Origin of the sequence: Novosphingobium piscinae, assembly GCF_014230355.1 — a bacterium.
Taxonomy (GTDB): domain Bacteria; phylum Pseudomonadota; class Alphaproteobacteria; order Sphingomonadales; family Sphingomonadaceae; genus Novosphingobium; species Novosphingobium piscinae.
In genome coordinates this window covers 57173-114036 of sequence record NZ_JACLAX010000006.1, presented here as the reverse complement: position 1 = coordinate 114036, position 56864 = coordinate 57173, and the positions used below count along the sequence as shown (strand labels likewise).

Annotated in this window: 53 protein-coding genes and 1 tRNA gene (1 of these 54 cut by a window edge); 17 read left to right on the top strand and 37 right to left on the bottom strand. The window is 66.6% G+C overall.

Annotated elements, in window-relative coordinates; genetic code table 11:
• The 11 genes from H7F53_RS07950 to kdsA all read right to left on the bottom strand — a co-directional run.
• On the bottom strand, positions 1 to 77 hold the start of the coding sequence (locus H7F53_RS07950) for a hypothetical protein (RefSeq protein ID WP_185678961.1). Its footprint begins 2263 nt before the window's first position; the window shows 77 of its 2340 coding nt (coding positions 1-77); it begins with the start codon at positions 75 to 77; its stop codon lies off the left edge, out of view.
• A 34-nt stretch (positions 78 to 111) separates the two neighbouring features.
• Entirely contained in the window at positions 112 to 705 is a 594-nt protein-coding gene (locus H7F53_RS07945) for a hypothetical protein (protein WP_185678960.1), read from the bottom strand.
• Positions 692 to 2398, bottom strand: a complete 1707-nt coding sequence (locus H7F53_RS07940; protein WP_185678959.1) for a hypothetical protein — start codon at positions 2396 to 2398, stop codon at positions 692 to 694. The genes H7F53_RS07945 and H7F53_RS07940 overlap by 14 nt, the downstream gene beginning before the upstream one ends.
• The gene (locus H7F53_RS07935; RefSeq protein ID WP_185678958.1) at positions 2395 to 4914 is read right to left on the bottom strand and encodes a glycosyltransferase; all 2520 of its coding nucleotides are present in this window, start codon (positions 4912 to 4914) and stop codon (positions 2395 to 2397) included. Before H7F53_RS07935 ends, H7F53_RS07940 begins: the two co-directional genes overlap by 4 nt.
• A 152-nt stretch (positions 4915 to 5066) precedes the next feature.
• A complete protein-coding gene (locus H7F53_RS07930; protein WP_185678957.1) occupies positions 5067 to 6047 on the bottom strand; it encodes an FkbM family methyltransferase in 981 nt (326 codons plus the stop codon).
• Positions 6044 to 7177 carry an NAD-dependent epimerase/dehydratase family protein gene (locus tag H7F53_RS07925; RefSeq protein ID WP_185678956.1) on the bottom strand — a complete coding sequence of 378 codons (1134 nt, stop codon included), beginning with the start codon at positions 7175 to 7177 and terminating at the stop codon, positions 6044 to 6046. Before H7F53_RS07925 ends, H7F53_RS07930 begins: the two co-directional genes overlap by 4 nt.
• Before the next feature lie 18 nt (positions 7178 to 7195).
• Positions 7196 to 8236, bottom strand: a complete 1041-nt coding sequence (locus H7F53_RS07920; protein ID WP_185678955.1) for a methyltransferase domain-containing protein — start codon at positions 8234 to 8236, stop codon at positions 7196 to 7198.
• 48 nt (positions 8237 to 8284) lie between these two features.
• Positions 8285 to 9382 (bottom strand): GSCFA domain-containing protein, encoded by a 1098-nt coding sequence (locus H7F53_RS07915; protein ID WP_185678954.1) that lies wholly within the window; start codon positions 9380 to 9382, stop codon positions 8285 to 8287.
• On the bottom strand, positions 9383 to 10120 hold the full coding sequence (locus H7F53_RS07910; protein WP_185678953.1) for a hypothetical protein: 738 nt from the start codon (positions 10118 to 10120) through the stop codon (positions 9383 to 9385). It lies immediately after the preceding gene.
• A complete protein-coding gene (locus H7F53_RS07905) occupies positions 10117 to 10923 on the bottom strand; it encodes a hypothetical protein (RefSeq protein WP_185678952.1) in 807 nt (268 codons plus the stop codon). The genes H7F53_RS07910 and H7F53_RS07905 overlap by 4 nt, the downstream gene beginning before the upstream one ends.
• 2 nt (positions 10924 to 10925) lie before the next feature.
• Entirely contained in the window at positions 10926 to 11762 is an 837-nt protein-coding gene (gene kdsA, locus H7F53_RS07900; RefSeq protein WP_425498157.1) for a 3-deoxy-8-phosphooctulonate synthase, read from the bottom strand.
• Between the two features lie 280 nt (positions 11763 to 12042).
• Between kdsA and H7F53_RS07895 the strand changes: the two genes are divergently transcribed.
• Positions 12043 to 12693 carry an FkbM family methyltransferase gene (locus tag H7F53_RS07895; protein ID WP_185678950.1) on the top strand — a complete coding sequence of 217 codons (651 nt, stop codon included), beginning with the start codon at positions 12043 to 12045 and terminating at the stop codon, positions 12691 to 12693.
• Positions 12694 to 12729: 36 nt separating this feature from the next.
• Here H7F53_RS07895 and H7F53_RS07890 read toward each other — a convergent pair whose 3' ends face one another.
• From H7F53_RS07890 to H7F53_RS07845, 10 genes are all read right to left on the bottom strand, one after another.
• Positions 12730 to 13635, bottom strand: a complete 906-nt coding sequence (locus H7F53_RS07890) for an FkbM family methyltransferase (protein WP_185678949.1) — start codon at positions 13633 to 13635, stop codon at positions 12730 to 12732.
• A gap of 19 nt (positions 13636 to 13654) precedes the next feature.
• Positions 13655 to 14554, bottom strand: coding sequence for a hypothetical protein (locus H7F53_RS07885; protein ID WP_185678948.1), 900 nt, complete (start codon positions 14552 to 14554; stop codon positions 13655 to 13657).
• 75 nt (positions 14555 to 14629) lie between these two features.
• Complete coding sequence (locus H7F53_RS07880; protein WP_185678947.1) at positions 14630 to 15568, bottom strand: hypothetical protein; 939 nt, start codon at positions 15566 to 15568, stop codon at positions 14630 to 14632.
• Between the two features lie 43 nt (positions 15569 to 15611).
• Complete coding sequence (locus H7F53_RS07875) at positions 15612 to 16280, bottom strand: ABC transporter ATP-binding protein (protein ID WP_185678946.1); 669 nt, start codon at positions 16278 to 16280, stop codon at positions 15612 to 15614.
• Positions 16277 to 17035 (bottom strand): ABC transporter permease, encoded by a 759-nt coding sequence (locus H7F53_RS07870; RefSeq protein ID WP_343061982.1) that lies wholly within the window; start codon positions 17033 to 17035, stop codon positions 16277 to 16279. The genes H7F53_RS07875 and H7F53_RS07870 overlap by 4 nt, the downstream gene beginning before the upstream one ends.
• Before the next feature lie 43 nt (positions 17036 to 17078).
• Entirely contained in the window at positions 17079 to 18134 is a 1056-nt protein-coding gene (locus tag H7F53_RS07865) for a KpsE/RkpR family capsule polysaccharide export protein (protein WP_246438749.1), read from the bottom strand.
• Between the two features lie 209 nt (positions 18135 to 18343).
• Positions 18344 to 19120, bottom strand: a complete 777-nt coding sequence (locus H7F53_RS07860; RefSeq protein ID WP_221773638.1) for a DUF5672 family protein — start codon at positions 19118 to 19120, stop codon at positions 18344 to 18346.
• Positions 19121 to 19123: 3 nt separating this feature from the next.
• Positions 19124 to 20752, bottom strand: coding sequence for a glycosyltransferase family 2 protein (locus H7F53_RS07855; protein ID WP_246438747.1), 1629 nt, complete (start codon positions 20750 to 20752; stop codon positions 19124 to 19126).
• Positions 20745 to 21551: a 3-deoxy-manno-octulosonate cytidylyltransferase gene (kdsB, locus tag H7F53_RS07850; RefSeq protein WP_185678942.1), complete on the bottom strand. Its 807-nt coding sequence runs from the start codon at positions 21549 to 21551 to the stop codon at positions 20745 to 20747. Before kdsB ends, H7F53_RS07855 begins: the two co-directional genes overlap by 8 nt.
• Positions 21552 to 21565: 14 nt before the next feature.
• Positions 21566 to 22567 carry a KpsF/GutQ family sugar-phosphate isomerase gene (locus H7F53_RS07845; protein ID WP_185678941.1) on the bottom strand — a complete coding sequence of 334 codons (1002 nt, stop codon included), beginning with the start codon at positions 22565 to 22567 and terminating at the stop codon, positions 21566 to 21568.
• A 271-nt stretch (positions 22568 to 22838) separates the two neighbouring features.
• Here H7F53_RS07845 and rfbC point away from each other — a divergent pair, with 271 nt between their 5' ends.
• From rfbC to H7F53_RS07820, 5 genes are all read left to right on the top strand, one after another.
• Positions 22839 to 23405 carry a dTDP-4-dehydrorhamnose 3,5-epimerase gene (gene rfbC / locus H7F53_RS07840; RefSeq protein ID WP_185678940.1) on the top strand — a complete coding sequence of 189 codons (567 nt, stop codon included), beginning with the start codon at positions 22839 to 22841 and terminating at the stop codon, positions 23403 to 23405.
• 18 nt (positions 23406 to 23423) lie between these two features.
• Positions 23424 to 24482, top strand: a complete 1059-nt coding sequence (gene rfbB, locus H7F53_RS07835) for a dTDP-glucose 4,6-dehydratase (RefSeq protein ID WP_185678939.1) — start codon at positions 23424 to 23426, stop codon at positions 24480 to 24482.
• Positions 24483 to 24490: 8 nt separating this feature from the next.
• Positions 24491 to 25384 (top strand): dTDP-4-dehydrorhamnose reductase, encoded by an 894-nt coding sequence (gene rfbD / locus H7F53_RS07830; protein WP_185678938.1) that lies wholly within the window; start codon positions 24491 to 24493, stop codon positions 25382 to 25384.
• A 16-nt stretch (positions 25385 to 25400) separates the two neighbouring features.
• A complete protein-coding gene (gene rfbA, locus H7F53_RS07825) occupies positions 25401 to 26273 on the top strand; it encodes a glucose-1-phosphate thymidylyltransferase RfbA (RefSeq protein WP_185678937.1) in 873 nt (290 codons plus the stop codon).
• Positions 26274 to 26360: 87 nt separating this feature from the next.
• Positions 26361 to 27311: an NAD-dependent epimerase/dehydratase family protein gene (locus tag H7F53_RS07820; RefSeq protein ID WP_185678936.1), complete on the top strand. Its 951-nt coding sequence runs from the start codon at positions 26361 to 26363 to the stop codon at positions 27309 to 27311.
• 106 nt (positions 27312 to 27417) lie between these two features.
• Here H7F53_RS07820 and H7F53_RS07815 read toward each other — a convergent pair whose 3' ends face one another.
• On the bottom strand, positions 27418 to 28089 hold the full coding sequence (locus H7F53_RS07815; protein ID WP_185678935.1) for a glutathione S-transferase family protein: 672 nt from the start codon (positions 28087 to 28089) through the stop codon (positions 27418 to 27420).
• 170 nt (positions 28090 to 28259) lie between these two features.
• Here H7F53_RS07815 and H7F53_RS07810 point away from each other — a divergent pair, with 170 nt between their 5' ends.
• On the top strand, positions 28260 to 28637 hold the full coding sequence (locus H7F53_RS07810) for a VOC family protein (RefSeq protein WP_185678934.1): 378 nt from the start codon (positions 28260 to 28262) through the stop codon (positions 28635 to 28637).
• Positions 28638 to 28685: 48 nt separating this feature from the next.
• Here H7F53_RS07810 and metW read toward each other — a convergent pair whose 3' ends face one another.
• Both metW and metX read right to left on the bottom strand, forming a co-directional pair.
• Positions 28686 to 29282 carry a methionine biosynthesis protein MetW gene (metW, locus tag H7F53_RS07805; protein WP_185678933.1) on the bottom strand — a complete coding sequence of 199 codons (597 nt, stop codon included), beginning with the start codon at positions 29280 to 29282 and terminating at the stop codon, positions 28686 to 28688.
• Positions 29282 to 30391, bottom strand: coding sequence for a homoserine O-acetyltransferase MetX (metX, locus tag H7F53_RS07800; RefSeq protein WP_185678932.1), 1110 nt, complete (start codon positions 30389 to 30391; stop codon positions 29282 to 29284). Before metX ends, metW begins: the two co-directional genes overlap by 1 nt.
• A gap of 815 nt (positions 30392 to 31206) precedes the next feature.
• On the opposite strand from metX, the gene hisC reads away from it, so the two are divergent.
• Positions 31207 to 32304: a histidinol-phosphate transaminase gene (hisC, locus tag H7F53_RS07795; protein ID WP_185678931.1), complete on the top strand. Its 1098-nt coding sequence runs from the start codon at positions 31207 to 31209 to the stop codon at positions 32302 to 32304.
• Positions 32304 to 33218, top strand: a complete 915-nt coding sequence (locus H7F53_RS07790; RefSeq protein ID WP_185678930.1) for a prephenate/arogenate dehydrogenase family protein — start codon at positions 32304 to 32306, stop codon at positions 33216 to 33218. Before hisC ends, H7F53_RS07790 begins: the two co-directional genes overlap by 1 nt.
• Positions 33219 to 33438: 220 nt before the next feature.
• Here the strand turns inward: H7F53_RS07790 and H7F53_RS07785 are convergent, their stop codons facing one another.
• The 5 genes from H7F53_RS07785 to ftsE are packed head-to-tail and all read right to left on the bottom strand — an operon-like array spanning position 33439 to position 37704.
• Positions 33439 to 34701, bottom strand: coding sequence for a divalent metal cation transporter (locus tag H7F53_RS07785; protein WP_185678929.1), 1263 nt, complete (start codon positions 34699 to 34701; stop codon positions 33439 to 33441).
• Positions 34698 to 35414 carry a lysophospholipid acyltransferase family protein gene (locus tag H7F53_RS07780; protein ID WP_185678928.1) on the bottom strand — a complete coding sequence of 239 codons (717 nt, stop codon included), beginning with the start codon at positions 35412 to 35414 and terminating at the stop codon, positions 34698 to 34700. Before H7F53_RS07780 ends, H7F53_RS07785 begins: the two co-directional genes overlap by 4 nt.
• Positions 35415 to 35419: 5 nt before the next feature.
• Positions 35420 to 35950, bottom strand: coding sequence for a YdcF family protein (locus H7F53_RS07775; RefSeq protein ID WP_185678927.1), 531 nt, complete (start codon positions 35948 to 35950; stop codon positions 35420 to 35422).
• A gap of 7 nt (positions 35951 to 35957) precedes the next feature.
• A complete protein-coding gene (locus tag H7F53_RS07770) occupies positions 35958 to 36965 on the bottom strand; it encodes a cell division protein FtsX (RefSeq protein WP_246438745.1) in 1008 nt (335 codons plus the stop codon).
• A gap of 10 nt (positions 36966 to 36975) precedes the next feature.
• A complete protein-coding gene (gene ftsE / locus H7F53_RS07765; RefSeq protein ID WP_185678926.1) occupies positions 36976 to 37704 on the bottom strand; it encodes a cell division ATP-binding protein FtsE in 729 nt (242 codons plus the stop codon).
• Between the two features lie 192 nt (positions 37705 to 37896).
• Between ftsE and H7F53_RS07760 the strand changes: the two genes are divergently transcribed.
• From H7F53_RS07760 to H7F53_RS07745, 4 genes are all read left to right on the top strand, one after another.
• Positions 37897 to 38706, top strand: coding sequence for an MJ0042-type zinc finger domain-containing protein (locus tag H7F53_RS07760; RefSeq protein WP_343061980.1), 810 nt, complete (start codon positions 37897 to 37899; stop codon positions 38704 to 38706).
• Between the two features lie 113 nt (positions 38707 to 38819).
• Positions 38820 to 38906 (top strand) — tRNA-Leu (locus tag H7F53_RS07755).
• Between the two features lie 194 nt (positions 38907 to 39100).
• Complete coding sequence (locus H7F53_RS07750) at positions 39101 to 40039, top strand: UDP-glucuronic acid decarboxylase family protein (protein WP_246438735.1); 939 nt, start codon at positions 39101 to 39103, stop codon at positions 40037 to 40039.
• Positions 40040 to 40217: 178 nt separating this feature from the next.
• Entirely contained in the window at positions 40218 to 41693 is a 1476-nt protein-coding gene (locus H7F53_RS07745; protein ID WP_343061979.1) for a phosphomannomutase, read from the top strand.
• Between the two features lie 27 nt (positions 41694 to 41720).
• On the opposite strand, the gene H7F53_RS07740 is transcribed toward H7F53_RS07745, so the two are convergent.
• From H7F53_RS07740 to H7F53_RS07715, 5 genes are all read right to left on the bottom strand, one after another.
• Positions 41721 to 42254 (bottom strand): helix-turn-helix domain-containing protein, encoded by a 534-nt coding sequence (locus H7F53_RS07740; RefSeq protein ID WP_185678924.1) that lies wholly within the window; start codon positions 42252 to 42254, stop codon positions 41721 to 41723.
• Between the two features lie 347 nt (positions 42255 to 42601).
• Complete coding sequence (locus H7F53_RS07730; protein WP_185678923.1) at positions 42602 to 43153, bottom strand: hypothetical protein; 552 nt, start codon at positions 43151 to 43153, stop codon at positions 42602 to 42604.
• Positions 43154 to 43695: 542 nt separating this feature from the next.
• Entirely contained in the window at positions 43696 to 46905 is a 3210-nt protein-coding gene (locus tag H7F53_RS07725) for an error-prone DNA polymerase (protein WP_185678922.1), read from the bottom strand.
• A gap of 133 nt (positions 46906 to 47038) precedes the next feature.
• A complete protein-coding gene (locus tag H7F53_RS07720; protein WP_246438771.1) occupies positions 47039 to 48541 on the bottom strand; it encodes a Y-family DNA polymerase in 1503 nt (500 codons plus the stop codon).
• The gene (locus H7F53_RS07715) at positions 48504 to 49316 is read right to left on the bottom strand and encodes an ImuA family protein (protein ID WP_185678921.1); all 813 of its coding nucleotides are present in this window, start codon (positions 49314 to 49316) and stop codon (positions 48504 to 48506) included. Before H7F53_RS07715 ends, H7F53_RS07720 begins: the two co-directional genes overlap by 38 nt.
• Before the next feature lie 129 nt (positions 49317 to 49445).
• Here H7F53_RS07715 and H7F53_RS07710 point away from each other — a divergent pair, with 129 nt between their 5' ends.
• The 3 genes from H7F53_RS07710 (at position 49446) to H7F53_RS07700 (ending at position 53671) form a co-directional block, all read left to right on the top strand.
• Positions 49446 to 49862, top strand: a complete 417-nt coding sequence (locus tag H7F53_RS07710; RefSeq protein WP_185678920.1) for a DUF2946 family protein — start codon at positions 49446 to 49448, stop codon at positions 49860 to 49862.
• Between the two features lie 86 nt (positions 49863 to 49948).
• Positions 49949 to 52252, top strand: coding sequence for a TonB-dependent receptor (locus H7F53_RS07705; RefSeq protein WP_185678919.1), 2304 nt, complete (start codon positions 49949 to 49951; stop codon positions 52250 to 52252).
• A gap of 12 nt (positions 52253 to 52264) precedes the next feature.
• Positions 52265 to 53671, top strand: coding sequence for a PepSY-associated TM helix domain-containing protein (locus H7F53_RS07700; RefSeq protein WP_185678918.1), 1407 nt, complete (start codon positions 52265 to 52267; stop codon positions 53669 to 53671).
• A 36-nt stretch (positions 53672 to 53707) separates the two neighbouring features.
• On the opposite strand, the gene H7F53_RS07695 is transcribed toward H7F53_RS07700, so the two are convergent.
• Both H7F53_RS07695 and H7F53_RS07690 read right to left on the bottom strand, forming a co-directional pair.
• Positions 53708 to 53866: a hypothetical protein gene (locus H7F53_RS07695; protein ID WP_185678917.1), complete on the bottom strand. Its 159-nt coding sequence runs from the start codon at positions 53864 to 53866 to the stop codon at positions 53708 to 53710.
• Positions 53867 to 53903: 37 nt separating this feature from the next.
• Complete coding sequence (locus H7F53_RS07690; protein WP_185678916.1) at positions 53904 to 54899, bottom strand: bile acid:sodium symporter family protein; 996 nt, start codon at positions 54897 to 54899, stop codon at positions 53904 to 53906.
• Positions 54900 to 55087: 188 nt separating this feature from the next.
• On the opposite strand from H7F53_RS07690, the gene H7F53_RS07685 reads away from it, so the two are divergent.
• Entirely contained in the window at positions 55088 to 55789 is a 702-nt protein-coding gene (locus H7F53_RS07685) for a glutamine amidotransferase (RefSeq protein ID WP_185678915.1), read from the top strand.
• Here H7F53_RS07685 and H7F53_RS07680 read toward each other — a convergent pair.
• On the bottom strand, positions 55786 to 56829 hold the full coding sequence (locus H7F53_RS07680) for an NAD(P)H-binding protein (protein ID WP_185678914.1): 1044 nt from the start codon (positions 56827 to 56829) through the stop codon (positions 55786 to 55788). The two genes, H7F53_RS07685 and H7F53_RS07680, sit on opposite strands and share 4 nt — an antisense overlap.
• Positions 56830 to 56864 lie beyond the last annotated feature (35 nt).

Genomic DNA, 56864 nt, shown 5'->3' with positions numbered 1-56864 from the left:
CGCAGGTGCGCCCGCTTGATCTCGCGCTTGCGCTTCTGCGGCGAAAGCCTTGCCACCAGTGTCTTGACCAGTTTCACGCGCGCCACTCCAGTTCCAACGATCTTGCGGCGCTCATGCAGCAGAGTCGACGATCGCCGCCGCGGCATTGAGCAGGCTGCAAAGGCAATAAGGCGTCATGCCGTAATGCGACCCGCTCACCACAATGTCCCACGCCAGATCGAGCGCCTTGCGGCTCAGTAAATGGCTGACGTCCACGACAATAGCGCCATGCCTTGCGGGCCTATGAGCGGTGTCGTGCATCGACTCCGTGCAGCGAAACGGACCGCTCGCGTCAGCAGCCGCGCAGCAAACCTGATCATTGTCGAGCGCACGCAGCAATGTCACGCTCTCAAATTCGCGGCGCAACTCAACAAAGACACGCAGGCTGAACAAGGCCTGGGCGTCAATGAACGGCTGGAGCCGCCCGGCTCCGGCAACGATGTTCCGCTGGGATGCCAGCCAGGCCAGGTCGGCGGGATACCCAGAGGCCAGATTCACCGTCTTGATCGGGCGCGGTGGCGCAAACTTTGCTTGCACGGCAACAAATTCGACACTTGTCTTGTCCGGTCCGGGCAAGGCCCAGTCAAGCCAGGCGACGGCCTCCTCGGGTCGGGCCAGATTGGTTGGGCAGGCCAGAATGGCCGTGGTGCCGTCAGACGAAGCCACGAGTTTCCTGCCACATCAACAAGTCCCAGGCCTTTCCGCTGGTGATCTCCTCGAGCGTGAACTGACCGTACGCAAGGTGCGCCAGCCAGCCTTGCCGCTTGGGATACCGCGGACGCTCGATCATCCCCAGGTCGGTCAGGCCGATCGGGGCAGCCGCACTCGTCGGAGCGACGAACACGGGGGTTCCGAGGCAGGCGGCCTCGATGGCCACGTTCGATGAATGGGTCACCAGGGCGTGCGCATCGGCCAAAGCCTGAGGCAAGGGAACCCACGGCTCGCCCTGTCTGGGCTTTTCACGGATGATGATGGGCCGGTCGGTTTCGACCCTCAGCCGATGGAGCGTGGTGTCGAGCCAATCCTCGCAGCCGTGCGCGGCAGCGAAGAATTCGGTCGGTGGACATACCACGATGTTACGTCCTCCCTTGCGCCATGGATGAATCTCCAGATCGAGCATCTTCAGCCGATCGTCCGGCACCTTGCGCACCGGTCCGGCTTCGTAGGCATTCCGCGCGATGCGATAGGAATGTCCGTGGCCACGATCGAAATAGGCATGGTCGATGTAGAAGTAATGGAGGTCTTGCGCCCTGGCCTGTGCCAGAATCTTGTCACTGCCGCGCAGGACTCCCCACACCACCGGTACGTCGGGCAGTTCCCCCGTATGATCCTCGGCATAAGCCAGACGGCAACCTGTGCCGTCAGCGAAGGCCTGAATCACGGGATTTCCACCCCCTCCGCGATTGAGATAGGCGGTCAGCAACGATGGTTGGAGCGCGGTTGCCGGCAGGCTGTAATTGACGGGTCGTGCGGCGCGAACCTGGTCGCGCCCAATGGCGCAAACTTGCATCGGCCGGGGTGTCGGTCTGGCGTGCCGCGGCAGGGCCGGAAGGCACAGGGCCTGCCCCCCTGCCCCGAGCACCGCCGGTTGGACCGCAGCGATGGACTGGTTGCCGTCCGGCTCGATCAAGGCAACGGTGATCAGATCGCCCGGATGGATATCCGGCAATTCCATCTCGGAGGCGCGCAGCCAAGCTTCGACCTCGGCGACGTGAGGCAGGAGGGTAGAGTCCTCGTCGTGACGTTCCTGATCGCCACCAGGCTCCGACGGCAAGTCGGTGTTCCGCAATGCTTCGGCCAGCGCTGCCAACGCTCCGGGATCAGGTAACGCGAGATCCGGACACAGCAAGTCAGCCACCGTAGCGGCAGCACCCGCCATCACGCCATAATCCCAAGTCCCGGGTGCTGCATCGCATGCCTCACCTGCAGCGAGTGCGCGGGCCAGGTCGGCGGGCAGCGGCGCAGGCTGGGGAAAGCACACCACAGTGGTGTTGCCGGCAAGCAAAGGAAGCAAAGCCGCGCAATCCGCCACTGTCGTCAGGACGGCGGACAATCCCCACCCTTCACGCAGGGCTTCATGGCGCACCAGCGCCAGAGCAGCCGGGGTTGGCATGGCCAGAACGATCACGCACTGCAATCCGGTGAGGCCCAGGACCTGCAGCAAACCGCGGTGTAGCAGAATGTCATCGCTGCAGGCCACCCTGATCACCACGACCACGCGCCGGGCGCCGGGCTTTGGCAAATCCGCGCGGGTCGCCATCTGCCAAGCTCGCCATGCGGTGATACTCTCCGCCAGCCATGGCTCGGGCATTTGCCGACGCAACCACGCGAGGCCTGCCACCTGTGCCGGGCGCATCATTCGGCCAGCGCCACGATATCGGCGCTAAAGCGGTCCCAGCTGTAGCGTTCAACCGTTGCCCTTACGTCAGCCGGGTTGGCATAGGCCTGCTCGATCAGCGCCGCCACCTGTTCGGCTCCGGCGTCGATATCGAAAATGTAGCCGTTTTGGCCGTGTTCAATCAGGTCCGGCGCAAAACCAGTCCGGCTGGCCACCGGGATAGCATTGCACATCATGGCTTCGACGAGCGGAATCGGCCCACCTTCGAGGCTCGACAGGGAGAGGAACACGTCGAACGTGGAATAGATGCGGGGATAGTCCCGGTAACCCGCACTGGTATAGTGGAAATTGTTCTGAAGCCTTAGTTCTTCGAACCGCGCGTAGCGGTTCCAATTGCGACCGAGCAGCGTGAACTGGCGATGCGGCAAGGCCTTGACCACATCGAGTAGCAGGTCTGGGTTCTTGCGCTCGTAAAACGACGATGACAGGCCGACCACCCCGTTGCCGCGCTGGTGAGGCGCGAACAGCAAGGGGTCTGCCGCCCCCAGCACGACCGCTGTTTTCTCGACGCTGAGCCCGCGCGCGACCCAGAGACGGCGGTTGTCCTCGCAGGTAAAGATCACCCGCGTGGTGCGGGCGAACAATTCGAGGCTGCGGGCAATACTGAGCGCCGTCTCATTGCGGGGATGCGTGTACCACAGGAACACGCGGCTGTCCTTGAGGCTTTCCGGGTACTTCTGATCGAAAATCTCGAGCAGCGAGAAATGGCTGAAGAAGACATTCCTGGCCGGCGGCGGCGGCCTGACATGATCGACGACCTGCCAGCTGCCTGACTGCCGCGAACCGATTTCTTGGCAAATGGCATCTAGGATCCAGCCACGCGCATTGCTGTGCACCACAAAGGCCCACTCGCACGATCCATCCGGATCAAAATGGGGAGCATTCGGTCCAGGGCACTGCGTGGACGGAGGAGGCCGCTTGGCTTGGGCAGAGGGAACAGGCGACAAAAGGGCTGCGGCGTCATGGTCGAGAACCTCCCGGCCGAGCCGTCGGGCGACATCGGCAACCGCCTTTGCTCCATTGGACAGACGATTTCCAAGCAGCACCGCCGAACAACGCCACACCAGCGCCTCGATGCCGCGCAGTTCACCGCTGTAAAAGCGGGGTAGCGCCTTGGCGCGATTGACTGGCTTGGCGAGAGCTGGGGTTTTGCTCAGCGCCTCGGTCGAGACCAGGAGGCGATAGCCGGAGCCGTGGCTTGTGTTCAGTGCGCGCACGGCTGTCTCAACATCGGCCACCGTATCCCCGGGGGAGACCAACAACAGCGGCGTAAGGTCGGACCGGCGAGACCGCGCCAGTACGCGTTTGCCGATCGCGGCCTGCAGGAGTTCGCTCCAGATCAAGCCAAGCCGTTCTGGAGCGTAACGGGTAAGGAGGCGTGCGGCGAGAGCCTGACGCTTGGCGCGCTCGGGTGCGCTGTCGGGCCCGATGCAGGCCTCCAGGCATCTGGCCATGCTGCCCGAGAAAACGATTTCCTCGAACTCGGCCAGCGCCTCGGACCGGTCGGCGATCACCGGAAGCCCGGTTGCCAACGCCTGGATTACGCGGTTGGAGGACTTGACCGAGCAGAAAGCATCGTCCCCGGTCGTCAGAAGCGCGGCATCCGCGCGTTCGAGTTCGGCATAGACCGCGCTCGGAGACCATTTCACGTAGCGGGTCGGAAAACCGCAGTCCGCAACCAGTGCCTCGTACACGGGTCGGCTGTTGCTGATGATCACCAGTTCAAGAGGACAGGTGGCATGAAACTGCCGCAGCGCCTTCATTCGTGACTTGAGGCTGAACATGCCGAAATTGCTGTGCGCTGCACCGAAATTGCCAAACCAGACGATCCGCTTGACCACGTTCTCTGGAATTTCGTGCGGGCTGGGATTGGCCGACGTCAACAACGACGATGGCTTGCCGGTAATGAACGTCTCCGTAGCAGCATAGAGGTCCCGGGTTTCCGCAATGTCCGGAATCACGTGGCAACGCGGGCCGGTCACCCCACAATCCGCCAAGTAGGCCTCAATGCGCTCCGCCATCAGGGCACTGGGCACAGTGATCCCGTCGAGTGCTGGTGCGGCGGCCGCAAGGGCGGTTATCCCCAGACCAACTTCCTCCCGAGAGGGATACTCGATGCTGGCCAGATCATCGCAGAGATCGAGAAACAGCGGCCGTTCGAATGTGCGCGCCAGAGCAACGACATCGAACACCGATCGATCAAGCCGCTTCACGATAACGATGGCATCCAGGTCGGGTATCGCGGCCTTGAGTTCTGCGAACTTCGTAAAATAGTGGCTTTCGAAATCACGCTTGAGAACGCGAGCAAAATGATAGCAGCGATATCGCGCACTCGCTGAATGCACGTCGTCTGCCAACAGGTACCAGCCGATGCGAAGCCGATCACTGCCGGCTGAGGTGCCGGCGATCTGTGAAAGAACCGCACCGGCAAAGCGAACCTTCACGCCCCGGTTCAATCTGACCCCGTCGATTTTCATCGCTGCAACTGATCCGCCGCCCTTAACCATCAACAGTTGATTGTTAGGCGCATCACTGCACCCAGATCCGCAGGTGACTGATCGCCGTCCCGACGCTTTACGCTATGGCATGCGGGCCCCAGCGTCACAAGCAGGTTCCCGCCCGCTCCACCCTAGGCCGGAAGCGTCAATGCAGCACCCGGCACGTAAGTCCGAAACAACTCAGCGAACAGTTCATCATACGACCGATCACGATAAAAAATATAGTTGAGTCCACCTACACCGCGACGCTGATAATCGAGAATTTGTTCGACTGTAAACTTGACCTTGCGGTTTATCCGCAGCTGTTCCCACGAAAAATGCCAGCCCATATCTGTCATGGCCTGGATTATCGTGAGGTTCTTGGGGTTGTCGAAATTGATTTCGATCAGCACTGTCTTCAGTTCGGGGCGGCGCAGGACATCGGCCATGCCGCCAATGACCCGATGCTCCAGTCCGTCAACGTCGATCTTGATATGATCGGGTACAGGCAATCCGTCGGTGATGAGGCTATCCATCCGACGGCCGATACAACCTTGTGGCTTGCGGTCTTCACGACTGACTTTCCAGTCAGCAGCGAACTCCTTGTCTCCGATCCAGCTGTTTTCTTCGAAATCGTGATACGAAATTCCGAGCCCGAAATCGCTGAGCAACAGCCGATCAAGCTTATCGACATCGGATAGCGCCAGGCAATAGGCCATGACCTGACCATGCAGCCCGTTGAGATAGATGTTCTTGTTCAGTTCGGCGTAATTGAGGGACTCGGGTTCAAAGGCGTAGACTTCGGCCTGCCGCATCATCGCGGCATAGACCGTGTACATGCCGACATTGGCACCGATGTCGAACAGCACCTGCCCCGGCGCGAAACTATCGATCCAGGCGAGCGTTATGGGCTCCTTGTCGAACAGGCTGCGCACCCGCTTGACGCTCGATTTTCCGGTCGTGGCGAAACGCATGGTCCGGCCGTGGTGCGCGACCTCGGCATAGGCCTGGTCGAGCCACTTGGTTTCAATTCGCAGCTCGGCCGGTGCGACCGGAGGCCTTGCCAGCGGAGCGCTATCCGCGGGGATTGGCTCAGCGGTTTTTGGCATGAACTTGCTCAGCCAGTTTCTCATCCCGCCAGATTCCTCTTGCGCAGTTCTTCGTTCGCCTTGTCGAGCTGGTCCTCCGGGATTGGCTGGGTTGCGACCCAGTCGGCGAAGCGCCGCAGCCCCAGCTCGAGCGAGACCCGCGGGGTCACTCCGAAGCTGGCCTCCAGGGCGGACAGGTCCGCGAAGTTGTGGCGAATATCGCCGACCCGGTAGGCATGGCAGACGTGCGGTGGCACCCGGGCCCCCATGAGGCGCGCCAGCAATTGTGCGATCGCCATGATCGATGTGGCCCGCCCTGACCCAACATTGACCGTCACGCCAGCCGTCTGCGGGTTGATAACCGCCGCCAGCACGGCATTTGCAACATCGTCGACATGAACGAAATCGCGGGTTTCCTGGCCATCCTCAAAAATCGGGAGCGACAGGCCCAGCCGGATCCGGGTCGAGAAGATAGACAGGATACCGGTGTAGGGGTTCGCCAGCGACTGGCCCTCCCCGTAAACGTTCTGAAAGCGCAGGACTGCATGGGCCATCCCGGCAGCGGGTGCGGCTACCCGGACCAGTTCCTCCTGCGCGAGCTTGGTCGCTGCGTAGACCGAGGCCGGCTGCAGCCGATCATCCTCGCGCGTGGGCAAGGCTTCCAGTGCTCCGGTGCAAGCCTCACAACGCGGCTCCCAGTCATGGCGGGCCAGCTGGGCCTGTTGGCGCGGCAAGGGGTAGCGCCGCGCAGCACAACTGCCGCAGTGATAGGCTCCTTCGCCATAGACCGACCGACTTGACGCAAGCACGAAATTGCCGACCCGCCGGTCCTGCTGGTTGGACAGCACGTCGAAGATCAGGGCGGTCGCCTGGACATTGACGCGATAGTATCGCTCGATTTCATACATCGACTGCCCGGTACCGGTCTCCGCTGCGAGATGGACCACCGTGTTTACCTGCTCCAGCGCGCGCTCGACATCGGACCGGCAGGTCACATCGCCATAGACAAACTCGCTGCCGGCCGGCGGCACATACCGCAGTCGGGCGTCCTCGCCGTGGATCTGCGGAGACAGGTTGTCGAGCACTCTCACCCGCAGGCCCGCCGCCAAAAGCTTGTGCACCAGGTGGGTGCCAATGAACCCGGCGCCGCCGGTGACGAGTACCAGTTGAGACATCTATTCCCCGATCGGCAGTCAGCGGACCAGCACGAAGTGGAAGTCCTTGTGGTTGGGCGTATGGTTGATCACGTAGTCACCATAGCCCAGCTCCCGGACCGCGAAGTCGAGCAGCTGCTGGCAGTTGATGTTGTCATAATAGTGGACATGGATCGATTCCCCCCGGTCCATGAGTGCGATCAGCCGGGGATCGTCCACACTGCGGCGCAGATGGCGCGAATAATGTGCCGCCTCGGGCAGCCAGATATCCCGTGCCAGCTCGTCGATCATGCTTTCGATCGAACAGCGATGGTGCACCGAGTCTTTGGTACCGTGCAGGTCCGGGACCACCATGATCACCTTGCCGCCCGGCCGAAGCTTGGCGTGCCAGCGCTGCAGATGTCCGAGCGGATTGGCGAGATGCTCGAACACGTGGCTCCCGAAAATGAAATCGAGCGACCCGTCCGGTACCGGCATATCGGAGGCTTCGCCGACGATGTAGCTCGACCAGAGCTCGGGCCTCACCGGATACTTGCCGCCGCCATTGTACAGGCGGTTCCACTCCTCGGCGGGCATCTGCTCGAGATAGGAGACATCCCTACCCTCGCCCGGGAGAATCTGCGGCACCGGCCCCGGCCCGATCTCGATCCCCCGCCCGACGCAAAGGTCGTAAAGCCACTGCCGCGACAGCAGCTTATGATTGCCAACGAACAATGGGCGTCCGCTGCTGGTGTAGGATAGCTCGAGGTCCACCGCCCCGCAGGGCGCGAGCGGCCAGGGGATGGTCACCGGGTAAAGCCCCGCGCCGACTGTGAACTCGCCCACCACCGCCTGGTCCGCCGTGGACAGCAACCTCACCTGCGCGGTTCCACCGGCAGGTACATCCAGACGCCAGCCAACCTGAGCGGGAAAGTGGCGAAACGTCACGAACCGCCGGATATCGGGGATGCGGAACGAAGCGCCCGCCGAGACGGTCAGCCCCCGCCAGACGCCGTCGGCGTACTCACGTTTGGAGGTCACGACCTCTCCGGCCAGATGCAGGTTCGCGTCCTGGCGCCGCGCAAGATCAAACAGGTTCACGGGACTTTCCGGAAGAGGCTGGAGAAAGACATGGCCGGTCCGACCACGCTAGGATCGATCGAGTGCTGCTTCATCGCACTCGACTTCGACGATATGGCGGGACAGGTCGAGGTAAGCGTCGCTGTTCGCCGGGTTAGAGCGGCTGGCCACCGGGGTCGCCGGCTCCGGAACCGGATCGGCCGCCGCCGTGCGGGTCGCATGCTTCATGAACAGGCCCATGACATGGGCCACGCCGGCCTCGACGACATTGCGCAGGTCGGGTGCATAGTACCCGCCCCGGTTGAACGCGCCGGTGATGATTTCGTACGATGGAAAGTAGGCGACATGCGCGAAGCGCGCTGCCAGGGTTTCGGCGGCTACCCGCAACACGGCCTTGGAATACGCCGTCGCGGTGAGCACGTGCTGGTCGCGCCGGGCCGTTGCGGCCAGGGGCACCGGTGACACGGTCAGGATGACTTGCGCCCTTGGGTTGACCCGGGCCAGACCCATGAGGAACGCGGTCATGTCCGACACGACCTCGTCGCACGACTGGTTGTGGAAGGCGTACCGCTCGGGGTCGAACACGCCGCCCTCCACGCCGGGGCAGATCGGAAAGGCCGCGCCATCGGCACGCGAGACCCAGCACTCGGTCAGGCCGAGGGTGAACACGAACACGTCGAGCGTCTCGAACATCTCGCGCACGGCAGCCAGATGCTGGGCCCGGTCGAGCTCGAGCTCGGCGGCTGAGATGTATCCTCCCGGCTGGGTCGAGGGACGGAAGGGGTCGAGAAACCGGTCCTCTGATTCCTGCCAAACCGGTTCCTGCGGAACGAAGCGCCCATAGGCGCGCTCGAACAGCTGGATCAGCTGCCGGGCGGTGTAGATGTTGCCATAGCGCGCGGAGAACAGGCCATAATTGTTTTTGGCGCGCACCGATTCCGGGATGATCGGATGCCCCGGCTCCGTGACGTGGTAGTTGAACCCGCTGTTCCGCAGGTAGCGGGCAATGTGCTGCGCGAAGCAGCTGCCCGCCGTCGCCACCCGCATGGTCGGGTCGATGCGGAAGGGAAAATCGACGACCGGATCAACGCTCGCCGGATCGACTTCGGCAACGGAGCGCCGCCAGAAGGTGTGCCCGGGGGCTGACTTGTAGGGATGCTCGGTCATCTAAAGTGAACCTTGGCGCCCATCAACGACCGACGCAACCTGTTCAAGCACCAGTTTGCCATATTCGACGTTGGCGTGGGTAGCGTCATTGGCGAAATACGTTGAGTCCAGAAATCCGTTGCCATTGAAGCAGGCAACCGGCGCCGGGACAAAGCCCACGTCCAACTTTTCAGCCCAGATCCTGACCCGGCCGCATTCCAACAGCCATAACTTGCGCCGCAACTGTGGCCGGCTCAAGCCGCATGCCGCAATATCCTGCCCCCTGTACGGCTTGTTCCATCGTGCGAGCAGATGCTTGAGCATGAATTCATTGTCTTGCTTGGGTGGAGGAAATGCCAGAATATAGACTGGACCAGCCGCTGCCTGCTTCACCTTTCGAACAAGCTGCTCTGTTTCAAGATGGTAATCGAAAGTCGACGCGATAACACGCTGCGGAACCATCCAAACATCTTGGACGACACCCTCAACCTCATCAAACACAAAATCATAATCGGGATTTGATTTCACAAGCCCGATGACGCAATGATAACCACCCGGAAACGACAAGAATACCGGCGTCATTTCGTCCAGCCTGCGCACAATATCCAACGCCTGCTCTGTGGATAACGCCGAAGGATCGTTCTTCTTGTCTCCATTGCGCAAGCGGTGAATTTCGAACTGATGCGGGTTCGACACATGCGACAGAGCATCGGCCATGCAGACCGTGTGGCTCTGCCCGATGATGACCGCTCGTTTCACGATGCAACCTCGCAACCTTCACAGGCTCTGGCCGCAATCTGGCGGAGAACCTGCTCTCCATACCTGCGGTTGGCGTGCGTCACATCCTTGCCGTAATAGTGCGCCTGGAGAAACCCTCGTTGCCCCACGGTGGCAGTCGGCGGAGGCAATAGCTCGACGCTGATCTCGGCACAAAGCTTCTCAAGACTGTTGCGCTGCATCTTCCAGCAGGCCAGCCTGAGTTCGGGCGATTGCGGCTCCATCTCACCTAGGCCTTCGGCTGCAAAGCGCGATTCATGGAACTTCTTGAGAAAGTCGTTGTCTTCCTTTGGCGGCGGAGGGGTCAAGTGAAACACCCGCGCGCGCGTTGATGCCCGAATCTTCCGAAGCATGGGACCATCGGAGTTGAAAACCCCGCTCGCGATGTAACTCTCGACCACCCGAGTGGGGACGATAACACTGTCGTCGGCCACCTTCTGATCGGGGGGCAGCGATTCAATCAAGTCGAAAAAGGGCGGAGTCCGAACCGTACTCACGACAGCATACTGATTTCCGCCGATTGCAGAAAACACCGCGTCACTGGGGCTCAGTCGCTCAATTTTGCGGCAAAACTGGTCAATATCGGTATCCCCGATCTCAACCTCTGCCTTGACCTTGCGCAGGCGGTACAACTCAATCGGGGGCAATACAGGCTCGGGATTGTCTGCGCGGAAAGCGAGGGCTTGAGCTATGGCCACAGTGTGGCTGTCGCCGAACATGAGAATGCGCGGGGTGTGCTTGCCGCGGGCTGAGCCCCTCACCCAGCGCTGCAAAATCTCGAGCACGATTACCCCGTCACGACAGGCTGCATTGACTTTACCAGACTATCGAGTGCGACCATCTGCTCAAGGTAGGCCCTGAGTTGATCCAGCGGCAATGCGCAGGGACCATCGCACAACGCCTTTTCCGGATCCGGATGCGCTTCGAGAAACAGCCCGGCCAGGCCGAGCGCCATGCCAGACCGAGCGAGTGCGGCAGCCTGGGCGCGGCGGCCATCGGCGCTGTCCGCCCGGCCACCCGGGCGCTGCAGCGCGTGCGTGGCATCGAATACCACCGGCGCATAGTCCTTCATCATGTCCATGCCGAGCATGTCGACCACGAGATTGTTGTAGCCGAAACTCGAGCCCCGCTCACACAGGATGATGCGATCGTTCCCCGCCTCGCGGCACTTGCGGATGATGTGCGGCATCTCCTGCGGGGCCAGAAACTGAGGCTTCTTGACATTGATCGCGGCCCCGGTGCGCGCCATGGCCACAACCAGATCAGTCTGCCGGGCCAGGAAAGCCGGTAGCTGGATAATGTCTGCCACTTCGGCCGCGGGTTGCGCCTGGTGTGGTTCATGAACGTCGGTCAACACGGGCACGCCGAACTTGGCCTTGACTTCGGCCAACACCGCCAGACCGGCCTCCAGGCCAGGCCCCCGAAACGAAGAGATCGAAGACCGGTTGGCCTTATCGAACGAGGCCTTGAACACGTAGGGAATGCCGAGCTCGCGGGTGACCGCGACAAAGCGGCCAGCCACTTCCAGGACCGTATCGCGATCCTCGATCACGTTCATGCCGCCGATCAGAACGAAAGGGGCATCATTGGCAAAGGTGACCCCACCTGCAACTTCGACCTTCAAGGACAATATCTCTTCCTCTTTCCTGAGCCGGTGATCTCGGAGCGCTGCCCTACATCATGCCGGCCTTTTGGCAACGCAAGATCACAAGCGCAACGCCTGAGCCGCACAGTTGCGACGCACCGGCTTGGACACGCGAGCGGCCGCTGCGACCACGGCCAGAGCAGAGTGACAGTCGAGACGCCGCGAAGTCGGTTGGACAAGGCCCTTGCGACCCGGCCCATGCTTGGACATAAGCGGGGCCGAACGGGCATAGACCCGCCCACTTCGTGAAAGATTTGAAATGCCCGAAAAGATGTTGCCCGAAGCGACCACCTGGGCGGACAACCCGTATGAACCGGAGTGGGCCGAGCGCGACTTTCTCTTTTCGCCTGATGGCAACAAAGAATACCCGCAGCACGCCTGCAAGCAGACCTACCTCCTTGCCAAGCCGTTCATCAAGCAATTCCGCAACGCGCTGGACATCGGCTGCCGGGTCGGGGAGTTCACCCGCTACCTGCATCTCGATTTCGCGCACGTGTATGCCTTCGACCCCAACCTGTGGCCGGATTTCCGCCGCAACGTCGATCTTGGCCGGGTGACCCATTTCACCTGCGCGATCGGCGACGAGCGCGGCGAGACGGTCATGTTCGGGGGCGGCCATGCCGAGCGCGAGAATGCCCGGACCAAGATCGTGCCGGTCTACACGATCGATGCCTTCGGCTTCGACGCGATCGACTTTATAAAGATTGACGTCGAAGGATTCGAAAAGAAAGTGCTGCTCGGCGCGGCACAGACCATCGAGCGCTGCAATCCGGTGATCGTGATCGAGCAGAACCATGTCGTACTCGACGGGGACGCGCAGTACTCCGCGAAGGAATACCTCGAGACCATCGGCTACAAGGTGGCTGCGCTCGACCGGCGTGGCTGGGACTTCGTGATGGTCCGGCCCTAGGGCGGTGCCGTCCGACCTAGGGCCGTTAGGCCCCTGCTATCTCTTCATGGGGTTGGGCGCCACGAACGTCGCTGCGTAATTCTCGAAGAAGCTGTAGTAATCAGGGTTCTTAAAGAAGATGAAGTTGGCGCCGCCCTTGCCGCGCCGCATCAGCGATTCCAGTTTGCCTTCCGCCATGTATTCGTGCTGGTTGATGCGCAGCTGGTGGTCCGACGTGAGCCAGCCCTGCGACCGCAGCAGATCGACCAGCGCCAGGCTGTCGGGGATGGCGAAATCGACCTCGAGCAAGATGGTTTGCAGGTCGGGACGCTTGAGCGTTTCCAATGCTCCCCGGATCACCTTGCCCTCGATCCCATCGACATCGATCTTCAGGTGATTGGGGGCCGGCACGGCGCCGCGGTTCACGAGATTGTCCAACGTGTAGGAGACGCAGCCCTGCTGGGGCCGCTTGTCGCGCTCGACCATGCGACCGCCAACCACGCGGTCGTTGGACCACCAGTTTTCCCCGAAGTCGTGATGAGACCCGGCAAAACCGAAGGCACTAAGATGCAGGACCGAGACGTCGATCTCGTCGCTCATCGCCATGCAATAAGCCGTCACCTGACCGTGGAGGCCATTGGCGTAGATGTTCTTGTTAAGCTCGGCATAGTTCAGCGCCTCAGGCTCGAAGGCGAAGACCCGTGCCCCGACCACGCCGGCATAGATCGCGTACATGCCGACGTTGGCGCCGATGTCGACATAGATCTCGCCCGGCTTGAACGTTTCGACCCAAGGGATCGTCAGCGGCTCCTTGCTGAGCAGCGTGAGCGCGCGCTTGCGCGACCCGCGCGACGTGGCCACATAGCGGACGATCCGCCCACTGACATCGAGTTCGATGACCGGCAGGGTGATCGAGTCATCGCCGAGCTCGAATTCCTTGATCGAGCGGATTTCCAGAGACATCAGATATCCTTCTTGAGAGTTATGCCGGTGCGGTCACAGGGGAATTGGCGGAGTGGGCTGGCAGGTGCCGCGCATGCAGCTCCTCGATCAGCGCATCGAAGCCCAGTTCTGGCCGCTCCATGCTGGCCGGATCGCTGAAGTACATGGCCGCGAACGCCTTTTCGCCATGATAGATCTGGTGGCAGACGATCCGTGTCTCGCACAGCCAGACATCGCCCTGTTCGAACGCCAGGTGGTGTCGGGGCAGCCGGTCCATGCAAGGCGCCTTCATCCCGCCAAGCGCCACCGTATTGACATGGCGGTTGAGGTCGTCGCCGATCCGACCGCGCAGCGCTCCAAGGTCGTACTGGTCGTAGATGCTTTCGGCGTAGTGACCGATGTGATGGCTTGTCATCCACAGCCGCGGTGACTTGGCGATGTTGGTGAATATCCGCACCTGATGGAACGTTTCGGGTATGCCGAAGTTGTCCCAGTGCAGGTTCTCATACTTGGTCGAGGTGAAGCGCCAAGTATAGAGCGACTTGGTCGTCCGGTAATCCGGAAAAATGCTGGTGTAGAGTGCGTCGCACTGGGCGTTCCCGCTCGCCACCTGGTCCTGGTAGTAGGCCAGCCGGCCGGCGTCGGCTTGGAACACTGCGGCGAACACGAACTGGTCGAGCGGGTTGGCACTCTCCGGGCACAGCTGGGCGATCTTGTCGCCCCCGTACTTCTTCAGCTTGCGCAGGAACTCTGGCGGCCCATCGACGTCGAAACACAGGCTGTCGAGAAACTTGAAATCCAGATCGTAACGGAATCCTCTCAGCAGGATCAACTGCCCGGCTTCGTACCGGCGGCGAATGTCGGATCGATCCGCTTCGGTGACGATATCGAGTTCGACAATGTTGTCCTCTACCAGAGGGTCACGAATTATCGTCGCCATAGGTTCGAACTCGCGTGTTTCGTCGACTAACTAGGTTGTCGGCCGGGATCAGGTCAAGCTGGACGGTCGAGACCGTCACACGGGCGGGGGATTTGGGCGATCGCCCTTTGCCATGGCGTCATGGACTGCCGCAAACCGCGCGTTGAAGCGGCTCTCGGGGCAGGCCATATCGCTCGTCCGCATGAACCACATAAACACCATCGCTGCCTCACCGTAGTAGATCTGGTGCGAGATGAGCCGGGACTCCCCGACCCACACCTCGCCCGGGTCGAATGCCACCTTATGCTTTGGCAGCGCCTCCATCCACGTCCGGCGGGTGCCCCCCAGAAGGTCGGCATGGATGAATTCAAGCAGCGCATTCGGGTCTTTGCCGGCAAAGCGCGCAAGGCCCTGCTCTTCGTAGATTTGCCGGATATAGTCGTCTGAATGATGGCTGATGTGCCAGATGCGGGGCCGCGTATCGAGATTGGCGAAGATGCGGGCCTGGTGGAAGTCGTCGTCGATCGAATGGTTGTCCCAGTGCAGGTTCTCGAAGAAGGTCTGCGTCAACCGGATACTGGGAATGAAACGGAACGGCCGATAAGTAGGGAAGCAGATCCCGAATATCCGCACGATCTCGTCCTGGGCCCGACGCAGCGCGGTTTTCACCGCTTCGAACAGCTGCGCATCGCCGCGGCAGAGGACATCGAAGATTGCCTGGCGAAGCGGGTCCTTGAACCGGAGCGCCGGCCCGTCGCGGTCGAAGCGCGAGCGCCGCACCGGGGGCTCACCATCGAGGAATGCGTCAGTCGTGAGCTTCTTGACCCGGCGTCGGATCTCGGGCTCGAGGACAAGGTCAAGGTCCTTCTCCATGGCCGCGAAAGCCCCGAAATCGACCGGCAAGCGATAGTCCCGGATCAGCACCAGATGGCCCTGCTCGAAGAGATCGGCGAGGCCGCCGCGCGCGGCGATCTCCACAAGCGAAAGCTCGAGGACGTAGTCTTTCACATCGGGATGGCGATCGATGCGGGCCATTCAGCAGAACCCTCTACTTGCAACTGCGATACCGGACGCGTGTCTAGAAGGTCTGTGGCTCAGCAAGGAGTTCCTTGTACTTCTCATAGACCTCGTCGAAATCGTCGTACTCCTGGATCGTACCGTCACGGAAGAGCAGGAAGCGGTTGCAGGTCCCCTTCAGATAGCGGTGGCTGTGCGATACGATCAGCATGGCCTTGTCGGCGCGCTTTTCAAACAGCTCGACCTTGCACTTTTCGCGAAAGGAATCATCGCCTACGGCCATCACTTCGTCGATCAGGTAGCAGTCGAAATCGATCGTCATCGAAATGGCGAAGGCCAGACGCGCGCGCATACCCGACGAATAGACGCCGAGTGGTTCATACAGGTATGCCCCGAGTTCGGAGAAGTCCTTCACGAAATCCAGCCGGTCGTGAAAGTCTACACCGTAAATCCGGCAGATGAAGCGCAGGTTGTCGATTCCGGTCAGCTTGGCATGGAAACCGCCCGTGAAGGCCAGGGGCCAGGACACGCTCATCTCCCGCTCGACCGTCCCCGTAGTCGGTGGCTCAGCCCCGCCAATGACCCGCACCAGCGTCGACTTGCCCGCACCGTTGCGACCGAGGATCCCGACGTGTTCGCCCTTGCGGATGGTAAGGTTGATGCCCTTTAGGATCGTCCTTGGCCCGCTCTTTGTCGGATACTGCTTGGTTACGTCGGTAAGCTGGATCATTCGTAGTCCGCCTCGACGACGTGCATGCGCACCATGCCCAATGCGAGCAGCGTTAGCACGAGGTTGAAGACTATGACATAAGGCATGTCATAGTGGGCGTGCATCTTGGTACCAAAGTAGCCTTCGCGGATAAATTCAACACAATTGAGCATCGGCAGATATAGCAGGATCTCCCGCGCCTTGTCCGGTAGGCTGTCGACAATGAATGCCGCGCCGGAAAACGGAAACAAAAGGTAGGAGAAGGGTGGCCAGAGCTTGTCGACCAGGTCCGATTTCTCGGACACTGCGCCCAGCACTATGGCCAGTCCCGCGCCGAACCAGCCGAGGGTGAGCCAGCCCACCACCACCTGCAGGGCGTCTTCGGGCAGGGCCACTGCATCGAAGGCCCAGAAGGCCATGACGAGAAGTACGAAACTGGCCGAACTACCACCGAACTCGAGCAGGATCCGCGACGTGTACACATCAAGCGGCCGCACCTGGCGGTGGAACATCAAGGGCGTGTTGCCCTTGATGGCGTTGATACAACGCCCCGGCATGTTGCGCCACATCAGCATCGAGGCATAGCCGGTGATAGCGAAGGCCGTGATGGGCAGGTCCGAACCGTGAATCGTGCGCGTTGCTGTCCACAGCGCAGTAACCGCGAGAGTGAAGAGCATCGGCTCGAGGAAGAGCCACAGGAAGCCGAGATTGTTGCGCCCGTAGCGCGTGAGCATCTCGCGGATAAGGAGCGCGTGCAACACGCGGCCCTGCACCACCAGACTCTGTCGAAAAGATCCTTCCGACGAGGAATTCAAGGAATTACTGGCCATGCTCTTTGATGCCCGCCAATAGCATGGAGGCAATGCCCCAGGCCACCAGCCCAAGGGCGAGAGTGGCAAAGATACCGCGAGCGCGGCGTGGTTCAAGCGGCGCGTCAGGCAGATTGGGCTGGGTGATGCGCTCGACATAAACCTGCTGCCGGCGCGCCTCGTTGCGCGCCTCTTGCAGCGACGCGAGTGCGCTGGTCAACTGCTTGCTGGCGAACTCCTGCTCAATGAACAGCTTCTGGTACTGGACCGCACTGGCCGCCAAAGACCGATCGCCACCTGCAAGGGCACCCATTTGCTCGCGTATCGCCCCCTTGAGCGTCGTTAGCCGGTTGACCAATGCGGGAATTTGCGGATTTAGGGGCGTGAATGCGCGGAACTGGTTGAGCTGCGTCTGCGTGGTGATCACGTCGTCCTGCAGCTTCGAAATCATCGCCATCTGCGAAGTCGCCTGGATCTCGGGATCGACCACGCCCTCCCGATTGCGGAATGCGGCCAGGGCCACCCCGGCACTCCGTGCACGGGCCTGGGCATCTTCCACCTCGACCTGCGCGAACCGGATCATGTCCTTTCGCCCCCGCTCATTCATCCGGTTTACGGTCTGCTCGGCAAGATCGAGCAGGCGCGCATTGATCCGCAGCGCGTCTTGCGGTGAGTAAGCGCGGACCGTCAGGGTTGAAATCGACGTCGTCACATCGCTGTCCACCCGCACCCGATCGAGGTAAAACTTGTAAAGGTCCTCGAACGAGCCCGTCAAACCGAACGGATTGAACCGATCGAACACGGAGATGTGTGGGGCAGTGTAAGCCTTGGCGAACTCGCCGGCACGATTGATGTCCGCCAGAGCCCCGCGCGATTCGACGAACGACTTGGCCGCGAAAGCTTCCTCGCCTGCGTTCGAAAAACCGGCTGTAGCCAACACAAGTCCCAAGCCCGTCGAAGCAGGCTTTTCCGGACTGCGGACGACGTATCGCGATTCGGAAATGTAAACGTCTGACGCTATGAAGCCGAAGTACAAAACCGCGATAAGCGTCGGAAGAACGACCATGAACAAGAAAAGTCCATTAAGCCGCTTGAAACGTTTCGATTGCCGGAATTGCATATCCGTTTAAGTCTTCATCGCTTGGTTCACAACAGGGCCGCCGCAGGCGGAGCCCTCATTGGGCGCAAGCCGCCTGTTTGGCAATGCCCATCGGGTACGAAAACGCCCCAGATACACCGTAGAACGACCAGCCGGCAGCGGTACGGATGCGAACCTCACGGCCCCAACCGCGCTGCCAGCCAATCCCGCAAACCGTCCAGCAGAAAGCGCAGGACACGCACCGTGCCGTACGGCCCCTTGAACAGCCGTCCGACCAAGGCTCTGGCGTCGTGGAACACGGGTCCGCGGTGATCGAGTGTGCGATAGATCGTCCAGAACGCATCCGCGCCGACCGCCGTAGGCAGGTTGAACGCGCCGTGAAAACCGAATGTCGCACCCTTTGCGCGTTCCCGCTCATAGGAAAACCGAGCCGCGGTTTCCGGATCGGCGAAGCGGATGCCATGTCGTTGTTCAAGCCACGGCCTCGCGCTTCGGCAAATCGCCAGATCCTCCGGATGCGAGTCGGCGAAGGCGGGATCGGCCAAGACTTGCAGCAGCTTGCGGCTGCGCAGCGAAAATCCGCCGTTTCCAACACGGTGCTCTTCGAACTGAGGCCAGACCGCCCCGATGTAGTCGAACTCAAGGAAGCGTGGGTCCCAGGCCTGAGGATCGATCACGAAACCGTCCCACTGGACGATCAGGCAATGAGACGACGCGACATGCTGACCCACCTCCCCGAGCATGAAGCGCGAATAGTCAGCCGCGGAATGCAGCCGCTCAATCCGTACCCAGCGAATGCGATGATCCAGGGCAACCGGCGCCACATCGGTGAAGAGGACCGCATCGGCAAATGCCATTCTGTCTAAGCAGTGCTGCATGGCGCTGATCGTGGCCGCGACATTCACCGAAGATGCAGAGCACAGCGTGACGTCTGGCAATAAGAGACCGTTCATAGGTCAAACCGCCAAGACGAATTGGTCGGAATAGCGGCTGAGCCGATGGTGATGGGCTGGATCGATAGTCTCCGCAGTCCGCCACCTATGCTTGAGCGCCGCCAACTCGCCTGCGAAACGCATCCGGTTCACGCGGTCCCTGTCGAGCCCACGTGATTTCGACTCGTGGTGGATCAGGCATGCGCGAGGCTCATAGAACGATCGCCAGCCTCTCGCGTTCAGCTTGAGACACAAGTCGACATCGTTGAAGGCCACCGGAAACGCGTCCTCGTCGAGCCCCCCAACCGCCATAAAGCGCTCGCGCGCCACAACCAGGCAGGCCCCGGTCACAGCACTGACAAACTGCGGATACTGATGCCGCCGGAAGTAGCCCTCGGCTGTCGGATCAAGCCCCCGGTGAGCGTGCGCCGCGCCGCCGCCGACACCGAGTACAACCCCGGCATGCTGGATCGTGCGATCGGGGTATAACAACAAGGCACCGGCAGCACCGACATCGTCCCGTTGCGCAGCGGCCACCAGCCAGGCCAGCCAATCGTCCCCCAGCATCTCCACATCATTGTTGAGCAAGCACAGCATGCTGCCAGTTGCCGCTTGCGTCGCCAGGTTGTTCAGTCGCGAGAAGTTGAACGGACCGTCATCGCGCAGCACTTTTGCGCCCTTAGCCGAATACCTGTCGAGCAGAGCAAGCGTCGCCGGTTCGGTCGAGCCGTTATCGATAATGACGAGCTCGACGTCATCCCAGGCAACCTGGTCCACACCGGCGAGACACGTGCGCAGGAGGTCTGGCTGGTCACGAGTCGGAACGATGATCGAGACGCGTTGCGGCTGGACAGATGGGGTGGTTCTGGAGAGAGGTCGCGGCTTTGGCCTGGCCCTGCGGTGATGCAACACCTGCGGGATGTGGTGCACTCGTCCCTCCGCACGCTCCACCGCGGCCACCAATGCCCGGTCAAGCCCGCCAGCGAACTCGTCTGCCACTGGCTCCCATCGCCAGGCAGCGGACCCGCCGACATAATCATGATGGCGGAACAACTCGCTGTTCCACCGGGGCTTGAAGTAGGGATCGCTGCGCAGTCCATCGGAGCCGATCAGGTCATCGTCGCTGTAGACCACCTCCGCTCGCCCCAGCGCCGCCGCCGCCGCGTAATGCAGCCCTGTGCCGGGTGCAAAGCGATCCCCGCACCGGACCGGACAAATCCAAGCTATCCCGGCTGCCGCGAGATAGCCGGGGAGCTCGACTGGGTGGCGTAACCAAACAAGCGAAGCGTCATCTTGCGCCGCGGGCTTGGTTCCGATCGCCACCCTCGCAGCAAAGCCGGCGCTTTCCAGCGATTGCAAGGTCGCAGCAAGCTGCTCGCACCCCAGCATCGTATCGATGATGGCGCATATGGGAGGGCCTGCATCGGCTGGCAACGGGTCGACCGATTCACGGGCCAGCAGCAACTCGTAGGCGCGCGATGACGCCCCGATTAGTGGCTCGATGCGACTGCGCCCACGCACCCGCTTCCCCTGCACATACCACCACAGGCCAGCCAGCCATTGCCGTGGGTTCCGCCAAAACCCATCCCAGTGAACCCGTACGGCGAGCCACATGCTGGAAAGGCTGTTGATCGAGGTCTTGCGGTCACGCAATGCCGCGTTCGGCCAAGATGCGCTCGATATGGGGAACGTCAGACGGGTTGTTCAGTTCGATCGCATCCCAATCCAGCGGCGCCAGCCGAACCACGGACACCGGCAATCCCATCTCGAGAAAGCGCAGCTGCTCGAGCCCTTCAAGCTGCTCCAGCGCCGAGGGTGGCGCCTCGCAATACTGCTGCAGCGCCTCCGGGCGATAGGCATAGAGACCTAGGTGCAGATGGACCGGGGGAAACAGCTGGGCCGCCGCGGCAGCAGGGAGATAGGGCACAACGCGCTTGGAAAAATACAGCGCCCGATCCCGGCCGTCGATAACCACGGTGGTGCCGCCGACGCGGCCTGCCAGTTGGTCGCTGACCAAGTGCTCGTAGACCGATTGCGAAGCCTGGACGGCGGGCGTGGCCATGGCCACGGCCGGATTCTGCACCAGCCTATCGACCAGCCGCTCGACCATGGCAGCGGGTGACAGGGGTGCATCGCCCTGCAGGTTGACGATGATGTCGGCTGGAGCCCCGATCCGCTTGATGACATCGGCGCAGCGCTCGGTTCCGTTGGCGCATTCCAACGAGGTCATGACCACGTCACCACCGAACCTGCGAACTTCGTCGGCGATGCGATCGTCGTCGGTGGCGACAAGCACAGCCTTGGCACCGGGAATGGACTTGGCGCAGGACCAACTGCGTTCGATCAAGGTCTTGGACTCGCCGGTGGCGCCGCGCAGTGGAACGAGAGGCTTTCCCGGATAACGCGTCGATGCGTAGCGCGCCGGAATTACGATCGCAAAGGATTGGCTCACACTGTGCTCCTGCGTCAGGCCAGACCAAGCCGAAGAAAGTCGTGCAAATGCACCACCCCGACCGGAGCGGGCTGATCGCCGGAATTCTGGCGGTCGAGCACGAACGCGCAAGTAATCTTCATCTCGTTGAAAAAGTGCAGGGCATCTTCTGCAACATCTTGGGCATCGAGGGTCTTGGGGTTGGTTGTCATCACCTCGCCCGCGACGGCATCGCCCAACTGGTGGAAATGACGCCGCAAATCCCCGTCGGTTATCACGCCAACGAGCAGCCCTGCATCGTCCACGACCCCTGCGATGCCGAATCCCATCGAGGTCATAGTGGTAAGCACATCGCTCATCGGAGCTGTGCGACCCACCAACGGCAGACGTTCGCGCGGGTGCATGATCTCGCGGACTTCAGCCAGCCGCAAACCGATCGACCCGCCCGGGTGCAACGCTTTCATTCCATCACGCGTAAAGCCACGCAGATCCATCACGGCCATGGCGATGGCATCGCAGAAGGCCAATTGCATCGTCGTCGACGTGGTCGGCGCGATATTGGCCGGACAGGCCTCGCGCACACTGGGCAGGCACAGACGGACGTCCGCCTGTTCGAGCAGGAACGACGACGAGTTCGAAGCAATGCCGATCACTGGTATGCCGAGCTTGCGGGAATATCCGAGAATGGCGCGCAGCTCCGACGTGTTACCCGAGTTCGAAATCACGATCGCCACGTCACCGGGAACGAGCATGCCGAGGTCGCCGTGAGCCGCCTCAGCCGGATGAACGTAGGTTGCTGGTGTTCCGGTCGCGGCCAGCGTCGCCGCAAACTTGCGTCCGATCTGTCCAGACTTGCCCATGCCGCTGATCACGACCCGACCCTTGGCCCCGCAGATCAGCTGGCAGGCCGCCTCAAACGATTCATCGAGCGAATCGGCCAGAGCGACAAGCGCCTCAGCCTCGAGCCGGATCACTTCGGCGCCGCGGACCACGGTCTGAGAGACCGTCTCAACTGGCGAAGCCTTGTCTGCTGTCATTCCCATAATCATTTAAAAACAATACCTTGATAGTGCTGTTCGACGAGCGTGACGTGATGATAGGACTGCGTGGCCTTATCCGCAACACGGCTGTTGATCGCACCAAGGCAACCGTTATGCCCCGGTTGGTCGCGGCCATGTGCGTTTGGGCAATCCATCAGATCACGCAAGATATCCAGGCTTGATGGCGGCCTTGCCGTTGCGTTGCAGCAAAGATATAGGCCAGGGCGCGGCGGGCCTATGCTTGCGGTCAGGCGAGGTGTTGCTTTCAATGTTGTTTCTGCCCAGCACAATTCCGGCCGTGCTTGAAATCACCCCCAAGCGCCACGGGGATGAACGCGGCTACTTCGCCGAGATCTTTAGCCAGCGCGACTTCGAGGCACATGCCGGGCCGACCGTGTTCGTCCAGGAAAACGAATCGCTCAGCGCCCGGGTCGGTACGATCCGCGGCCTCCATTTCCAGACCGACCCTCATGCCCAGGGGAAGCTAGTGCGCTGCACGGCGGGTGCGATCTTCGATGTTGCGGTCGACCTGCGCAGCGATTCGCCGACCTACGGCCAGTGGGCCGGGGTCGAGCTCAGCCCGGCCAAGGGAAACCTGTTCTGGATTCCTCCCGGGTTTGCGCACGGCTTCTGCACGCTCGAGCCCGATACGGTCGTAAACTACAAGGTTACGTCCCATTATGCCCCGGAATGCGACAAGGGGCTGCTATGGAACGATCCCTCGGTCGGGATCATATGGCCTTCCGTAGCCGACCCGGATACGCTGTCGGCGAAGGATCGGGTGCAGCCGACGCTGGCTGAGCTTCCTGTTCACTTTACCATGCCGAACAGCTGAAGGGGCCAGCGACCGATCATGCGTGTTATCGTGACCGGCGGTGCCGGATTTATCGGGTCGGCCCTTGTCCGCCACCTCGTGCTCGATCGGGGCTACGAGGTGCTCAACATCGACAAGCTGACCTACGCGGGCAATCTCGCCTCGCTGACGGCGGTCGAGGGGAAGAACGGCTATTCGTTCCTGCAGGCCGACATCTGCGACCGCGCCACGATGGAGCAGGCCATCAGCCAGTTCAGGCCCGACCGGATCATGCACCTGGCCGCCGAGAGCCATGTCGACCGGTCGATCACCGGCGCGGCCGAGTTCATCCAGACCAACGTCATCGGCACCTTCACCCTGCTCGAGGCGGCGCGCGGCTATTGGGGCGGACTCGAGGGACACGCGAAGGATGCCTTCCGTTTCCTCCATGTCTCGACCGACGAGGTCTACGGCTCGCTCGGTGACGAAGGGCTGTTCACCGAGACCACGCCCTATGATCCTTCATCCCCCTATTCGGCCTCGAAGGCTTCGTCGGATCATCTCGCCAAGGCCTGGCACCGTACCTATGGCCTGCCCGTGGTCGTCTCGAACTGCTCGAACAATTATGGCCCGTTCCACTTTCCTGAAAAGCTGATCCCGCTGACGATCCTGAACGCGCTCGCCGGGCGTCCCCTGCCTGTCTACGGCAAGGGCGAGAACGTGCGGGACTGGCTCTATGTCGAGGACCACGCCCGCGCGCTCGACCTGATCGTAGCGACGGGCCGGACAGGCGAGACCTACAACGTCGGGGGCCGCAACGAGCGGCGCAACATCGATGTGGTGCGGCGGATCTGCGACGTGCTCGACGCGCTGGTGCCGGCTGATCGTCCGCGCGCCGAGCTGATCAGCTTCGTCACCGACCGCCCCGGCCATGACGCGCGCTATGCGATCGACGCGACCCGGCTCGAGACCGAACTGGGCTGGCGCGCGCAGGAGGACTTCGACAGCGGGATCGAAAAGACGGTGCGCTGGTACCTCGACAACGAATGGTGGTGGCGGCCGCTGCGCGAGCGCTACGACGGCCAGCGGCTGGGCCTGTCCGAGCCGGCCAAGGGTTGACGTCCGGCATGCGGATCGCAGTCACCGGGAATGGCGGGCAAGTGGTGCGCAGCCTGGTCGAGCGGGGCATGGCGGCGGGCCATGTGGTCTTGCCGGTGGGGCGTCCGCAGCTCGACCTCGCCGCCGGCGATCCGGACGCCGTGCTGCGCGCGCTGGACCGGGCAGAGCCCGAGGCCATCGTGTCCGCTGCCGCCTATACCGCGGTCGACAAGGCCGAATCCGAGCCCGACCTGGCCCATGCGGTCAATGCCACCGGGGCTGGCCACGTCGCCCGCGCCGCGGCCCGTCTCGGCGTTCCGCTGGTCCATCTGTCGACCGACTATGTGTTCGCCGGCGATGGCACCCGGGCCTATCGGGAGGAGGACGACACCGGCCCGACCGGGGTCTATGGCGCCTCCAAGCTGGCCGGAGAGCAGGCCGTCCTGTCCACCTGGAACAACAGCGCCGTACTGCGCACGGCCTGGGTCTACAGTCCGTTCGGCGCCAATTTCGTGAAGACCATGCTGCGGCTGGCGGAGAGCCGCGATGAGCTTGGTGTGGTGGCCGATCAGTGGGGCAACCCGACCAGCGCGCTCGACATCGCCGACGGGGTGCTGGCGGTGCTGGACAACCTCCTGGGATCAACCGCACCGGAGCTGCGCGGCGTGTTCCACATGACCGGCACCGGCGCGACCAACTGGGCCAGCTTTGCCGCAGCGATCTTCGCCGCATCGGCAGAGCGCGGGGGCCCGACCGCCCGGGTCAAGCCGATCACCACGGCCGACTACCCGACGCCCGCGCGCCGCCCGGCCAATTCGCGGCTCGATGGCGGCAAACTCGAACAGATCCATGGCGTGCGCCTGCCCGAATGGCAGGGCGCCACGGCAGCGGTCGTCGCGCGGCTGCTGACAGCCGACTCTTGAAGCAGGAACACGATCGATGAAGGGTATCATCCTCGCGGGGGGCAGCGGCACCCGGCTCTACCCGATGACCATGGCGGCCTCGAAGCAGCTGATGCCGGTCTACGACAAGCCGATGATCTACTACCCGCTGTCCACGCTGATGCTGGCGGGGATCCGCGAGGTGCTGATCATCACCACCCCGCATGATGCACCGCTGTTCGAGGGCCTGCTGGGGGATGGATCGCAGTGGGGCATGGCGCTGCACTACGCGGTTCAGCCCGAACCCAGGGGCCTTGCCCAAGCCTACACGATCGGCGCGGACTTTGTCGCTGGCGGGCCAAGCTGCCTGGTGCTCGGCGACAACATCTTCTTCGGCCATGGGCTACCCGAGGTGCTTGCCTCAGCCGGGGCCCGCCCGCGCGGCGCCAGCGTCTTCGCCTATCGCGTGGCCGACCCCGAGCGCTACGGCGTGGTCGAGTTCGATGCCGACATGCGCGCGCTTTCGATCGAGGAAAAGCCGCTGCAGCCGCGGTCGCACTGGGCCGTGACCGGTCTCTACTTCTACGACGCGCAGGTGGTGGACATCGCCGCCAACCTCCAGCCGTCGGCGCGCGGCGAACTCGAGATCACCGACGTCAACCGCGTCTACCTCGAGCGCGGCGAGCTCAGTGTCGAGGTCATGGGCCGCGGCTATGCCTGGCTCGATACCGGCACGCCGGACAGTCTGCTCGAGGCCGCCGAATTCGTCGCCACGCTCGAGCGGCGCCAGGGCATGAAGATCGCCTGCCCTGAGGAAATCGCCTATCGCCGCGGCTTCATCGACGCGGCCGGACTGGAACGCTGCATCGCCCGCCATGGCAAGAGCGACTACGCCGGTTATCTGCGCCGCCTGCTGAGCGACGGGGCCTGAGCCGGCCTATTTGGTCCGCTTGCCGGCCGCGGCGAGCTATGCCAAGGCTCCGCGGCAGAATCCAGCCTTGCGGGACCCGTCATCACCATGCCCACCCCCACCGATTCCCTGTCCGGCCAGCTCATCGTCCTGATCGGCGGCGATGGCTATTTCGGCACGCATATTGCCCAGGAGCTGCTGGCCCGCGGGGCGCGGCTGCGGGTGGTGTCGCGGCATCCTGAAAAGGCGTTCCGGCTCAAGCCGCTGGGCAATCTCGGGGCGCTGCAGACCGTGCGGGCCGACGTGACCCGGCCCGGCGCCGCGGCGGCGCTGGTCGCCGGGGCCGATGCCGTGGTCAACCTGGCCGGGGCCTTCACCGGTGATCTCGAGGCGCTGCACGTCCGCGCCGCGGGCGCGCTGGCCGCGGCCGCCGCGGCTGCCGGGGCGCGCGCCTTCGTCCAGGTCTCGGCCAACGGTGCCGATGCGGATTCGCGCGTAGCCTATGCCCGCACCAAGGCGCAGGGCGAGGCGGCCGTGCTGGCGGCCTTCCCGCGCGCCACGGTGCTGCGCCCCTCGGTGATCTTCGGACCCGACGACCAGTTCATCAACCTCTTCGCCGGGCTGATCGCCAAGGCCCCGGTGCTGCCGGTGTTCGGCCCCGAGGCGAAGCTCCAGCCGGTCTTCGTCGACGATGCCGCCGCCGCCGTGGCCGCCGCGCTGGCCGATCCCGAGGCGTTCGGCGGCCAGACCTTCGAGCTGGTCGGTCCCGAGGTCCTGACCATGTTCGCGCTCAACCAGCGGATCGCCTGCGCCCAGGGCCGCAAGACGCTGTTCGCGCCCCTGCCCGATGCCGCCGCCAAGCTGATCGCCGCGCTGCCGCTGACCCCGATCTCGCTCGACCAGCTCGCCCTGCTCAAGGCCGGCAATGTCTCGACCGGGCTGCCCGGCCTGGCCGAGCTGGGGATCGCCGCGCGTCCGCTCGGGCTGTTCCTCGACCGCTGGATGACGCGCTTCCGCGTCCATGGCCGGTTCGGCGACAAGCGCGGTCTGGCTGGCTGATCCCGGTCGGCTGATCCCGGTCGGCTGATCCCGGTCGGCTGATCCCGGTCGGCGGGGGCCGGTCGGCGGGGGCCGGTCGGCGGGGGCCGGCGCTACTCCCGCAACCCTACCAGTTCACATCGGCATAATGGCTCGGCGGCTGGATCACCTCCATCCGCTCGGCCAGCAGCGGGCGGAAGCTCGGGCGGCTCTTGAACACCGAATACCAGGCCTTGGCCTGCTCGTGCCCGGTCCAGTCGAGCCCGCCGAGATAGTCCGCGACCGAGATCTGCGCCGCCGCGGCCAGATCGGCGAGGCTCATCGTCGCGCCCGCCAGCCAAGGCCGGGTGTCGATCAGATAGTCGATGTAGTAGAGGTGCTCGTGGGCCAGCTTCATCGCCTCGCGCAGCACCCGGCTGTCGGGCGACTGGCGGTAGACCAGCCGCTTCTTCATCCGTTCGTGGACCAGCGGCGCGGTCACGTCGCCGAAGAAGTTCTCGTCGAACAGCGCCACCAGCCGGCGGATCTCGGCGCGGTTGGCCGCCGTGCCGTTGATCATCGGGTTCTTGTCGGCCGTTTCCTCGAAGTACTCGCAGATCGCCCGGCTATCCACCAGGGTGATGTCGCGCGCCTCGTTGCGCACCACCGGGGTCCGCGCCGCCGGGTTCATCCGGACGAATTCGTCGCGCATCTCCCAGGGGTTTTCCCGCCAGAGCTCGTAGCCGATGCCCTTCTCCGCGAGCAGCAGGCGGACCTTGCGGCTGAACGGGCAGAGCGGAAACTGGTAAAGCTGCCACATGCTCCGGTCCATGCCGCAGCCGTTGCAGCAAGATCAACCGCGCGGGGCGGTTTTTTCCAGTGCATAACCCACTCTTCGCCGCCGCGGCGGCGCGCCGCCCTGCCCGTCCGCCCGCTTGACCCGCCCAGTCCCCCTATTAAGCTTGGGCCCATCACAGACGGGAGACACAGGTGTTCACTCATATCTTGCTGGGAACCAACGACATCGCGAAGGCCAAGACCTTCTACGACGCGATCTTCGCCGCCGCCGGCGGGCCGGCCGGCATGCTCACCCCGGACAACAAGCGGGTGATCTACCGCCACAAGGGCGGCACACTGATCCTGACCGTGCCGATCAACGGCGCGCCGGCCTGTGCGGCCAATGGTGGCACGGTGGGCCTGCACCTGGACAGCCCCGAGATGGTCGATGCCTGGTGGGCCGCCGGACAAGCCGCGGGCGGGACCGCCTGCGAGGATCCGCCGGGCGTGCGGCCGACCTTCAACATGTATCTGGCCTACCTGCGCGATCCGGACGGCAACAAGCTGTGCGGCACGCACCCGATGGGATGAGCCGGGAGGCGTGAAGCGAACCACGGCGGGCGCCCCCGGGGCGCCCGCTCAGCGCGAGAGCAGGAAGACCGCGTGCTCGGCGCGGAAATTGGCGGCGGCCGGGCTGGTCAGCCGATCACCCTTGAGGAACCAGGCCTGCTCCACCACGATCCCGCGCTCCTTCAGCAGGGCTCGGAAATCGTCGACGGTGACGTGGTGGATGTTGGGCGTTTCGTACCAGGCCACCGGCAGCAGCCGGGTCACCGGCATCCGCCCGCCCCACAGCAGCGCCAGCCGCACCCGCCAGTGGGCGAAGTTGGGAAAGCTGACCACGGCGCGGCGGCCGATCCGCAGCAGCTCCTCGAGCACCCGGTCGGGGCGCTTGGTGGTCTGCAAGGTCTGGCTGAGGATCGCATAGTCGAACGACCGGTCGGGGTAGAACGACAGGTCGGCATCGGCATCGCCCTGGATCACCGAAAGGCCGCGCGCGACGCATTCGGCAACGTTGCCCGGATCCAGCTCCATCCCCCGCGCATCGCACTGCCGGTCGCGCAGCGCGGCGAGCAGCGCGCCATCGCCGCAGCCGACATCGAGCACGCTCGATCCGGGCGCGACATTGGCCGCGATGATCGCCAGATCCGGCCGCAGCGGCGAGAGCGCCGCCATCAGCCGAGGAACCCCGCCACCACCCGGTCGAGCGCGGGCACATCGAGCAGGAAGCTGTCGTGGCCGAACGGGGCGGACAGCTCCATGAAGCTCACCGGGCAGCCCGCGGCGTTGAGCGCATGGGCGATGCGCCGGCTCTCGGCGGTGGGATAGAGCCAGTCGGTGTCGAAGCTGACCAGGCAGAAGCGGGTCTTCGATCCGGCGAAGGCCGCGGCCAGCCGGCCGCCGTGCTCCTCGGCCAGGTCGAAATAGTCCATCGCCCGGGTGATGTAGAGATAGGCATTGGCGTCGAACCGGCCGGTGAACGACAGGCCCTGATAGCGCAGATAGCTTTCCACCTGGAAATCGGCATCGAACCCGAAGGTCTTGCTCTCGCGGTCCTGCAGGTTGCGCCCGAACTTCTCGTGCATGCCCTCTTCGGACAGGTAGGTGATGTGTGCGGCCATGCGGGCCACCGCCAGCCCCTTGTCGGGCCCCTTGCCCGCGGCCGCGTAATAGTCGCCGCCGCGCCACTCGGGATCGGCCATGATCGCCTGCCGGCCGACCTCGTGGAAGGCGATGTTCTGGGCCGAATGGCGCGCGGTCGAGGCGATCACCAGCGCGCGCTCGGCCCGCGCGGCGAAGTTGGCCGCCAGGCTCAGCGCCTGCATGCCGCCCATCGATCCGCCCACCACGGCGTGGAGCCGTTCGATCCCCAGCGCATCGAGCAGCGCGACATGGCCGCGCACCATGTCGCGGATGGTGATGACCGGGAAGCGCATGCCCCACGGCTGGCCATCGGGCGCGGCGCTGGCCGGCCCGGTCGAGCCCATGCAGCTGCCGATCACATTGGCGCAGATCACGAAGAAGCGGTCGGTGTCGATCGGCAGTCCCGGGCCGACCATGCGTACCCACCAGCCCGGCTTGCCGGTGATCGGATGCGGGCTGGCGACATACTGGTCGCCGGTCAGCGCGTGGCAGATCAGGATCGCGTTGCCGCGATCCGCCGCCAGCGTGCCATAGGTCTCGTAGGCGATGCGCACCCCGGGCAGGTCCTTGCCGCAGTCGAGCGGCAGGGGCGCGGGCAGGTCCAGCACGCGGCTGGCTTCGGGAAGCGGGGCGGTCGCCATGGGAAGCGCGGGATTGCCGGGAAAGACCGCGCCCTGTCAATGGCGGGGAGGGACAAAGGCCAGTCATCCGGGGCGACGATCAGGGGGTCGGGTGGGGAGCGGATGTTTGTCGGCTCGACGAATGGGGTCACCAATATCAAAGTCGGATATCCCCAACCCCGCTCAGGCTGAGCCTGTCGAAGCCCACGCGCCGCCCTCGGCCCCACGCTCCTGCGACCGTTCCTCCGGGCAGAACCGCTGCTAACACCCAGCTCAACCGCCGTGCGTGGGCTTCGACAGGCTCAGCCTGAGCGGGCTTTGACTGCTTCGAACCTTCTTTTCTCGCGCCCGAAGCTGGGCGTGTCCTGCCCTGCAGCCCCAGGCGAGCAAACCTAGAGTCCACCTTCGCCTCTATCCCCGTCGTCCCGGGCTTGCCTGCCCTGGCGGAGGTCAGGGACCCGGGACAGGGCTGTTCTTCCCCGGCCATTGCCGCGCAAGCCCTGCCCCGGCTCAAGCCCGGGGCGACGATGGAGGAGGGATGCGTGATGTCTGGGTCGCGTGGGGAGCGGATGTTGCTTGCCTCCCCGGCACGGGGAGGGGGACCACCCCTTCGGCTGGCCGGCAGGCCGGCCGCTCAGGATGAACTGCCCTGCGGGCAGGTGGTGGAGGGGCACCCCGCCTGGACCAAGGGCCTCGCCCGGAGGAGGGTCCCCTCCACCATCCTGCGGATGCTCCCCCTCCCCCGTTGGGGGAGGATCAGGATGACCGACTTGGGCCGCGACCGCGCCCTTCGTCGCTGTTGCCCCCGCCCGCGATGCCCCCTAAAGCGCGCCACCATGACCACCGCGCCCGTGCCCAAGAGCTGGATCAGCGCCATCCACGCCTATGTTCCCGGCAAGTCCACCGGGGCCGACGGGCGGCCGCTGATCAAGCTGTCCGCCAACGAGAACCCGCTGGGCACCAGCCCGCTCGCCCTGGCCGCGCGGGCCGAGGCGGTGGCCCCGGCGACCTATCCCGATCCTGACAGCAAGGCGCTGCGCGCCGCGCTGGGGGCGCTGCACGGGATCGATCCGGCGCGGATCGTGATGGGCACCGGCTCGGACGAGATCCTGCACATCGCCGCCCAGGGCTATGCCGGCCCGGGCGACGAGATCGTCTACGTGCGCTACGGCTTCTCGGTCTACGACATCGCCGCCCGGCGCTGCGGCGCCACCCCGGTGGTGGCCCCCGATGCCGATTTCGGCACCGATGTCGACGCCCTGCTGGCCTGCGTCACCCCGCGCACGCGGGTGGTCTTCGTCGCCAATCCGAACAACCCGACCGGAAGCTTCCTGCCGCGCGGCGAGATCGCCCGGCTCCACGCCGCGCTGCCCGGCGACGTGCTGCTGGTGATCGACCAGGCCTATGCCGAATACCTCGCGCCCGAGGACGACGATGGCGCCCTCGCGCTGGCCGCCGCGCACGACAACGTGCTGGTCACCCGCACCTTCTCCAAGATCTACGGCCTGGCCGGCGAGCGGGTCGGCTGGGGCACCGGCGCGCCCGGGCTGGTCGATACGCTCAACCGCATCCGCGGGCCGTTCAACGTCTCGAACAGCGGGCAGGCGATGGCGCTGGCGGCCGTGGCCGACCAGGCCTTCGTCACCCATGCGCGCGAGCACAACGCCGCCGAGCGGGCGCGCTTCGTCGAGGCACTGGCCGCGCTGGGCAACCACGGGCTGCGTCCCCTGCCCAGCCAGGCCAACTTCGTGCTGATCCTGTTCGAAGGCACGCTCTCGGCCGAAACGGCCTACTCCGCGCTGGCCGAGGCCGGCTATATCGTCCGCTGGCTGCCCAATCAGGGCCTGCCGCAGGCGCTGCGCATCACCATCGGCACCGCCGCGCAGATGGACGCGATCACCGCCGTGCTGCGCCGCCTGACGGGAACCGCCTGATGCCCTTCCGCCACGTCGCGATCATCGGCCTGGGGCTGCTGGGCGGGTCGATCGGGCTGGCCGTGCAGCAGGCCCTGCCCGGCACGCAGACCAGCGGGTTCGACCTCGATCCGGCCAGCCGTGCGCGCGCCCGCGACCGCGGCCTGGTCGGCAGCGTGGCCGAGACCGCCGCGGCGGCAGTGGCCGGGGCCGATCTGGTGATCTTCTGCGTGCCGGTCGGCGCGATGGCTGCGGCCGCGGCCAGCGTGGCCGGGGCGCTCGCCCCCGGGGCGCTGGTCAGCGACGTCGGCTCATCCAAGCTCACCGTTGCCCGCGCGCTGGCCGAGGCCCTGCCCGGCGCGGCGATCATCCCCGCCCATCCCGTGGCCGGGACCGAGAACTCCGGGCCGGACGCCGGCTTCGCCAGCCTGTTCCGCCAGCGCTGGTGCATCATCACCCCGCCGGCCGACGCGAGTCTGGCGCAGCTCACCGCGCTGAGCCAGTTCTGGGAGGCGCTGGGCGCCAATGTCGAGGTGATGACGGCCGAGCACCACGATCTGGTGCTGGCCGTGACCAGCCACCTGCCGCACCTGATCGCCTATACCATCGTCGGCACCGCCTCGGACCTCGAGGCGGTGACGCGCAGCGAGGTGATCAAGTATTCGGCCGGCGGCTTCCGCGACTTCACCCGCATCGCCGCGTCCGATCCGACGATGTGGCGCGACGTGTTCCTCAGCAACCGCGATGCCGTGCTCGACATGCTGCAGCGCTTCACCGAGGACCTGACCGAGCTGCAGAAGGCGATCCGCAAGGGCGACGGCGAAACGCTGTTCGAGCACTTCACCCGCACCCGCGCGATCCGCCGCTCGATCATCGCCGAGGGGCAGGACGATGCCCGCCCCAACTTCGGCCGCGGCGAACAGGCCGAAGCCTGACGCGCCCCGCGCCGGGCGGCGCGGGCCCGGGCCACCGGGCGCGGTGCGCCGCCGCCATCCCGGCTCTGCTGTCCTACATCGGCCGCGCATGCCATCCTTGCGGCGGCTCTTTTCCATCGTGGTTCCGGCGGCAGACGCGGCGAACTTCTTCGTCGTCTGTCTGTGTGTGACCTTCGCGAAGTTCCGGGTCCGCTCCGCGCCCTACCCTGCCCTGCCCTGCTCAGCTCAGCAGGAAAACCAGCGCCACCACGCCCATCACCGCGGTCGAGAGCCAGCCGCCAAAGGCCAGCCCCGGCGTGATTGTCAGGCGGTGCATCACCCTGGGATTGCGGGCGATCAGCATGGTCACCACCATCAGCGGCGGGGCGAGCAGGCCATTGACCACCGCGCTCCAGTACAGCGCCTGCATCGGATCGATCGCCAGCAGGTTGAGCGCGATGCCGCCCAGCGTGGCCAGCGCGATCACCGCATAGAACGCCTTGGCCTCGCGCGGGCGGCGGTCGAGCCCCTCGACCCAGCCGAAGGCCTCGCTCACCGCATAGGCGGCCGAGCCGGCCAGGACCGGGACGGCGAGCAGCCCGGTGCCGATGATCCCCACGGCAAACAGCGCGAAGGCCAGATCGCCCGCGATCGGCCGCAGCGCCCCGGCAGCCTGGGCGGCGCTGTCGATCCGGGTGATGCCATGGGCGTGGAGCGTGGCCGCCGTCGCGACCACGATGAACAGCGCGACCAGGTGCGAGAAGCCCATGCCGACCAGCGTGTCGGTGCGGATCCGGGCCAGCTCGGTCCCGGCGGTCCGGCGCGGACTGACCATCAGCGGCTTGACGTGGCGGCGGTGCTGTTCCTCCACCTCCTGCCCGGCCTGCCAGAAGAACAGGTAGGGACTGATCGTGGTGCCGAAGATCGCCACCAGCGCCATCGCCTCGGCCTGGCCGAAGTGGAACGCGGGGACCAGCGTGCCGCGCAGCGCCTCGGTGATCGGCACGTCGGCGACGAAGACCACGGCGACATAGGCGAACAGCGACAGCGTCGCCCACTTGAGCACCCCGGCGTAGCGCGCGTAGCTGAGCCGGATCTCGAGGGCGACCGACAGCAGCCCGAAGCCCGCGACATAGGCCATGGCCGGGCCTGGCAGCAGCAGGGCCAGCGATGCGGCCATGGCCCCGAGATCGGCGCCGATGTTGATGACATTGGCGATCAGCAGCAGCCCGACCACCGCGCGCAGCAGCGCCGGGGGATAGTGCTGGCGCAGGTTCTGCGCGATGCCCTTGCCGGTCACCGCGCCGATCTGGGCGCAGACCGCCTGGATCGAGGCCAGCAGCGGGAAGCCGAAGAACAGCGTCCAGGCCAGGCCATAGCCGAACTGCGCGCCGACCTGGCTGTAGGTGCCGACCCCGCTCGGGTCATCGTCGGCCGCACCGGTCACCAGCCCCGGGCCGAGCACGGCGTACCACGGCCGGCGCGGCTCGCGCGGGGCGGTCACACCGCGGCCGGCGGGTTCAGGGCATTGATCGCGGCATGGACCCGTGCCTCGATCTCCTCGCGCGGGAGCCCGGGCTGGATCGTCTCGCCAAAGCGGTAGGTGATCGTCCCGGGCGTCTTCCAGCGCCGCTTGTAGGTGGCTCCGCTGTTCACGGCAGCGGGCACGACCGGCAGCGCGAGCAGCTTGTAGATCCCGGCGAAGCCGGCCTGCAGCGGCGGCCGGGTGCCATGCGCCACGCGGGTACCCTCGGGGAAGATCGCCAGCACGCGTCCTTCGGCGGTGCGCTGGCGCGCGGCCGCGATCATCGCCCGCAGTGCCTTGGCGCCCTGGTCGCGCTCGACCCCGATCAGCCCGTATTCGCGCCCGGCGCGGCCCCAGCCCGGCACGTCGAGCAGCTCGCGCTTGGCGAAGACCGCCGGGTAGTCGAGCAGCACCGGCAGGTCGAGCGCCTCGAAGTAGCTCTCGTGCTTGAGCGCCACCAGCACCGGGCCGCTCGGCACCGCCCCCTCGATCCGCACCGCGATGCCCAGCACGTGGTTGACGCACCAGCGGTGCCAACGGGTCCAGCTGTGCACGGTCCGGATGAAACCGCGCCCGGGCAACAGCAGGCGCATGGTCACGATCAGCGCCAGCACCACGCTGCCGCCATAGAACAGGGCGTAGAACAGGATCGAGCGCAGCACCTCGGCGGGGGTGGCACGGGGTTCAGTCATGGCGGTCAGTCACCCCAGGCGCGCTGCAGCATGCGGGCGAGCAGCTTGTGGTATTCGAGGAACAGGGCATAGAAACTCGGCCGGGTCCGCACCGCATCCTCGACCACGGTCACCCCGGCCGGGGCCACCTGGGCCAGATCGAAGGCGGCGCGGCGCATGTGCCAGTCGCTGGTCACCAGCCGCACCGAGCGGATCCGGTAGCGGGCGATCCAGCGGGCCGCCTCGCGGGCGTTGCTGCGGGTGTCGACCGATTCGTAGCCGAGGGTGATGCAGCAGCGCAGCAGCTCCGGGTCGATCCCGTACTCGGCGGCGAACTCGCGCGGGCGCACCTCGCGGTCGACCCCCGAGACCAGCAGCCGCGGCGCCAGGTGCCGATCGAGCACGGCGATCCCGCGCTCGATCCGTCCGCCCGCCCCGGTCAGCGCCACCACCCCGTCGGTCCGCACGTCGCCGACCGGCTGCGGCAACCAGATGGCGAACCACAGGAAGCCCAGCACCCAGACCAGGGCCAGCGAGGAGACAAGGCGGCGGATCATGTCCAGCCTATAGCATGCCCTTGAGCGCGCGCATCACCGTCCAGCGGGCGGTGAGCGTGGCCAGCGCCACGGCCGCCAGCGGAATCAGCCCGAGCAGCGCCCAGTCGCCCCAGCCGAGTGCCCCGCCCGTGACCAGTCCGGCCTGCAGCGCGGCGAAGGTGCGGCCCAGCAGGCTCACCACGATCCAGGCCGCGGCAAAGCCGGCAAGGCTGCCGCCGGCCGCGTCGAGCGCGGTGGCGCGCTGGAAGATCCCGGCGATCTGCGCATCGGTCCCGCCGAGCAGGTGGACGATCTCGATCGTCGCCCGGTTGTTGCCCAGCGCGGTGCGGGCCGCCAGCAGCACCGCCGCCCCGGTGGCGAGGCCAAGCAGCACGATCAGCGCGAGGGCCAACCAGGTCAGGGATTCGATCGCCCCGAACACCGGGGTCAGCCAGGTCGACTGGGCATCGACCCGCGCTGCCGGAACCTCGGCGCGCAGGGCTGCGCCCAGTGCCGCGAGCCGCGCCGGATCGGCCGGTCCGGCCAGCCGGGCGTCGATCAACGCGGGGACCGGCAAGCCGCTGTCGGCTCCGGCGGGATCGTCCGGGGCACCATCGACCCGGCCGAGCCAGGGTTCGACCAGCGCGGCCAGCTCGCCCGGCGGGACGATCGCCACCTCGCTCACCCCCGGCTGGCGCCGCAGCACCTCGGCCGCGCGCGCGGCCAGGCGTGCCCGCACCTCGGGCCGGGCCTCGACAATCTGGACGGTGATGCCCCCGGCCAGGTCGGAGGCCGCCGTCTGTCCGGTGTTGCGCAGCGCCAGGGCCCCGGCGGCAGCGATCACCATCAGGCCGACCATGATCGCGATGACCCAGGGGATCGGCCCCTGCAGGCGGTCCTGCGGAACGATCTCGGCCCGCCGCGCGCGCCGGGCGGTCTGGGTGCCGGACACGCCGGACGGATCGTCCGGGAGCGCATCGGACACGGCCGGCTGCTCGCTCAGGCGGCCGAGACCGTTGGGATCGGGTTCGCTCATCGTCCGCCTCTCACACCGGGCCGGCCGCGCGGCGCGGCGGATAGCGCAGCGCGCCGGTGGGATCGGACAGCCGCCCGCGATCGAGCCGCATGATCAGGCTGTCGGGCACCTGCCGCAGCAGGTGGGCATCATGGGTCGCCACCACCACGGTGGTACCGAGCCGGTTCATCGCCTCGAACAGGCGCAGCAGCTTGAGCGCCATGTCCGGATCGACGTTGCCGGTCGGCTCGTCGGCGACCAGCAGCTGCGGCCGACCGATCACCGCCCGGGCGATCGCGACCCGCTGCTGCTCGCCGCCGGACAGCGTCGCCGGGCGCGCCGCCATGCGGTCGGCCAGACCGACCCATTCGAGCATGTCGCGCACCGGCTGGACCAGCTCGCTCTCGGCCACCCCGGCCACCCGCAGCGGCAGCGCGACGTTGTCGAAGGCGGAGAGGTGCGAGACGAGGCGGAAATCCTGGAACACCACGCCCAGGCGGCGGCGCAGCAGGGGCAGCCGGTCCCGCGGGAGCGTGATCGTGTCGGTGCCGAACATCCGCACTACCCCGCGCGACGGGCGCTGCGCGAGATAGAGCAGGCGCAGCAGCGAGGTCTTGCCCGCGCCGCTCGCCCCGGTGAGGAAATAGAAGCTGCCGGGAAACAGCGTGAAGGAGATGTCGGTGAGCACCTCGCGACTGCTCTCGTAGCGCAGACCGACGTTATCGAACTGGACGATCTCGCCCACCGGGGCGGAACTCATGGCCGTGAAACCGTCATGCAGGCGTCATTCTTGTCACGACCGGTCCGATCCCCCTGGGCCCTGCCCGCAGCTGCTTCGCGCCGCCGGCCCGTTCCCTCTTGCGCGGGCTATAACCATCAATCGATGTGGAAAAAAGGGGCGCGCGCGCACAGCCTGCGCCCCCCGGCCTTGTTCGACCCGCCGGGGCAGGGCATGACACCCGCAATGATCATCGCCTGCCCTGCCTGCGCGACCCGCTATGTTGTGCCCGACAGCGCCATCGGGATCGATGGACGCACAGTCCGTTGCGCGAAGTGCCGGCACAGCTGGTTCCAGTCGGGCCCGGACATCGAGCTGCCTGCCGCGCCGGCCCCCGTGCCCCCCGCGCCGGCAGTCGTGGCCGATGATTCTCCCATGCCGCCGCCAGCGGCGCCGCGCGCGGCGGAGCCCGCTCCGCCGCCTGCCGCTGCGCCGATCGATCCTCCGCCGGTCACGGCTGCGGCCCCGCGCGAACCGGTCGCCGCGCCATTCTACGACGACGACGAAAGCGCCTACAGCGGCTCAACCTTCGCGCATGAGCCGCCGTTCCGGCCGCGCCGCAACCCGCTCAAGCTCTACACGCTGGGCGCGGCCGCCTTCGCGGTGATCGCCTTGACGGCGATCGGCGCGGTCGCCTGGTACGGCCTGCCGGACTGGGCACCGCTGGCGCGGCAGACCTTCGCCGGGCCGCAGCCCGATCTCGCGCTCGATTTCCCGCACAACCGGATGGACCGGCGCACCCTGCCCAACGGCACCGAATTCTTCGGGATCAGCGGCAAGGTGACAAATGTCGGCACCCAGCGCCGGACCGTCCCCACCATCCGGATCGTGCTGCGCGACAAGCAGAACCGCATCGTCTACCAGTTCGATGTCGCTCCGCCCAAGCGGCAGCTCGCCCCGGGTGAGAGCGTGACCATCAACGAGGCCCGGACCGACGTGCCGCGCACCGCCGACGCGGTCGAGTACGGCTGGATGCCAGGCTGACCGCGCCTAGCCAAAACCGCATATCCGCGCTTGCACCCCCCCCGGTGGTTTGCTAGGGGCGCGCTCCTACCCCGCGGGGCAGGCTCCGAATGGAGCGGCGCCCTGTCGATTTAGCGGTCGTGGCGGAATTGGTAGACGCGCAACGTTGAGGTCGTTGTGGGCGAAAGCCCGTGGAAGTTCGAGTCTTCTCGACCGCACCAGATATCTGACATCGGGACAGATCATCGCCTTCGGGCGCAGCCGCGACCGTGTCCTATCGGGACGACCGTGACACCGGCCGACGCCAAACAGGTCAAGTTCTTGACTAAGGGTAAGGCCTCGGCTTTGGAAGGCGGCGGGAGCCTGTGGCTGGCGCGGCTCGACGATCAGGTGAACTGGGGCAAACATGTATTCGATGGACCGGATCCTGGTTACGGGCGGTGCGGGTTTTCTTGGTTCGCACCTGTGTGACCGCTTGATTGAGCGCGGCAACGAGGTGCTCTGTCTCGACAATTTCTACACCGGCCAGCGCCGCAACATCCACCATCTGCTGGCGGTCCCGACCTTCGAGCTGGTCCGCCATGACGTGACCATGCCGATCTATCTCGAGATCGACCGGATCTACAATCTCGCCTGTCCGGCCAGCCCCGTGCACTACCAGACCGACCCGGTGCAGACGACCAAGACAAGCGTGCACGGCGCGATCAACATGCTCGGTCTCGCCAAGCGGGTGAAGGCACGGATCCTCCAGGCCTCGACCAGCGAGGTCTATGGCGACCCTGCCGTCCATCCCCAGCCCGAGAGCTACTGGGGCAACGTCAACCCGATCGGTATTCGCAGCTGCTACGACGAGGGCAAGCGGTGCGCCGAGACGCTGTTCTTCGACTATCATCGCCAGCACAAGCTGGAGATCAAGGTGATGCGGATCTTCAACACCTATGGCCCGCGGATGCATCCGAAGGACGGCCGGGTGGTGTCGAACTTCATCGTCCAGGCGCTGCTCGGGCAGGACATCACCGTCTATGGCGATGGCCTTCAGACGCGCAGCTTCTGCTATGTCGATGACCTGATCGACGGGATGATGCGGCTGATGGATTCGCCGGCCGAGTTCGTCGGGCCGGTGAACATCGGCAATCCGGGCGAATTCACCATGCTCGAGCTGGCCGAGACGGTCCTCAGCCTCACCGGCTCGTCCTCGCGCATCCGTTTCGAGCCGCTGCCGCAGGACGATCCCAAGCAGCGCCGCCCCGACAACAGCCTCGCCAAGTCGGCGCTCGGCTGGGAACCCAAGGTGGCACTGGCCGATGGCCTCAAGGAAACGATCGCCTATTTTCGGACGGTAGTGAACGGGTAACGTGGCCTGCACGCAGCCTGCTCCGACAGACAGCAGAGGTCGGCGCAGGGAGCTCGTTCGCGAGACGGCAGCCTTGTTTTGTTGATCCGAGGGCCATTGGAACCATTGGCAAGCAGTGGTCTTCATCGGAGCCGTGCAACGAGCGAGTTAGGACGGCATCACTAACGAAGGACCGGACTTGAGCACCGTTTCCGACATCATGCAGCGAACGGGCGTGGCCTTCGGCACCAGCGGTGCGCGGGGGCTGGTCAGCGCGATGACCGACCGGGTGTGCTATGCCTATACCGCCGGGTTTCTGCAGTTCCTGGCCAAGGAGGGAGCCTGGGGGCAAGGACACCGGGTGGCGCTGGCAGGTGATCTGCGGCCGAGCACCCCGCGGATCCTGACCGCCTGCGCCCAGGCCGTGCGCGACCTGGGCGGTGAGCCGGTGTTCTGTGGTTTTGTTCCCACCCCCGCCCTGGCCGACTGGGCCTTCGCCCAGGGCATGCCTTCGCTGATGGTCACCGGCAGCCACATTCCGGACGATCGCAACGGCATCAAGTTCTACCGCCCGCGGGGCGAGATCCTCAAGGCCGACGAGCCCGGAATCACCCGCCAGGAGATCGTCTTCGACCGGCAGCGGTGGACCTCCGACGGCATGCTCGACGCCCCGCTGCCACTGCCCGACACGATCGACATCGCCCCCGGCTACATCGCCCGCTATCGTGACTTTTTCGGGCCTGCCGCGCTCGCCGGGCGCCGTATCGGGGTCTACCAGCATTCGGCGGTGGGGCGCGATCTCCTGGTTGCCATCCTGACCGCGCTGGGCGCCGAGGCGGTCCCGCTCGGGCGGTCAGACCGCTTCATCCCGGTCGATACCGAAGCCGTGCGGGACGAGGACATCGCGCTCGCGCGGGTATGGGCAGCCAAATACGGGTTCGATGCGATCGCCTCGACCGATGGCGACAGCGACCGGCCGTTGCTGGCCGACCACACCGGCGAATGGCTGCGCGGCGACGTGCTGGGCGTGCTGTGCGCGCGGGCGTTGGGGATCGCCAGTGTCGTCACCCCGGTCAGCAGCAACACGCTGGTCGAACAGTCCGGGGCCTTCGCGCGGGTCCATCGGACGCGGATCGGCTCGCCCTTCGTGATCGCGGCGATGGATGCCGCGCTGGCCGCGGGCGAAGGACACGTCGGCGGCTATGAAGCCAATGGCGGATTCCTGCTCGCCTCCCCGCTCGATCGCGATGGCCGCCGGCTGGGGGCATTGCCGACGCGCGACGCGGTGCTGCCGATCGTCGCCGCGCTGGTTGCGGCCGGATCGGGGCGGCTGCGCGATCTGCTCGACGCCCTGCCGCCGCGCGTAACCTTCAGCAACCGGCTCGAGGCCTTCGCCCCCGAACGCCGCGACGCGCTGATGGCCTGGCTGCTGCCGGCCGACGCAGCCGCCCGGCGGGATCGCCTCGACCGCGCCTTCGCCCCGGCGGCCGGTGCGCCGCTCACCGGGCTCGACCTGACCGACGGGGTGCGGATGACCTTCGCCAATCAGCGGATCATCCACTTGCGCGGATCGGGCAATGCGCCGGAGCTGCGCTGCTACACCGAGGCCGAGGACCAGGCGACGGCGCAGGCGCTCAACGGAGCGGCGCTGGATCTGGTCGCCGCGACGGTGTGACCGCGCCCGTGCCCGATGCTCCCCAGCTCAGCGCCGACGCGCGGTGTGATCGCGGACAACCGCCCGGACGCGGGCCATGCTGAGCAGCATCAGCATGGCCGCGGCGAGCATCACCGGAACCAAGCCGTAGCCCAATACCTCGCGCGCGCCGGGCGGAGGGCTGGCGACCAGACCCACCACCTGGCGGCCCGGAGCGACAAACCAGCCGGCCTGTCCCGGCACCACCAGCTTGGCCGCGGCCACGACCAGCAGCACGGCGGCACAGACCAGCCGCAGCCCATCGAACCCCAGACTTGCGCCTAGCCGGAGACGTCCCGCGATCTGGCGGCCGACCAGGCGCCATGGCAATAGCGGATACTGCGGGTCGGTCGGAGCGGGATCGTCGAGGATATCCACGCCAAGCACGGCAAGCAGCGCCTTGGTGCTTTCCAGCGAGGCCGAATGTCCTGCCTCGATGCGCTGGATCGTCCGCGCACTGAGAGCGCAAGCCATGGCCAACTCTTCCTGCGACATCGCCCGGGCGAGACGGGTATCGACGAGTTTCAGGGAACTGATGTGCACGAGAACCTCCTGGATTGCGCCCCGTCATAAAGCTCTCGGCGCATGCCGAACACGACATCTTCACGACACGGCCCAGCCGCGACGCGCCCGGCCCTGACAAAGGCTGACCGACTTCGCCACCACCCCGCATCACGTGGGCGACCGGTCCGGCGCACCATGTACGGGAACTGGCGCGCGTTGAGCCCGTGCGGGAAGATCCCCGCGTCGGTGCCAAAGGCCAGCCTGACCCCGGCCTTGACCGCCTTGTGAAAGCCCCGTCGCTGCGCGTCGGTGGTCTTGCGCATGTCATCGTCGGGCGGTGGTCACGGCGGCCGACCGCGGCGGTATGAATTGACCTTGGCGCAGGACTACCTGGGCTGTGGATCGACCTCGCGATCAGGCCTCTCGCCAAAGTACTCCCGGACGAACTCCTGCGCCACCACACCGAGTCCGTCTGCCAGTTCCCACACATCCATGGTCGAGAAATCCTGATCCGGATCCCCGAAAAATCCGGATACCCCGAATGCGACGGTTCCAACCGGTGCATCGTCACCGATGTCGTCCGGATCTTCGGCAATCGCCGCAAGCGACAGGCCATAGGCCGTTGCGTCATCGTAAACGATCCGGGTCTCGGGGTCGAGCTTGGTCAGCAGGGCATTGGCCTCGCCGCGAGCCAAACTCAGCAGGTCGATACCATGGAATATCGCACTTTCAGGCCTGTACAGCTCGATACCGTCCAGACAGAGCCCTGAGTTGTAGTGAAATGTCACACCCAGCTCGAAGTACTGGTCGAATGACGTTCCATCTATGTCCTCATCCACCTGCTCGTAGGATCTAGGCATTTTGGAACGAACCTGATCACGGCTCATGCCGAATCGAAATTCTTCCGAGCCCTTGAGCGGAACAATCTGCCAAACCATGATGGTCTTTCCATGCTAAGGGCGTAAGCCATGGCTTGGTCAATCGCGCCATCGTACTGACTGCCCACCTTGCGACGGATGAAGCGGGCATCCAGCTCGATCGCGGCCACCATCCCGCAGGTCGCGATAGTGGCTTGCTGGAGGGCCCAGTAGCGCTTTGCCCGCCCTCCGCGCCGGGCAAGGCCGATGAATTTTCTGCGGTCCGACAAGAGCACGGAAATGGCTGGGGAGTCTTCCCGGGGAAGCGGCCAGAACCTTCTCCCTGTCATCGCCGTGCTCCGCATCCGTGATCGGAAGTGTGCAACCTGGGGCTTCTGAACTTGTCCTTTTGGAACGCCGTTCGTCGGGTTCCGGGTGCGGCCGAACGAACGGCTGGGATATCAAGCCTCAATCGCCGACTGCAGGACAAAGCAGGATAACCGATCAGGTCCCACTAGGTCTCGCGGCGGCGGCTTACCCCTTTTGGCCGGAATCTATCCACCTCGCTGGGAAATCCACGCAGATCATGCCTGCGCAAGGCTCGCCGGGCGAGGCCCCTACCCTCAATGAAAGTCCCGCGACTTCGGCAGCACGCGCACGTCGCGCGGGTGGCGGCGGGCCGAGGCGGGGATCGGGTCCGGGCCGGGCGCGGCATCGTCAGGTTCGCCCAGCCGGTCGAGCAGCGCGGAACGGTCGGTGATCCGGCGTGCCATCAGGTGGACCACGCCCTCCTCGCTGCGCTGCACCATCCCTTCGATCTGCATCAGCCGCGCGGCCATCACCGCGGCGCGCTGCGGTTCCAGATCGCGCGCCCAGAGCAGCGCGTTGACGATCCCGCTCTCGTCCTCGATCGTGATGAACACGGCATTGCCCTTGCCCGGGCGCTGGCGGGTCAGCACCACCCCGGCGACGCGCACCCGGCGCCCCTCGGGCGCGGCATTGACCTCGGCGCAGGTCAGCACCCCCTCCCCGCGCAGCCGGACGCGCAGGAAATCAAGCGGGTGCGCCTTCAGCGACAGGCGGATGGTCTGGTAATCGGCCACCACCTCCTCCACCGGCGCCATCGGCGGCAGCGCCGGATCGGGCTCGGTCCCCAGTTCCACAGCGGCGGCGAAGGCGAACAGCGGCAGTTCGTCGGGCGGAGTGCGGCGGACCTCCCACAGCGCGGTGCGGCGCGAATGGCCGAGCGAGCCGAGCGCATCGGCATCGGCCAGCTTGCGCAGCGCCGGGGGCGGCAGGGCGGCGCGGCGGGCAAGATCCTCGACGCTGGCGAACACGCCGCCGGCCCGCGCCGCCACCAGCGCCTCGGCCCAGGCCTGGCGGAACCCGTCGATCCGCGAAAAGCCCAGCCGCAGCGCCAGCGCGCCATCGTCCTGCCGCTCCAGCGTGCAGTCCCAGGTGCTGGCATTGATGTCGATCGGGCGCACCTCCACCCCGTGCTCGCGCGCATCGCGGACCAGCTGGGCCGGGGCATAGAAACCCATCGGCTGGCTGTTGAGCAGCGCGCAGGTGAACACCGCCGGATGGCGGCACTTCAGCCAGGACGAGACATAGGCCAGCCAGCCGAAGGCCTGGGCATGGCTTTCGGGAAAGCCGTATTCGCCGAAGCCCTTGATCTGCTCGAAACAGCGCTCGGCGAAGTCGCGGTCATAGCCGCGGCGGGTCATGCCCTCGATCAGCTGGGTCTGGTAATGGCTGATCGTGCCGCGGTTGCGGAAGGTGGCCATGGCGCGGCGCAGCCCGTCGGCCTGGGCCGGGGTGAAGCCGGCGGCGACGATGGCCAGCTTCATCGCCTGTTCCTGGAACAGCGGCACGCCCAGCGTCTTGCCCAGCACCTCGCGCAGCTCGTCGGGGTCGTGCGGCGGGGCCGGGCTGGGGAAGACCACCGCCTCCTCGCCGTTGCGGCGGCGCAGGTAGGGGTGGACCATGCCGCCCTGGATCGGGCCGGGCCGCACGATCGCCACCTGGATCACCAGATCGTAGAGCTCCCGGGGCTTCATCCGCGGCAGCATGGCGATCTGCGCCCGGCTTTCGACCTGGAAGGTGCCGATGCTGTCTCCCCGGTGGAGCATGCGGTAGGTTTCGGCGTCCTCCAGCGGCACGTGCTGCAGATCGTGATCGCCCAGCCCCTCGGCGCGGAGCAGGTCGAAGCTCTTGCGGATACAGGTGAGCATGCCCAGCGCGAGCACGTCGACCTTCATCAACCCCAGCGCGTCGATATCGTCCTTGTCCCATTCGATGAAGGTGCGGTCCGCCATGGCGGCATTGTGGATCGGCACCAGTTCATCGAGCCGCCCCTCGGTCAGGACGAAGCCGCCGACGTGCTGCGAGAGGTGCCGCGGATAGTCGAGCAGCTGGTCGACCAGCGCCTTGAGCCGGGCGATCTCGGGGTTGTCCAGATCGAACCCGGCCTGCTCGACCCGCTCCTCGGGCAGATCGCGGCCCCATTGCCCCCAGATCGTCCCGGCCAGCCGCGCGGTGACGTCCTCGGTCAGGCCCAGCGCCTTGCCGACCTCGCGGATCGTGCTGCGCGGGCGGTAATGGATCACCGTCGCGACGATCCCGGCCCGCTCACGCCCATAGCGGGCATAGACGTACTGCATGATCTCCTCGCGCCGCTCGTGCTCGAAGTCGACGTCGATGTCGGGCGGCTCGTCGCGCTCCTCGGACAGGAAGCGCGAGAACAGCAGCTTGTTCGCCACCGGATCGACCGAGGTGATCCCCAGCAGGTAGCAAACCACCGAATTGGCCGCGCTGCCGCGCCCCTGGCAGAGGATCGGCGGATCGAGGCTGCGGGCATGGCGGACGATGTCGTGCACGGTGAGGAAATAGGGGGCGTAGCTCTTCGCCCGGATCAGGGTCAGCTCCTCGTCGATCGTCGCCTGCCAGCGCGGGGGAAGGCCTTCGGGAAAGCGCCGCGCGGCCTCCTCGCGCACCATGTGCTCGAGCCAGTCCTGTGGGGTCCAGCCCGTGGGCACCGGCTCGTGCGGGTATTCGTAGCGCAGCTCGTCGAGGGTGAAGGTGACGCGGGCGAGCAGATCGGCGCTGGCGGCGAGCGCCTCGGGACAGGCCCTGAACAGTCGCGCCATCTCCGCCGGGGGCTTCAAGTGCCGCTCGGCATTGGCAAGCAGGCGGCGCCCGGCCTGGGCGATCGTCGTGCCCTCGCGGATGCAGGTCATGACATCGTGTAGCGGCCGCGCCTCGGGCTGGTCGTAGAGCGCATCGTTGGTGGCGAGCAGCGGGACCCCGGCCTCGGCGGCAAGCGCGCGCAGCCTGGCCAGCCGCCGCGCATCGGCCCCGCCGCGCAGCATGGTCGCACCCAGCCAGACGCGGTCAGGGCAGGCCGCGCGCAGGGTGGTCAGCACGGCCGCGTCGGCATCCATGGCGATGAGCAGCAGGTCGTCCGCATAGTCGAGCAGGTCGGGCAGATGGAGTTCGCAATCGCCCTTCTCGGTCCGGCGGTTGCCCAGGGTGAGCAGGCGGGTGAGCCGGCCCCAACCGCGGCGCGTCGCGGGATAGGCGACCACGTCGGGGGTGCCGTCGGCGAAGACCAGCCGCGCGCCGACCAGCAGGCGGAAACCCTGCTCGCTGAGGCCGAGATCCTTCCACGCGATATGGGCGCGCACCACCCCGGCCACGGTATTGCGATCCGCGATCCCGATCCCGGCCATGCCGAGCTGCGCCGCGCGCGCCACCATCTCGCCCGGCTGGCTGGCGCCGCGCAGGAAGCTGAAGCTGCTCGCCGCGACGAGTTCGGCGAAGGGGGGGATCATGCTCCGCTTCGCTCCCTTGCCCCACTCCCCCTCGTCCGTTCGTGTCGAGCGAAGTCGAGACACGCGCGCGGCCTCTCGACTTCGCTCGAGGCGAACGGAGCTGGGGACGGGAATTTGGTAGAGGCTTGAGCCCTCACGCGAACAGCCCGTGCATGTACCAGCGGGGCGCCGGTTTCTCGTCATAGAGGCCATGGCGGAACAGCCAGTAGCGGTGGCCGTGGGCATCCTCGATCCGGTAGTAGTCACGGGTCAGCCCGCCCTGCCCCGGCAGCTCTCCCCCCCGGCGGCGCCACCATTCGGCGGCGATCCGTTCGGGCCCCTCGTAAAGCCGCACCTCGTGCAGTGTGCGCCGCCAGCGGAAGCGGTGCGGCGGGCCGTCGGGCACCTCGGCGATCACCTCGACCGGCTGGGGCGGATCGAACAGGACGATCGGGCGCAGCGGCGGTTCACCGGGCTGCGGCGGCGGCCAACGCACCGGCGCCGGAGTGCGGCTGGCGGGCACTGCCTGCTGGCCGCGCTCGGGAATGTGGCTGTCGTGCGGGACCAGCCGGAGCACTCCCCCAGGCCCCAGCCGCGTGCTCAAGCGGTCGATCAGCTCGGCCAGCACCGCCGCGGCGCTGTCGCGCCCGTCGAGGCCAGGTTGCGCGGCGCCAAGCGGCTCGGCCAGGGGCACGGCCAGCACGATGCTGTCATAGCCGAACCCGGGATCGAGCGGATCGGCCAAAGCCCCGATGCGCTCGTCGAACAGGCGCAGCACCAGCGCCGGATCGCGCGTGGGGGCGCCGGTCTCGATCCGCAGGCGGTGGCGCGCCCCGTCGCTGCGCAGCAGGGTCAGGACAAAGCGCCGTCCCCCCTGCCCGCGCTGCTCGAGCGCACCAGCCGCCTCGACCAGCAGGTCGCGGAAGCAGGCGGCGACAGCGCGCTCGTGCGCGATGGGCTCGGCAAAGCGGCGCTCGAAGCGCAGCGGGGCGGGCTGGGCCATGGGCGCGATCGGGCGTCTCTCGTCCCCCAGCAGACGACGCAGCGCGGTGACCGCGCCGGCCCCGAAGCGGGCGGCCAGGCTGGCCGCCGGGCGCGCGGCGAGGTCGCCCACGGTCCTGAGCCCGGCGCGGCGCAGCGCCAGCGTCGCCTCGGGATCGAGCCCCAGCGCGATCACCGGCAGGGCGCGCAGGGCAGCCGGCTCGTCGGTCACAGGCCCGGGCGCATGGCGGGCCAGGGCCAGCGCGGCCTCGGCTGTATCGGCCCTGGCCAGCCGGCAGGTCATGCCCAGCTCGGCCATGGTATCGTCGACCAGCGCCGCCAGCGCCGCCTCACCGCCGAACAGGTGGGCGCTGCCAGCCATGTCCAGCACCACCGCGTCGGGCGGGACCGGGGTGACCAGCGGCGACCAGCCCTGGCAGCGCCGCGCCAGCCGGCCGAGCCAGTGGCGGTCGGCCTCGGGATCCATGTCGGTCACGGCCAGGTCGGGATGGCGCGCGCGGGCATCGGCCAGGGTCAGCCCGGGGACGATCCCGAGCCGCTGCGCCGTTTGATCGACCGCGGCCAGCCGCAGCGCGCCGCCGACGCGGGTGACGAAGGCCAGCGGAGCCGGCGCAGCCTCAGGCGGCGCTGCGCACGCTCCGGCCAGCGACGGCATCATCGCCTCCTCCGTCCCGCTGGCGTCCTGTTCGATCCGCCAGCGGTCGGCCGGCAGGAACGGGAACCACAGCGCCAGGTAGCGGCGCCTCACGGAACTTGCATTGATCACGGTGCCACTCCAGCCGCCAGTCGAGTCCGCAAGGACCGGCCCGCTGGCGGAGCAAGACAAGGTCGAAGGTCGGCGCGCCGGGCGCCTGCCCGGGCAGCGCCCGCGAAGGGGCCGAGGCAACCTGCCAGCGGGTCTGGGCCGCGCTCGGCACCGGCTGCGCCTCGATCCGCAGCAGCAGCAGGGCCACCCCGGAGCGCTCGGCGGCGAGCGCGAGGCGGCGGCTGGCGGTCAGGTCAAGCTCGGCCATGCGCCCCCAGCCCTCGATCACCACCAGCCCCGGTGCGGCGCTGCGCAGGGCATCGGCAGCGCTGCGCAGCAGGGTGAGCGTATCGGGCACGATCCCCAGCAGCAGCTGGCCCGGCCGGCCGCCCAGGTCGCTCCACCCGCTGGCCTGGAGCACCCCCGCCCTGCCCAGCGTGCGCGAACAGCGCAGCCACAGCACGCTGCGGTCCGGCCCCGCCATGCCGGCGCCGAGCCCCACCGCCAGCCCGCGCACCGCCCCGGCATCGGCTTCGCTGGCGGCATAGAATTCGTGGACCCGGCCCTGCGCGAAACCGCCGCCCAGCGCCGCGTCGAGCGAGGCCACCCCGCTGGCCCAGTGGCGCAGGACCGGCGCGGCCGGGAGAGAGCCCGAATCGGGCGACAGGATGGGTGCGACTCTCATGATGTTCTTATTATGTTCCTATTGTCCGGATGAGATCAAGAGGGCTGCCGCAGGACCTGTCCCGCCGGCGGACGGGGTGGTCATTTTCCCCATGACAGACGACGCGCAGAGGCGTATCGGCGCGGCCGCATGTCTCCGCTTCGCGCCCTGCTGCTGCGCCATCGCGCCCTGGCCCTGCTGGTCCTGGCCGCAGCGCTGTGCCTCAAGGCCGTGGTCCCGGCGGGATACATGCTCGACAGCGGGGCCAACACGATCACGATCCGGCTGTGCAACGACGCCTCCGGGCCCGCGGCACCCGCGACGATCGCGATCCCGCTGGAGAAGAAAGGCGCCGGCCACCCGGACGAGGCCGCCGGCAAGCAGGCCGCACCGGCCTGCCCCTACTCCGCGCTGACCTTCGCGGTACTGGGCAGCACCCCGCCGGTCCTGCTGGCACTGGCGCTTGCCTTCCTGCTCACGCTCGGCTTCGCGCCGGTCCGCGTGCCCCGGGCCCAGCGCCCGGCCTATCTGCGCCCACCGCTGCGCGCGCCCCCGGCCATCGTCTGATCGCCTGACCGGCCCGTCCGGTCCGACCCGTGCGTCCGCCATCATGGTGGGCGCCCCAGACGTATACCAATCCCAGGGGCAGACCCATGAAGACTTCGCTTGTCGCCGTAGCCACGGCTCTATTCGCCACGCCCAGTGCCCACGCCGCCGACCTAGCCGACGCAGCTGATACCGCCGACGCCGCCGACACGATCATCGTCGTCGGCCAGACCGACACCCCGGTCACGGTGGTCCCGCGCGGACTGGCGATCTCGCTCAACCAGGAAAACTTCGACGCGATCAACGCGATCAATGTCGAGGACCTGATGAAGTACACCCCCAACTTCTTCGTGCGGAAGCGCTTCGCCGGGGACGACAACGCCGTGGTTGCCATGCGCGGCGCCAACACCGTGCAGAGCGCCCGCACGATCGTGCTGGTCGACGGCTTCGTCGTCTCCAACTTCCTCGGCAACCGGTTCGACTTTCCGCCCAAGTGGAACGTGGTCGGCCCGGCCGAGGTGCGCCAGTTCGATATCGTCTACGGCCCCTATTCCGCCCGCTACAACGGCCATGCGATGGGCGGGGTGATCTCGGTCACCACCCAGACCCCGCGCGAGGGCTGGTCGGCCACCGGCACGGTCCAGACGATGCTCATGCCGTTCGAGGAATACGGCTTCGACCAGACCTTCCGCGGCTACAGCGTGGAGGGGGCGCTGGGCTACAAGCAGAAGGACGGCCCCTGGTCGGTCCGCGCCAGCTTCCGTCACTTCGAGAACACCGGCCAGTCGATGACCTACAACCTGCTCCAGCGGGGTACGGGTACGGCGACGGCAACCGTGACCGGGGCCTTTGTCGATCCCCGCCTGATCCGGCCGACAGGGCTGGCCACGAACGCCGAAACCGCGGTGTTCGGCGCGGCCTCGCCGGTTGACGTCACGCAGGACCAGGCGCGGCTGCGGATCGGGTACGAAACCGCCGGCGGCTGGGAGATCAGCGCGCTGGGCGTGCTGTGGCAGACCCGTCAGGACCTGACCGATCCGCGCTCGTGGCTGGTCAACAGCGTCACCGGCGCCCCGGTCTACCAGGGCAATGTCAGCTTCAACGGGGTGACCTACAACGCCTCGGGCCTGACCATGTCAGCCACCCGCCGCACCGAGTACCTCGCCGGTCTCAAGCTGGCCGGCCCGCTCGCCGGTTGGGACGTTGCACTCAACCTGTCGCGCTTCTGGATCGACAAGCAGGATGTCCGCGCTTCGAACGACTATCTGACCGGAGCGGCCAGCGGCGCCGGTCGCCTGACCCTGGCCAACAACCCCGGCTGGTACACCGGGGCCCTCTCGGTCGAACGGCGGCTCGGGGCACACAAGCTGGCCTGGGGCGCCGATGCCAACCAGTATGCGACTTCGACCGATACCTACCGCGTGACGAACTGGCGCACGGCCGCAGGGGCGACCTATGCCAATTCGAGCTATGGCAAGACCAGCATCTGGGGGCTGTGGGCCGAGGATGCGATCGACCTCGGCGCCGACGTCGTTCTCACCGCCGGCCTGCGCTACGACCGCTGGCGGGCCTTTGCCGGTGGGCTGGGCACAGCCGTGGCGGGCAACCGCGTCGATGCCCGCTTCGCCAACCGGACCGACGATGCGGTCAGCCCGAAGCTGAGCCTGCAGGGACCGCTGCCGGGCGGGATCGAGGCGCAGCTCAGCCTGGGGCTGGCCACCCGCTTTCCCACCGTGGGCGAGTTGTTCCAGGGCAGCCAGGACACGGCGGGCAACCTGATCGCCACCAGCTTCAACCCGTTCCTTCGCCCCGAGCAGTCACGCGATGCCAGCCTGCTGCTGCGCCGCGCCTTCGGTCCGGTCCGGGCCACGGCCAGCCTGTTCTTCCAGGATGTGAAGGACGCGGTGTTCAGCTTCCAGGGGACCCTGCCCGACAACACGCTGTTCAGCGGATTCCAGAACGTCGACCTGGTCCGGCAGTATGGCGCAGAGCTGATCCTGGAGGGTCATGATGTGCTGGTGAAGGGCCTCGACGTGGATGCCAACCTCGCCTGGATGAGCGCGAAGACCAGGCGCAACACCGCCGATCCGCGCGCAGTGGGCGTGCAGTTCCCGCGCATCCCCGCGTGGCGCGCCAACGGCAACCTGCGCTACCGCCTGGCCGAACCGCTGCGCGCCTCGCTCGGCTGGCGCTATGGCTCGCGCCCGAACTCGGACCTGCTCGGACTCCAGCGCGGCCGGGCCTTCGGCCACCAGTCCGAATACCTGCTGTTCGACACGCGGCTGTCCTGGGCCTTTACCCGCCAGTTCGAGCTGAGCGCCGGCATCGACAACCTGTTCAACTACCGCGCCTATGTCGCCCACCCGCTGCCGCAGCGCACCCTGGTGGTCGATCTCAAGGCCAAGCTCTGAGGAGCGCCAGCGATGAACACAACCACCAGCGCCGTTGCGGCAGGCCCGGCCACCACGCTCTACCGCACGATCTGGCGATGGCATTTCTACGCCGGCCTGTTCGTCGTCCCGATGATCCTGGTCCTGGCGCTGACCGGGGCGGCCTATCTGTTCAAGCCGCAGGTCGAGCGCTGGGAGGAGCGGGCCTACCAGAACCTGCCCACTGCCAACGCCGTCTCGCCCGATGCCCAGGTCCGCGCCGCACTGGCGGCCTTTCCAGGCGGCCGGCTCCATTCCTACCGCATCCCGGCGCAGGACGGCGATGCCGCGATGATCCACCTCGCCTTGCCCGATGGCACAATGCGCGACGTGTTCGTCGCGCCGCAGGGCCAGATGCTCGGCGCGTTCGATCCCGACCGGCGGATCATGCAGCTGGTCCATGATATCCATGGCCAGCTGCTGCTGGGCAAGCGGGGGTCGTGGCTGGTCGAGCTGGCCGCCAGCTGGGCGATCGTGATGATCGTCACCGGGCTCTACCTGTGGTGGCCGCGCGGGCGCGGTGCGGCGGGCGTCGTCTGGCCGCGTCTGGCGCAGGGTCGCCGGGTGTTCTGGCGCGACCTGCACGCGGTGACCGGCTTCTGGGTGGCGGGCCTGGCCCTGGTGCTGCTGGTGACCGGGCTGCCCTGGGCGGACGTCTGGGGCAGCGCCTTCAAGGCGGTGCGGAGCGAGCTCGGCTGGGTCAAGGGCGCGCAGGACTGGACCATCGGCGGCCGCGCACCGGCCGGGGATGACGCCCATGCCGAGCACGACCATGCCGCGATGCTGGCCGGGATGAACCACGGCGCGGCTGACGGCACGATCCCGGCTATGGCCGGAATGGAGCATGTCCGCCTGTCGCGGATCGTCGCGCTGGCCCGCAGCGAGCACCTCGCCTTCCCGGTGCTGGTTGCCCCGCCCGGGGCACCCGGCCGCTTCGGCAAGGGCAAGGGCCGCGACTGGGTGGTCCGCTCGGACACGCAGAACCGTCCGCTGCGGATGACCATCACCTACGACGCGATGACCGGCAAGGAGAAGCGGCGCGAAACCTTTGCCGACAACCATCCGATCGACCGGGTGGTCGGCTATGGGGTGGCCTGGCATGAAGGGGCCCTGTTCGGCTGGGTCAACCAGCTGATCGGCGTGCTCACCGCGCTGATGCTGGTGACCCTGGCTGTGAGCGGGTTCGTGATGTGGCAGCGGCGCCGTCCGGACGGCAGGCTGGGAGCGCCGCCGCCGCCATCCGAACGGCAGCTCGGGCGGCTCGTGCCGGCGATCTTCGTCCTCGCTGCGCTGCTGCCGCTGCTCGCGCTGTCGCTGCTGACGATCCTTGCGCTGGAGCGGCTCGCGCTGCCGCGCCTGCCCCGCCTCGCCGCCTGGCTCGGGCTGGCGCGGCCGGCCTAGCCGGCGCGGCCACCGGCCCGGGCGAATCCCAGCGCGCTAGGGATCCCGGCGCCGGCGCGCGTCCCGGCGCCGGCGCCACCACCAGCCGCCACCGGCGAGCGCTGCGCCCAGCCCCGCCACGGCGGCGACGATCCCGCCCGCGGTCACGGTCAGGCCGGTCAGCAGGAACAGAACCAGATCCAGCGCGGCCTTCATCGCCGCGGGAGGCCGTCCGGCACCGGACGGACCCGCCTCACGCCGGAGCGCCGTCCTGCGGCGCCTCGGCCCAGGCCCGCGCGATCACGGCGCAGGCTACCAGCTGGAGCTGGTGGAACAGCATCAGCGGCAGGATGATCGGCCCGACCAGGCCAGGCGGAAACAGCACTCCGGCCATCGGCACCCCGGTCGCCAGGCTCTTCTTCGAGCCGCAGAACAGCAGGACCACGCGGTCGTCGCGGGCGAAGCCGAGCTGATGGCCCAGCCACCAGGTCAGGCCCAGCACCACCACGAGCAGTGCGGCGCACAGCAGCAGGACCAGCGCCAGCGCCCGCAGCGGCACCATCTGCCACAGCCCTTCGACCACGGCCGTACTGAAGGCGGTGTAGACCACCAGCAGGATCGAGCCACGATCGACCCAGCCGATCAGCGCCTTGTGCCGGGCAACCAAACCGCCAACCAGCGGGCGCAGCGCCTGCCCGAGCGCGAAGGGCACCAGCAGCTGAACGACGATCTTGTTCACCGCCGCCAGCGAGACCCCGCTGCCGGGCAGGCCGTGCAGGGTCAGCGCGACCAGTGCCGGGGTGATCACCATCCCGAGCAGGTTGGAGAACGAGGCGCTGCAGATCGCCGCCGCGACATTGCCGCGGGCGATCGAGGTGAAAGCGATCGAGGATTGTACGGTCGAAGGCAGGAGGGTCAGGAACAGCAGCCCGCTGGCAAGGCCCGCAGGCAGCCACGGCAGCGCCGCCAGCCCCAGTCCCAGCCCGAGTCCGAGCCCAAGCAGGGGGAACAGACCGTAGGTCGTGGCCAGCACGCTCAGGTGCAACCGCCAGTGCCCGGCCCCGGCGAGGATCGCCTCGCGCGAGAGTTTCGCGCCATGCAGGAAGAACAGGACCACGATCCCGGCATTCGCCAGCCATCCCGCGGCCACGGCCGCGCTGCCGCGCACCGGCAGCAGCGAGGCCAGCCCGATCATGCCGAGCAGGGCCAGGATATAGGGATCGAGCGCAGACTTGAAACGGGTCAGCATGGGCGCGCGCTACCCCGTTCCGCGCCTCCCGTCACGCGCGAAGGCCGCTGCAGGGCCAAGCCCTGCTTCCACCCGGCCTACAATTGCTGTTAACTCTACCGTCCTGATTGAGAATATGGACACACCGGGACTTGTTCCGCCCCGCCCTCACCTGCCAAGGTCCTGACCTGCCAAGCACTGAGCATCGCATGACCGTCAAGCGCGCCCTGATCATCCGCCACGTGCCCTACGAGGGGGTCGCCGCCTACCGCGCCCCGATCGAGGCAGCCGGCTACGAGATCGACCGGATCGACGTGGCCGATCCCGCCTTCCCGCGGATCGATCTGGCCGAGCCCGATCTGCTGATCATGATGGGCGGGCCGATGGGGGTTTACGAGCAGGATCGCCACCCCTGGATCGCCTGCCAGCTGCGCCGGCTGGCCCGCCGCCTCGCCGCCGACCGTCCAACGCTGGGGGTCTGCTTCGGCGCGCAGATGATGGCCGCGGCGCTGGGCGCGCCGGTCTTTGCCGGCCCCCAGCCCGAGATCGGGTTTCATCCGGTGGCGATCCACGTCCCGAACAGCCCGCTGCGCCACATCGCGGACGTGCCGGTGCTGCACTGGCATGGCGATACCTTCGCCCTGCCCGAGGAGGTCGAGTTGCTCGCCTCGAGCCCGCTCTACCCGCACCAGGCCTTCCGCCGCGGACCCAACCTCCTGGCCCTGCAGTTCCATGCCGAAATGGGCGAGGATCCCCGCTTCGAGGCATGGATCGAGGAAGGTGGCGAGACCCTCGCGCGCGCCGGGATCCACGCCCCGCACCTGCGCGCGGCCCATGCCGCGCACGGGCCGCGCGCCGTCAGCGCCGGACAGGCGATGATCGCGGAATGGCTCTCCGGCCTGTCCGGCTAGAACACGGCGTGATCGCCGCGCTCGGGGGCGGCCTCGCCGGCCATCACCGCGCGGTAGAAGTCCACCAGCGTCGCCGTGCCGGTCGCCGGGGTCGCCGCCGCGTCGTAGCGCCCGGTCCGCGGGTCGAGCACCAGCATCGATTCCGTAGCATAGTAACGACCGATCCGTGCCAGTTCGGCCTTCGCCGCCAGCGCAGGGACAACCCGGCCGAGCGTTGCGAGCACCGTGATGATCGCGTCGAGCAGGCCGACCGGCACCGAGCGGAAGCGCGGCGGCCGGCCCAGCAGGGCAAACAGCGCTTCGCCCTGTTCGCGCGGGGTGATCGCCGGCCCCGGCCCGCCGATCGGCAGCACGCGGTTCCAGCGGGCGGGATCGTCGAGGCAGCCGACGAGGTAGGCGGCCAGGTCCTCATCGCTGATCGGGGTGCAGGCGGTCAGCCGACCATCGCCGAAGATCAGAAACGGCTGCCCGCGGCGCACGCGGTCGATCTGGCCGGACAGCGACTTGAAAAAGGCGGTGGGCCGCACGATCGAATAGCGCAGACCGGAGGCCACCAGCTCGCGCTCGAAGGCCAGCTTGGCCTGCTGGAAGGCGAGCAGCGGCTTCTGCACGCAGATCGCTGACAGCAGCACGAACTGCTGCACCCCCGCCTCCCCCGCCGCCGCGAGCAGGTTGTGGTGCGCCAGATAGTCGACCGCCCAGGCATCGCGCGGCGCGCCCGTGCGCGAGGCCATGCACGAGATGACCGCCTTGCACCCCGCGGCGCCGAGCGCCGCCGCCAGCGCCGGCCCATCGGCCGGATCGACCGGGCACAGCGCCAGGTCCGGCGGCAGGGCGGCCGCGGTCGGGCGGCCGGGACGGACGAAGCAGGTCACGGCATGGCCCTGCCGCTGCAGCGCGGCGGCCGTGGCCCGTCCGATCGTTCCGGTCGCCCCGAACAGGGCTACCCGGCGCGGCGCGCTGCCCGCTCCGCCGTCAGGGCCGGCCTCGCCCCCCGTCGCTGTGCCCTCGCGGCGATCGCTGCCTGGTGTGGTTTCCATCTGCCGCCCTGCATCGGTCATCGCCGGGCCGGCCA

Bases quoted from the DNA above. Each gene is read 5' to 3' on its own strand.
- H7F53_RS07705 (WP_185678919.1), top strand. From the start codon at position 49,949: ATGAAGACTTCGCTTGTCGCCGTAGCCACGGCTCTATTCGCCACGCCC.
- H7F53_RS07775 (WP_185678927.1), bottom strand. From the start codon at position 35,950: ATGATCCGCCGCCTTGTCTCCTCGCTGGCCCTGGTCTGGGTGCTGGGC.
- H7F53_RS07685 (WP_185678915.1), top strand. From the start codon at position 55,088: ATGACCGTCAAGCGCGCCCTGATCATCCGCCACGTGCCCTACGAGGGG.
- H7F53_RS07930 (WP_185678957.1), bottom strand. From the start codon at position 6,047: ATGAGAAACTGGCTGAGCAAGTTCATGCCAAAAACCGCTGAGCCAATC.
- H7F53_RS07750 (WP_246438735.1), top strand. From the start codon at position 39,101: ATGGACCGGATCCTGGTTACGGGCGGTGCGGGTTTTCTTGGTTCGCAC.
- H7F53_RS07730 (WP_185678923.1), bottom strand. From the start codon at position 43,153: ATGGTTTGGCAGATTGTTCCGCTCAAGGGCTCGGAAGAATTTCGATTC.
- H7F53_RS07875 (WP_185678946.1), bottom strand. From the start codon at position 16,280: ATGATCCAGCTTACCGACGTAACCAAGCAGTATCCGACAAAGAGCGGG.
- H7F53_RS07710 (WP_185678920.1), top strand. From the start codon at position 49,446: ATGTCTCCGCTTCGCGCCCTGCTGCTGCGCCATCGCGCCCTGGCCCTG.
- metW (WP_185678933.1), bottom strand. From the start codon at position 29,282: ATGGCGGCGCTCTCGCCGCTGCGGCCGGATCTGGCGATCATCGCGGCC.
- hisC (WP_185678931.1), top strand. From the start codon at position 31,207: ATGACCACCGCGCCCGTGCCCAAGAGCTGGATCAGCGCCATCCACGCC.
- H7F53_RS07940 (WP_185678959.1), bottom strand. From the start codon at position 2,398: ATGATGCGCCCGGCACAGGTGGCAGGCCTCGCGTGGTTGCGTCGGCAA.
- rfbA (WP_185678937.1), top strand. From the start codon at position 25,401: ATGAAGGGTATCATCCTCGCGGGGGGCAGCGGCACCCGGCTCTACCCG.
- H7F53_RS07760 (WP_343061980.1), top strand. From the start codon at position 37,897: ATGACACCCGCAATGATCATCGCCTGCCCTGCCTGCGCGACCCGCTAT.
- H7F53_RS07700 (WP_185678918.1), top strand. From the start codon at position 52,265: ATGAACACAACCACCAGCGCCGTTGCGGCAGGCCCGGCCACCACGCTC.
- H7F53_RS07780 (WP_185678928.1), bottom strand. From the start codon at position 35,414: ATGACTGAACCCCGTGCCACCCCCGCCGAGGTGCTGCGCTCGATCCTG.
- H7F53_RS07885 (WP_185678948.1), bottom strand. From the start codon at position 14,554: ATGGCGACGATAATTCGTGACCCTCTGGTAGAGGACAACATTGTCGAA.
- H7F53_RS07880 (WP_185678947.1), bottom strand. From the start codon at position 15,568: ATGGCCCGCATCGATCGCCATCCCGATGTGAAAGACTACGTCCTCGAG.
- H7F53_RS07720 (WP_246438771.1), bottom strand. From the start codon at position 48,541: ATGCCGTCGCTGGCCGGAGCGTGCGCAGCGCCGCCTGAGGCTGCGCCG.
- H7F53_RS07725 (WP_185678922.1), bottom strand. From the start codon at position 46,905: ATGATCCCCCCCTTCGCCGAACTCGTCGCGGCGAGCAGCTTCAGCTTC.
- rfbC (WP_185678940.1), top strand. From the start codon at position 22,839: ATGTTGTTTCTGCCCAGCACAATTCCGGCCGTGCTTGAAATCACCCCC.
- H7F53_RS07820 (WP_185678936.1), top strand. From the start codon at position 26,361: ATGCCCACCCCCACCGATTCCCTGTCCGGCCAGCTCATCGTCCTGATC.
- H7F53_RS07680 (WP_185678914.1), bottom strand. From the start codon at position 56,829: ATGGAAACCACACCAGGCAGCGATCGCCGCGAGGGCACAGCGACGGGG.
- H7F53_RS07925 (WP_185678956.1), bottom strand. From the start codon at position 7,177: ATGTCTCAACTGGTACTCGTCACCGGCGGCGCCGGGTTCATTGGCACC.
- H7F53_RS07860 (WP_221773638.1), bottom strand. From the start codon at position 19,120: ATGAACGGTCTCTTATTGCCAGACGTCACGCTGTGCTCTGCATCTTCG.
- H7F53_RS07895 (WP_185678950.1), top strand. From the start codon at position 12,043: ATGCCCGAAAAGATGTTGCCCGAAGCGACCACCTGGGCGGACAACCCG.
- H7F53_RS07935 (WP_185678958.1), bottom strand. From the start codon at position 4,914: ATGAAAATCGACGGGGTCAGATTGAACCGGGGCGTGAAGGTTCGCTTT.
- H7F53_RS07845 (WP_185678941.1), bottom strand. From the start codon at position 22,567: ATGACAGCAGACAAGGCTTCGCCAGTTGAGACGGTCTCTCAGACCGTG.
- rfbB (WP_185678939.1), top strand. From the start codon at position 23,424: ATGCGTGTTATCGTGACCGGCGGTGCCGGATTTATCGGGTCGGCCCTT.
- H7F53_RS07770 (WP_246438745.1), bottom strand. From the start codon at position 36,965: ATGAGCGAACCCGATCCCAACGGTCTCGGCCGCCTGAGCGAGCAGCCG.
- H7F53_RS07790 (WP_185678930.1), top strand. From the start codon at position 32,304: ATGCCCTTCCGCCACGTCGCGATCATCGGCCTGGGGCTGCTGGGCGGG.
- H7F53_RS07815 (WP_185678935.1), bottom strand. From the start codon at position 28,089: ATGTGGCAGCTTTACCAGTTTCCGCTCTGCCCGTTCAGCCGCAAGGTC.
- ftsE (WP_185678926.1), bottom strand. From the start codon at position 37,704: ATGAGTTCCGCCCCGGTGGGCGAGATCGTCCAGTTCGATAACGTCGGT.
- metX (WP_185678932.1), bottom strand. From the start codon at position 30,391: ATGGCGACCGCCCCGCTTCCCGAAGCCAGCCGCGTGCTGGACCTGCCC.
- H7F53_RS07915 (WP_185678954.1), bottom strand. From the start codon at position 9,382: ATGACCGAGCATCCCTACAAGTCAGCCCCCGGGCACACCTTCTGGCGG.
- H7F53_RS07690 (WP_185678916.1), bottom strand. From the start codon at position 54,899: ATGCTGACCCGTTTCAAGTCTGCGCTCGATCCCTATATCCTGGCCCTG.
- rfbD (WP_185678938.1), top strand. From the start codon at position 24,491: ATGCGGATCGCAGTCACCGGGAATGGCGGGCAAGTGGTGCGCAGCCTG.
- H7F53_RS07890 (WP_185678949.1), bottom strand. From the start codon at position 13,635: ATGTCTCTGGAAATCCGCTCGATCAAGGAATTCGAGCTCGGCGATGAC.
- H7F53_RS07865 (WP_246438749.1), bottom strand. From the start codon at position 18,134: ATGGTCGTTCTTCCGACGCTTATCGCGGTTTTGTACTTCGGCTTCATA.
- H7F53_RS07715 (WP_185678921.1), bottom strand. From the start codon at position 49,316: ATGAGAGTCGCACCCATCCTGTCGCCCGATTCGGGCTCTCTCCCGGCC.
- H7F53_RS07695 (WP_185678917.1), bottom strand. From the start codon at position 53,866: ATGAAGGCCGCGCTGGATCTGGTTCTGTTCCTGCTGACCGGCCTGACC.